This window comes from Bacillus sp. V3B (genome assembly GCF_024494465.1).
GTDB lineage: Bacteria > Bacillota > Bacilli > Bacillales > Cytobacillaceae > Bacillus_BD.
On record NZ_JAETXM010000027.1, the window covers coordinates 1 to 48962 of the forward strand.

Sequence of the window (48962 nt, forward strand, 5' to 3'; positions counted from 1 at the left end):
AAAAACACATAAATTTAGAAGAGAAACTATTGGTCTATCCTGCATATGAAGAATTTATGGATGGACCTTTTTTGAATGTTGATCAAGGAATGAATGTTTCAAAGAGTCGTATTCAAAGAGAAACATCTATGGTAGTGGGGATTCGAGAGTATCGGCCAGGTGACCGCTTTTCGTGGATTGACTGGAAAGCATCTGCGAAGAGAAATGGGATGGTAACAAAGGAGTTTGAACAAAGTCAATCAAGAGACGTGTTCATCACGATGGATTGTGCACCGGATCATCGATTTGAAACAACGGTCTCTTTTACCGCTTCCCTTGGACAAGCTCTTTTGCGTAAAGGGATTCAAGTTGGTTGTTTATCTGTAGATAATGAAAGAGTATCTATGCCTATTTATGGAGGGGAAGTGAATAGACAACAGTTATTTTATCAGCTAGCTCAGGCGAAGGATAATTGTCCTGTTTCATTTGACCAAGTGCTAGGAACAGAGAGTCTTTTATTGCAACAAAAAGCAATGTTGATGCTTGTAACAGCCCATTTATCCACCCCTCTTATTGAAATAACTAGCCGATTTACTACTAGAAACTACCCAGTTGTGATCTTTGTTATAAAAGCAGCAGGGGATTCAGTCACTCTAACCGAGCAATCGATGAAAGAGAGGGCTAAAATGCGAGGAATAAGAGTTGCATTCATTCATGAGGGGCAGTTTTCTAACTGGGCTTTCGGAGGTGAGTAGGGGATGAGGAAACAAAAGAATATACCTTCTTTTTTTCTATATATCTTTGGGTTTCTTTTATTATTAGAATGGATTTGGCCTATTGAAATTCTATCAGAAACAGCAGAAATTTGGGTGTTTCTTATGTTTCTTACTGTCTCCTTTCTTCTTTCTCTTTTTCAAGTTCCTCTTCTTATTGGCGTTTTATTAAAAGGAACTGTAATCGCTTATTCTCTGTATTTTCTCTATTTTGAAGGGAGTTTTTTTCAGTTAGATTGGATTTCTTCTTTTCTATTAGACTTTAAGACAAATCTAGCCCTTATTTTCTCAAAAAATTGGAACGATCTTTCTCATTTATTTAAAAGTTTTTTATTTTTTCTTTTGTTGTGGTTAATCGTTTATCTTCTCCATTATTGGCTTATGATCCGCAATCAAATCTTCCTTTTTTTCTTTATGACGCTCATGTATATAACCGTTCTTGATACTTTTACTCCGTATGATGCGAGTGGCGCAATTGTAAGAACGGTTCTAGTTGGTTTTGTTTTAATGGGAATCTTAACTTTTCGACGTTTAGTAAATAAAAAAAAGGTTGAAACAGGAGATGCTATTACTCGTAAATGGATAATCCCTTTATCAGTCATGGTTGTTTCAAGTGCTTTCCTTGGATATGTACTTCCGAAGGCTGATCCCATTTGGCCGGATCCAGTTCCCTTTATTCAATTGTTAAATGAAAAGGGAGGAAGTGGAGCAAAACGAGTTGGTTACGGGGAAGATGATACGACACTTGGTGGGTCTATTATTGGGGATTCTACAGTTGTTTTTCGAACAGAAGTGGAATCGCCTCACTACTGGAAGGTGGAAACAAAAGATATATATACAGGTAAGGGATGGATTCACTCTGGCGAAGGGGAAGAACGAGTTCCGTTTAGAAAGGATCGTGCTGTTCCAATTGTTTCATTTGCAGAGAATGATGGAATTGACAAAACAGTTGAAACAAGCACCGTTTATCCAGTAAAAGAGTATCTTCATGTTATATATCCTTTAGGGATCAAAACCATTCAATCAGGAAGCGGTTATTCTTATGAAGTAGATCCTTCTATAGAGAAGATATATTCATTTGAAGGATCGGAACCTGTTGTAATGGGAAATTATTCGGTTACATTTGACATTCCTAAATATAGGATAACGGATTTAAAAACGACTGAAGATGTAAATTCTGCTAATTTGGGTACTGAATTTATTTCGCAATACACTCAGCTGCCTGATCATGTGCCACAACGGGTAGAAGATTTGGCAGTTAAACTAACAATGGGGCATCAAAATTGGTATGATCAAGCAAAGGCAGTAGAACAATTTTTAAAAGGAACGAATTTTTCATATGATACGAAAAATGTATTAGTTCCTGAGGAAGAACAAGATTACGTTGATCAATTTTTATTTGAAACGATGAGGGGGTATTGTGATAATTTTTCCACCTCAATGGTGGTGCTACTAAGGTCACTTGATATCCCAGCGAGATGGGTGAAAGGATATACTGAAGGTGAATATCTTGGTATGGATAAAGAATTGAGCATATACGAAATTACAAATAACAATGCCCACTCTTGGGTAGAAGTATATTTTCCACAAGTGGGTTGGATTTCATTTGAACCAACACCAGGTTTTACAAATGATGGAAGCTACTCTCTTGAGGAAGAACAGGATGGAAGTATAGAAGCCAGTGTCCCAGCGGAACGGGAGGAACAGGTAGAAGAGAATAATGTAGAGACTGGTATTGTAGAACCTACTGAGGAAAATAAGAAATTCTCTCTTCTGGAAATGTGGAAGGGTGTAAAAGAGTTTTTTACTAATCATCAAGGCTGGACTTTACTAGCTGTTTTCATTGTAATTGGTGCTGGGTATTCTATTTATCAGATTCGAGTAAGGTGGTTTCCTATTTATTATATTTGGAAATTTAAGCATGTGGAGAAGGAAGAAAGTTTTGTCGAAGCGTATCATGTTTTATTAAAGCAATTGAATCGCTACGGATTGAACCGAGAGAATGGGCAAACATTAAGAGAGTATGGGCAGTCTATCGATCAATATTTTTCGACAAATGAAATGACCTTGTTGACTGTCGAGTATGAACGATATTTGTATGGTAATTGTTTGGAGAAAGATGCTTGGAAGAGAATGCGTGAATTATGGGAAAATTTAATTAAAAGGACAATGGCTTGACCACAAAAATAACCTATTGATACAATGTTGTTCGGAATAAGAATAATTACCTTCGTATACCTTCGATAATATGGTTCGAAAGTTTCTGCCAAATCACCGTAAATGATTTGACTATGAAGACAGGTTCTGAACGTTAAAGAATTCTGCCTTCTGATGGAGGGGAATTCTTTTTTTATTGTTTAGTGAAACTATAGAGTAATTGTAATGTGGATAAGTTGTATTAGTTATCTGTATCCAGCTCTAGCGCCAGCCCCTTGGGTCATAAGTTAAATCACTCTAAAAGTCAGGGTTTTCTGTATGATTCGTCTTATGATTGTCGGGACTGATCAAGGCGCTTGCGCTTTTTTTACTTAATTATTGTCGAAAAAATCATTTTTATGTGGAGATTTATCGTTAATTAGAGAATAATAGCAGTATGACTAAATAATGATGGGGTGAATACACTGATGGGGAAAGTAATGTTAGAAAATCAGGAAATGGTTATCGTACTTGATTTTGGAAGTCAGTATAATCAGTTAATAACAAGAAGAATAAGGGAATTTGGGGTGTATAGTGAGTTACATCCTCATACGATTACGGCAGAAGAAATAAAAAAGATCAATCCGAAGGGTATTATTTTTTCGGGTGGTCCAAATAGTGTCTATGATGAAAATGCTTTTCGTTGTGACGAAGAGATTTTTGAACTAGGTATTCCTATTTTAGGTATTTGCTATGGAATGCAATTAATGACAAAGCATTTTAAGGGTAAGGTAGAGCCAGCTACACATCGTGAATACGGAAAAGCGTCTATACAAATACAAAATGAATCAAAGCTATTTGCAGAGTTACCATCTGAACAAGTAGTTTGGATGAGCCATGGAGATCTTGTCGTGGAAGCTCCACCTGGTTTCAGTGTTGATGCAACAAGTGCTTCTTGTCCTATTTCTTCTATGAGTAATAAGGAGAGAAATTTATACGCTGTTCAATTTCATCCTGAAGTACAGCATTCCGTTTATGGTACAGGAATGTTGAAAAACTTTGTTTTTTCTGTATGTAATTGTAAAGGCGATTGGTCAATGGAAAACTTTATTGAAATTGAGATGGAGAAAATTCGTCAAACAGTTGGCGATAGAAAAGTTCTATGTGGCTTGAGTGGTGGGGTAGACTCCTCTGTTGTGGCTGTTTTGATTCATAAAGCAATTGGTGATCAGTTAACTTGTATTTTTGTGGATAACGGACTTCTTCGTAAAGGTGAAGCAGAAAGTGTCATGAAAACTTTTAGAGAAGGCTTCCACATGAATGTGATTAAAGTTGATGCGAGGGACCGCTTCCTCTCAAAGTTAGAAGGTGTTAGTGATCCAGAAAAGAAACGTAAAATCATTGGGAACGAGTTCATTTATGTGTTTGACGATGAAGCAACAAAGCTTGAGGGAATTGAATTTCTAGCACAGGGAACGCTTTACACAGATATTATTGAGAGTGGCACCGCGACAGCGCAAACGATTAAATCACACCATAATGTTGGTGGTTTACCTGAAGATATGCAGTTTAAGCTAATTGAACCGTTAAACACATTGTTCAAAGATGAAGCACGTGCATTAGGAACGGAACTTGGAATTCCTGATGAAATTGTATGGCGCCAGCCTTTCCCAGGACCAGGCCTAGGCATTCGTGTATTAGGAGCTTTATCGGATGAAAAGTTGGAAATTGTTCGTGAATCAGACCATATTTTAAGAGAAGAAATTAAAAAGGCTGGTTTAGAGCGTGAAATCTGGCAATACTTTACGGTGTTACCTGATATTCGAAGTGTAGGAGTCATGGGTGATGCACGTACGTATGATTATACGATTGGTATTCGTGCCGTTACATCGATTGATGGAATGACGTCAGATTGGGCACGTATTCCATGGGATGTGTTGGAAGTTATTTCAACACGTATTGTAAATGAAGTGAGCCATATCAATAGAGTGGTGTATGATATTACGAGCAAGCCACCAGCAACGATTGAGTGGGAATAAAATACGAACATTCAGAAAAGCGGACATAATTAATGTTCGCTTTTCTTGTTGACGTCTATTTATTAGGCTGATAAAATAATGAAGCAGTTATTTTGTCGTAAAATGTCGTATAATTTTGGGGATATGGCCCATAAGTATCTACCAAGCTACCGTAAATAGCTTGACTACGAGGTAATAATGAGGAATTTTTTTATTTTTCTCTTATTTGTCATTTATTGTAGTCAAGCACTTCGATACTTATTTCGGAGTGCTATTTGTTTTTGCTGAAAAAGAATGTGCGTGATAGTTGGTTAGTATGGTTATTATATAAATAATATGGACTCTATTACGTTAAATTCTTATACATTTTCTCAGTATATAACAAAGCTAAGTTTTAAGAACTAATTTATTGGGAGGATACACCATGAAGAAGTATTTTCAATTTGAAGAACTTGGAACAAGTTATCGTCGAGAAATGATCGGAGGGCTGACAACCTTTTTAGCTATGGCATATATTTTAGTTGTCAATCCGCTTGTTCTTTCATTAGCAGATGTACCTGGTTTACCAGATGAAATGAGAATGGACATGGGTGCAGTATTTGTTGCCACAGCGATCTCAGCTGCGATTGGTACCCTCATAATGGGGTTGCTTGCCAAATATCCAATTGCGCTAGCACCAGGCATGGGCTTAAATGCTTTCTTTGCTTATACGGTTGTTTTAACAATGGGAATCCCTTGGCAGCATGCACTAGGTGGGGTTCTTATCTCAGGACTTGTTTTTATTCTTTTAACACTTACGGGTATTCGTGAAAAAATTATTAACGCAATTCCTACTGAATTAAAATATGCAGTAAGTGCTGGAATCGGATTATTTATTACTTTTGTCGGTGCTCAAAGTGCTGAAATTATTATAAATGATGATGCAGTTCTAGTCGGGTTGGGTGACTTTTCTGATGGTGGTGTACTACTAGCGATTTTCGGAATTATTATTACCGTTATCTTAATGACTAAAGGGATTAACGGTGGAATTTTTATCGGTATGGTAATTACGGCAATCGTTGGAATGGTCGCAGGATTAATCGCTATTCCTGACAAGGTTGTTGGTGCAATTCCTAGTGTGGCTCCGACTTTTGGAGCAGCTTTTAAAGCTTTTGGAGATAGCTCATTTTTCTCCACGCAAATGCTTGTGGTTGTTTTAACGTTCTTATTTGTTGATTTCTTTGATACTGCTGGAACTTTAGTAGGTGTTGCAAACCAAGCCGGCTTAATGAAGGAAAATAAACTACCACGTGCAGGTAAAGCTCTTTTTGCTGATTCTTGTGCAACCGTTGCTGGAGCGGTATTTGGAACTTCTACAACGACTTCTTATGTCGAATCATCATCAGGGGTTGCCGCTGGTGCACGAACAGGGTTTGCGTCTGTTGTAACAGCTTTATTATTCTTGTTATCGTTGTTCTTCTTCCCAGTATTGTCAGTTATTACATCAGCGGTTACAGCACCTGCTTTAATCATTGTCGGTGTTTTGATGGTTGCTTCATTAGGGAAGATTGATTGGACGAAATTTGAAATTGCTGTTCCTGCTTTTTTAATCATCCTTGCAATGCCGCTAACTTATAGTATTGCTACAGGTATTGCAATCGGATTTATCTTCTATCCAATTACAATGCTTGTCAAAGGTCGTAAAAAGGAAATACATCCAATTATGTATTTGTTATTTGTTATCTTTGTTCTGTACTTTATTTTCTTAAAATAATAAAAAGGATCGAAATAAGTATAAGAAATCAACTAGTTAATTAGTTGATTCAGACTGTAGACAGACTCGAAAAAAACGAGTTTATCTACAGTCTTTTTGTTTTAAATGTAAGTAATAAAATACTTGAGATGATGAAGATGTTATCGAAACATAATCCAATTCAAAGAGATCAAAATGAAATAGTGATTTATGGGTAAAGTATATCCATTATGACCATGCATTTATTAAATATAAAAATCGGTATGACCTTCTCTGGCGGGTTGATAGACTATATTTTATTTGGGTTAATCAATCCACAGACAAATGCGTGGATCGTGATTCCAGTTGGTTTATGGATGGTTTTGCTATTCTCCCGACTGAAGGTACTGTTGTATCTCCTGTTGACGGAAAAATTGTTGATTTATTCCTTATAAAACATGCGATTGAAATTCTTTCTAATACAGGTCGCGAAATTTTGATTCATGTTGGAATTGATACAGTTAATCTGAAAGGTCAAGGTTTTGAAGTTTTAGTGACTGCAAATGATCAGGTGGAAAAAGGTCAGCCTTTACTAAACGGTGATTTGAATTATCTTAAAGAACATGTTCCTTCTATTATAATACCGATTATATTTACGAATCTTGCGCAAGGGGAGATGGTGGTTATAAACAAACAAGGAAATGTTGAATTACGGATATATGGGTGAAAATTATGGATATTTAGTTAAAAATTGCAGATAACCCATCAAAATCACGGATATATTTAAACAAGAAACAAACAAAAACATCATTTGAGAGTTAGATGTTGTTTTTGTTTGTTAATGAAGATAAATAAAGGAAATGCTACTATTAGGGAAGACAATTTAATTAAATATGAAGGGAACATTGTCAATTAATGAAGAATAATAGTCCCAAAAAGACCTATGAAGTACAGGATCATGAAACTGTTAGTCAATGTTTAGACCGGATTCACAAAGATGGCTACACACCAATAAGAAGAACTGAAAAGCCAATTTTTCAAGAAAAAATGGACAATAACGAAGTATTGTATGAACCAGCAGGTAGACAAATTGTATTTGAGGTAAGAAAAATGGAGTGAATTTAAATCCGAACAATAAAATTGGTAATGATAAAATCGTTCGGCGTTTTATGTTGACAATTGTCGAAATTCATTGTTAAATGGGAGTAACGAAATAATTTAATATGCCCTCGTATAATAATGGGAATATGGCCTATAAGTTTCTACCTGATTACCATAAATGATCGGACTATGAGGGAAAGTTAATTGCCCGGTAACCATCTCATGAATAGAACGCTAGGGCTCTATTCGTCCATGTCAGTTAAACTTCCTTTGTAGCCCGAACAGATTTCTTTCTCTTACCTGAGAAAGGCTTCTGTCTGGGCTTTTTTAATGAATTAGTTTGAATTTTAATTGGATGTTTGGTATGAATCATGTTGAGTAAGTGAATTTTAGTGTTTATATAACTAATTGATGTAGATCTGTGGGAGGGATTATATGAAGGCTCAAGTAGGAGTCATAATGGGCAGCAAATCAGATTGGGAAACGATGAGACATGCCTGCGAAATTCTTGAAACATTTGAAATACCATTTGAAAAGAAAGTGGTATCTGCACATCGAACTCCAGATTTGATGTTTGAATATGCAGAGGAAGCACGAGAGAAAGGGTTAAAGGTCATTATAGCTGGAGCAGGCGGAGCGGCCCATTTACCAGGAATGGTAGCGGCAAAGACAACATTACCTGTAATCGGTGTGCCTGTTCAATCCAAGGCCTTAAATGGACTCGATTCACTCTTGTCTATTGTACAAATGCCTGGTGGTGTGCCGGTAGCAACCGTAGCAATCGGAACAGCTGGTGCTAAAAATGCAGGGTTATTGGCGGCGCAAATTCTTTCGATAGTTGATACTGAATTAGCAGATCGATTAGAACAATATCGGCAAGAAATGAAAGAAACGGCGATAGAAAGTAGTGATCAGCTTGGCTAATAAAGTCGTTTTACCAGGACAAACAATAGGGATTATTGGTGGCGGACAACTTGGAAGGATGATGGCTTTATCTGCAAAAGCACAAGGATTTCGCATTGCTGTCCTTGATCCAACAGAAGACTGTCCCTGTGGTCAAGTCGCTGATACCACCATTAATGGTGATTATGGTGATATTAAAGCGATTCAAAAGCTTGCTGCAGTAAGCGACGTGATCACATATGAATTTGAAAACATTGATGCAGATTGTTTACAATGGCTGAATGAAAATACGTATGTACCACAAGGTGTGAAGTTACTTGAAATTACACAAGATCGCACAAAAGAAAAAGAGGCGATCCAAAATGCGGGTGTAGAGGTTGCCCCGTATGCCGTTATTGAAAACGAAACGGATATTTATGACAATCTGAAGAAGCTTGGGTTTCCTGCTGTGTTAAAGACAGCGAGAGGAGGCTATGACGGAAAAGGACAGTTTGTTATTCGTAGTGAAGAACAAGTTTCGGAAGCAGCTTTACTTTTACAAGCTGGAACTTGTGTATTGGAGAAATGGGTTCCTTTTGAAAAGGAGATTTCTGTTATTGTTTGTCGAAATGCCAACGGCGAAACGGCAGTTTTCCCGGTGGGAGAAAATATTCACCGTGAAAATATTTTACATGAGACAATTGTTCCGGCAAGAATTAGTGAAAAGGCAAAAGAAACGGCTATCGAAAAAGCTATTCAACTTGCTGAAAAATTCCAACTTGTAGGTACATTAGCTGTTGAAATGTTTTTAACCGGTGATGACCTTTATGTGAATGAACTCGCACCAAGACCACATAATTCTGGACACTATACGATTGAGGCGTGTGAAACATCTCAATTCGAACAACATATTCGCGCTGTTTGTAATTGGCCTTTAGCAAATACAGAATTGTTAAAACCGGCAGTCATGGTTAATATCCTCGGGGAACATCAAGCAAGTGTGATTGAGAAAATACCTGAAGTAAAAGACTGGAAAATTCATTTGTATGGTAAAAAAGAGGCAAAACAAAAAAGAAAGATGGGGCATGTGACGCTCTTACGTCATTCCATTGAACAAGCTCTTACAGAAATTGAACAAAGCAGCATATGGTAGAAAGCTATGGAAAAGATCGGAGGATGAAATATGATTGATCGTTATACAAGACCAGAAATGGGTGCCATTTGGACAGAAGAAAATCGTTTTAAAGCATGGTTGGAAGTTGAAATATTAGCAGATGAAGCTTGGGCAGAACTTGGAGTCATTCCTAAGGAAGACGTAGCTAAGATTCGTGAAAAAGCCTCTTTTGATATTAATCGAATTTATGAAATTGAACAGGAAACAAGACATGATGTTGTAGCCTTTACCCGTGCTGTTTCTGAAACATTAGGCGAAGAAAGAAAATGGGTTCATTATGGTCTAACATCTACAGACGTTGTAGATACAGCTTGGTCTTATTTAATCAAACAGGCCAATAATATTCTTTTAAAAGATATTGAAAACTTCATTGGAATTTTAAAAAATAAAGCCCAAGAACATAAATATACAGTAATGATGGGGCGGACCCACGGTGTTCATGCTGAACCAACAACACTTGGTTTGAAAATAGCCCTTTGGTATGAAGAAATGAAACGTAATTTGGAACGGTTTAAACAAGCAGCTGAAGGCATCGAGTATGGTAAAATTTCTGGGGCAGTTGGAACGTACGCTAATATTGATCCATTTGTTGAACAATATGTATGTGAGAAGCTTGGCACAAAACCCGCACCAATTTCAACTCAAACATTACAACGTGATCGTCATGCACATTATATGTCTACTATCGCTTTGATTGCGACTTCAATTGAAAAATTTGCTGTTGAAATTCGTGGTTTGCAAAAAAGTGAAATCCGTGAAGTAGAAGAAGCTTTTGCAAAAGGTCAAAAAGGATCATCTGCAATGCCGCACAAACGAAATCCAATTGGTTCAGAAAATATGACCGGTTTGGCTCGCGTGATTCGCGGTTATATGATGACAGCTTACGAAAATGTACCACTTTGGCATGAAAGAGATATTTCACATTCTTCAGCGGAAAGAATCATCATCCCTGATGCAACAATTGCATTGAATTATATGCTCAATCGCTTTGGTAATATTGTGAAAAACTTAACCGTATTCCCAGAAAATATGAAACGTAATATGGAAAGTACACTTGGATTAATTTATTCCCAACGCGTTCTTCTTGCTTTGATTGACAAAGGCCTAGCGAGAGAAGAAGCATATGATACTGTGCAGCCTAAAGCAATGGAAGCTTGGGAAACTCAAGTACCATTCCGTACTTTAGTTGAATCAGAAGAAAAAATTACATCTAAGCTATCTGAGGAAGAAATTGCTGATTGTTTTGATTACAACTATCACCTAAAAAATGTAGATACTATATTTGAACGTTTAGGTTTATAAGATAAGAATAAAAATGGGACTGTCCCAAAAGTAAAGGTGTCAGATACTTGATGAGACAGTCCTACCACAAGAGGGGGCTTTCCGAATGGAAAAAGGTGCACTGCTTTATGAAGGCAAGGCCAAAAAAATATATGCTACAAATGATGAACAGATTGTTTGGATTGAATATAAGGATTCTGCAACTGCCTTTAATGGTGTAAAAAAAGAAGAAATCCAAGGTAAAGGCCGCCTAAATAATGAAATAACAAGTTTGATTTTTATGAAGTTAAAGGAAAAGGGAATTGAATCTCATTTTATTGAACGCCTTTCTGAAACAGAACAGCTTGTTAAAAAGGTTACCATTATTCCTCTTGAAACAGTTGTCCGCAACATAGCTGCAGGAAGCTTTTCATCTAGATTAGGGATTAAAGAAGGCACACCATTAACAAAACCAATTGTTGAATTTTACTATAAAGATGATGAACTGGGAGATCCTCTATTAACAGATGATCATATTGAAGAACTTCAACTTGCGAGCGTAGCAGAGCGAGAAGAACTAAAGGAAAAGGCACTTCAAGTGAATTCAGTACTATCGAGCCTTTTCGCAGATCTCGGAATTCGTCTTGTCGATTTTAAACTTGAATTTGGAAAAGATGCTTCAGGAAAAATTGTGTTAGCAGACGAAATATCCCCTGATACTTGTCGCCTTTGGGATGAAAAGACGAATGCAAAGCTTGATAAGGATGTTTTTCGCCGTGACTTAGGAAATTTAACGGATGTTTATGAAATCATTTTAGCCAAATTGGGAGGTCAGTAACATGTATAAAGTTAAGGTTTATGTAACATTAAGAGAAAGTGTATTAGACCCACAAGGAACTGCCGTTATGCATTCACTGCATGCAATGGAGTATAACGAAATTGCTGATGTACGTATTGGTAAATATATGGAATTAGCAGTTGAGAAATCAGAACGTCCAGTTGAAGAAGTCGTGAAAGAAGTATGTGATCGTTTACTGGCAAATCCAGTTATTGAAGATTATCGTTACGAAATTGAGGAGGCTGTTGCTCAGTGAAGTTTGCAGTCATCGTTTTTCCAGGATCGAACTGTGATATAGATATGTACCATGCCATTAAAGATGAATTGGGAGAAGAAGTAGAATATGTGTGGCATGATACAGAAAGCCTTGAGGGATTTGACGGTGTTTTACTCCCAGGTGGTTTTTCTTATGGAGATTATTTACGTACCGGTGCAATTGCCCAATTTAGTAATATCATGAAAGAAGTTGTCAAAGCCGCTAATGCCGGAAAGCCTGTATTAGGTGTATGTAACGGGTTTCAAATTTTACTTGAAGCTGGTTTACTCCCAGGGGCCATGAAAAGAAATGAAAGCTTAAAATTCATTTGTCGTCCAACTGATTTGAAAGTTGTAAACAATGAAACGATGTTTTCAAATGTTTATCAACCTAACGAAGTCATAAATATTCCGATTGCCCATGGAGAAGGAAACTATCACTGTGATGAAGAAACACTTGCGCAGTTAAAGAAAAATAATCAGATTGTGTTCACGTATGAAGGAACTAATCCTAATGGTAGTCTTGAAAATATTGCGGGAATTACAAATGGAAAAGGGAATGTATTAGGCATGATGCCGCATCCGGAAAGAGCGGTTGATGAACTGCTTGGTGGAGCTGATGGTCTGAAATTATTCCAATCAATCGTCAAACAATGGAGGGAATCAAATGTCGTTAATGCTTGAACCAAGTCCGGAGCAAATTAAACAAGAAGAAATATATAAAACGATGGGCTTGACAACTGAAGAGTTTGCGATGGTTGAAAACATCCTTGGACATCTGCCAAATTATACAGAACTTGGACTTTTTTCAGTCATGTGGTCTGAACACTGTAGTTATAAAAACTCAAAACCAGTATTACGAAAGTTCCCGGTAACAGGGGAACATGTACTTCAAGGACCAGGAGAAGGGGCTGGTATTGTTGACATCGGTGATGGGCAAGCTGTTGCCTTTAAAATCGAAAGTCATAACCATCCTTCAGCCATCGAGCCTTATCAAGGTGCGGCAACAGGCGTAGGTGGGATTATCCGTGATGTATTTTCAATGGGAGCAAGACCAGTTGCTATATTGAACTCTCTTCGTTTTGGTGAACTTGATTCATCAGCACGTGTACGCTACCTTTTCAAAGAAATCGTGGCAGGGATTGCTGGTTACGGAAACTGTATTGGAATTCCAACCGTTGGTGGAGAAATACAGTTTGATCCTTCTTATGACGGAAATCCATTAGTAAATGCTATGTGCGTAGGGCTCATTGATCATAAAGATATTCAAAAAGGTCAAGCGCGTGGGGTAGGAAACACCGTTATGTATGTTGGAGCAAAAACAGGCCGGGATGGAATTCATGGTGCTACATTTGCTTCCGAGGAATTAACAGAAGACTCAGAAGCAAAGCGCCCAGCCGTTCAAGTAGGCGATCCATTCATGGAGAAGTTGTTGCTTGAAGCTTGTCTTGAAGTAGTAAAATCGGATGCACTTGTTGGTATTCAAGATATGGGAGCTGCAGGACTTACAAGTTCATCAGCAGAAATGGCAAGTAAAGCTGGTTCAGGAATTGAAATGAATCTTGATTTAGTTCCACAACGTGAAACAGGAATGACTGCTTATGAAATGATGCTTTCTGAATCACAAGAGCGTATGCTACTTGTTGTAACAGCTGGTCGTGAAGCAGAAATTCAACAAATTTTTGATAAATACGATCTTGAAGCAGTGGCAGTTGGAAAAGTAACTGACGATAAAATGCTACGACTTATTCATAAAGGAGAAGTAGTGGCAGATGTTCCTGCAGATGCACTTGCAGAAGAAGCACCAGTCTATCACAAACCTTCAGAAGAGCCTGCACAGTATCGTGAGTTTCAAGCGATGAAACTTGAGATTCCTGCTGTTGACAATGTAGAAGACACGCTTGTAAAGCTTTTACAGCAGCCCACGATTGCTAGCAAGGAATGGGTATATGATCAATATGATTATATGGTTCGTACAAATACAGTTGTTTCTCCAGGTTCAGATGCTGCAGTTATTCGTATTCGTGGAACAAGAAAAGCACTTGCCATGACAACAGACTGTAATTCTCGTTACCTTTACTTGGACCCTGAAACAGGTGGTAAAATTGCGGTTGCAGAAGCAGCTAGAAATATTGTTGCATCAGGAGCAGAACCGCTTGCCATTACAGACTGTCTAAACTTTGGTAACCCAGAGAAACCAGAAATCTTCTGGCAAATTGAAAAAGCAACAGATGGCATGAGTGAAGCATGTACGGTTCTTAAAACACCAGTTATCGGTGGAAACGTATCTCTATATAACGAAACAAACGGAGAGGCTGTTTATCCAACACCTGTTGTTGGGATGGTTGGACTTGTAAAGGATATTGACCATATTACGACACAGGCCTTTAAAGCTGCAGGAGATTTAGTTTATCTATTAGGTGAGACTAAGGATGAATTTGGTGGAAGTGAGTTACAAAAGTTAACATCAGGTAAAATTTTCGGAAAAGCACCTGAGTTAGATTTAGAAGTAGAAGAAAAGAATCAAAAGGCCGTTCTTGAAGCGATTCAACAAGGACTTGTTTCTTCAGCTCACGATTTAGCTGAAGGTGGTCTTGCTGTAGCGTTGGCAGAAAGTGCAATTGGTTCGAATGGATTAGGAGTAAAAGTCAATACAACGGGTAATCCAATATCTGCTTTGTTTAGCGAATCGCAATCACGTTTTCTTCTTACGGTTAGAAAAGAACATCAAAGTGAATTCGAAAAAGTAACATCGGCCGTTCTTATTGGTGAAGTTACAAAACAACCAATATTTCAAATGGTTCATGAAGGAGAAACGATTATCGATACTCCTGTTGAAACATTGGAGAAGGCTTGGAGAGGAGCTATTCCATGCTTGCTGAATTAAAAGGGTTAAACGAAGAATGTGGAGTCTTTGCGGTTTGGGGGCATCCTGATGCAGCTCAAATTACGTATTACGGGCTTCATGCTCTGCAACACCGTGGCCAAGAAGGGACAGGAATTGCCGTTACGGATGGGGAAAAGTTAAAAGGTGTAAAAGGTGAAGGACTTGTAACGGAAATCTATACATCTGAAGTAATGGAAGAGCTTAAATATGGGACTTCTGCGATTGGTCATGTTCGCTATGCGACAGCAGGAGGAAGCGGCTATGAGAATGTCCAACCTCTTGTTTTTCATTTTCAAACTGGAAGTCTTGCTCTTGCCCATAATGGTAATTTAGTCAATGCTAATCAGTTAAAGAATCAACTTGAAGGACAGGGAAGTATTTTCCAAACAAGTTCAGATACAGAAGTATTAGCCCATTTAATTAGACGTGGGGGAAATTATCCATTTAAAGATCGTATCAAAAATGCGTTAAGCATGGTAAAAGGGGCTTATGCTTTTCTGATTATGACAGAAACTCAGTTAATGGTTGCTGTTGATCCAAACGGAATGCGTCCATTATCGCTTGGTAAAATTGGTGATGCTTATGTCGTTGCTTCAGAAACTTGTGCGTTTGATGTAGCAGGAGCAGAATTTATCCGTGATATTTTACCAGGTGAGTTACTAATCATTGATGATAATGGCTTACAATCTGAAAGATTTGCACATGCATCAAATCAGGCAATGTGCATGATGGAATATGTATATTTTGCTCGTCCTGATAGCAATATTAATGGAATCAATGTTCATTCAGCTCGTAAACGACTTGGTAAACAGCTAGCTGAAGAAATAAAAATTGAAGCAGATGTCGTAACAGGGGTTCCTGATTCTAGTATTTCTGCTGCGATTGGATATGCGGAAGCTGCTGGAATACCGTATGAATTAGGGTTAATCAAAAACCGTTATGTTGGACGTACATTTATTCAACCTACCCAGGCTTTAAGAGAACAAGGGGTTAAGATGAAGCTTTCTCCTGTTCGTGGAGTGGTAGAGGGAAAAAGGGTAATTATGGTGGATGATTCGATCGTAAGAGGAACAACAAGTAGAAGAATTGTTCGAATGCTTCGTGATGCTGGGGCGACAGAAGTTCATGTTGTCATCAGTTCACCACCTCTTAAAAATCCTTGCTTTTATGGAATTGATACGTCAAATCGAGATGAACTCATTGCAGCGGATAATTCAGTAGAAGAGATTAGACGTGAAATTGAAGCGGATACGTTAACTTTTATTAGTACAGAAGGCATGCTAGATGCAATTGGCAATGAAGGTAGCGGAGAAACACGCGGCCATTGTCTTGCCTGCTTTACTGGAAATTATCCAACTGAAATTTATGAAGATATTCATATATCAAAAGAAGAAATTGAAAAAGCTGAAGAACTTGTGAAAAAATAAAACAAATAATTAAATGATCTAGTGCCAACCTTGCCGCGTTATGTGGGGAGGGTTGGCAGAATAGTTGCGTTTTTTATCATGGTTAATTGGAGGATCGGTATGGCAAAAGCATATGAACAAGCAGGTGTAAATATCGAAGCCGGATACGAGGCTGTTTCAAGAATGAAAAAGCATGTACAAAAGACAATTAGACCGGGCGTACTTGGTGGTTTAGGTGGATTTGGTGGAATGTTTGATTTATCCACATTAAATTTGAAGGAACCTGTATTAGTATCCGGCACGGATGGTGTTGGGACAAAGCTAATGCTTGCTTTTATGATGGATCGCCATGACACGATCGGCATTGATGCTGTTGCTATGTGTGTAAATGATATCGTAGTGCAAGGAGCAGAGCCAATTTATTTCCTTGACTATATCGCTTGTGGTAAAGCAGAGCCGGTAAAAATTGAAGCGATTGTCAAAGGTATTGCCGATGGTTGCGAACAAGCAGGATGTGCTCTTGTTGGTGGTGAAACCGCAGAAATGCCAGGTATGTACAGTGAAGAGGAGTATGACCTTGCTGGATTTGCGGTTGGGGCATGTGAAAAAAGTGCTATTATTACTGGAAAAGAAATCAAGCAAGGTGATATATTAATTGGCTTGGCTTCAAGTGGCATTCATAGCAATGGTTATTCACTCGTTCGTAAGATCTTTTTAGAACAAGCTGGTATGGCTTTGAATGATCATGTCGAAGAACTAGGCTGTACATTGGGTGAAGAATTATTGCGTCCAACAAAAATTTATGTCAAATCTGTCTTGGCAGCTATTGAGAAGTTTCCATTAAAAGGAATTGCCCATATTACAGGAGGCGGTTTTATTGAAAATATTCCGCGGATGCTTCCTGAAGGCCTTGGTGCCGAGTTAACAGAAGCCAATTGGGAAGTTCCCCCTGTCTTTAAACTAATGGAATCCATTGGAGAACTTGATAGGAAAGAAATGTACAATATTTTTAATATGGGGACAGGTATGGTAATTGCTGTTGATGAACAAGACGCAGCGGCTGTCATCGAGCATTTCAATTCTTCTGGTGAAAAAGCCTATCAAATTGGGGTTATCACAAATGAATCAGACATTAATATTCATCTAAAATAAAGCTTCCAAAAACAGGATAAAGACAGCCCGTTATTTCGGAAAAACGGAGGAAATACCATGAAAAAGATTGCTGTGTTTGCTTCTGGAAGCGGCACGAATTTTCAAGCAATAATAGATGCAATAAAAGAAGGTGCACTTGAGGCGCATATTGGTCTTCTTATATGTGATCGAAAAGGTGCACAATGCCTAAAGCGAGCAGAGTTGGAAGGAATTCCAACATTTGCTTTTTCAGCAAAGGATTATGCTGACAAGGCAAGTTATGAACAGGATATTTTGCAAAAGCTTCAGGAACAGAATATAGAATTTATTGTCCTAGCGGGTTATATGCGATTAATCGGACATACCTTATTGTCGGCATTCCGAGGACATATTGTAAATATTCATCCTTCTCTTCTCCCTGCTTTCCCTGGGAAAGATGCCATTGGACAGGCTTTAGCAGCGAAGGTTCCAACAACAGGTGTGACGGTCCACTTTGTAGATGAAGGAATGGATACAGGTCCGATTATTGAACAAAAGGCCGTAACCGTTAACGAAAACGATACAAAAGAAAACTTGGAAGAAAAAATTCATGCCGTTGAACATAAGCTTTATCCAGCGGTTTTGCAAAGGTTATTCCAAAAAGAAAATGCTTCTGTTTAAATGATAAAAGATAACCTTGATTAAAATTTTGGATAAAAAAGGAAAACCAATGATGCTTCTTTTAATAAGGTAAGAAAGTATAACTTTTCTAAACGAAGGTAGCGACCTAGCTCCAGGCGCCATCGGCTCGAGGTCATAAGCCAATCCTCCGAGAAGGGTAAGGTAAAGAACACCTTTTCGTGAGGCTTGGATTGTACTTGTCGCCGATAGGTGGGCGCCTTGCGCTTTTTTTAATAGGTCATGGTTTTTCTTATTCTTAAAAAAATGATGTTGGTGGGTATCACCAAGGGAGGCTCTTCATGAAAAAACGTGCATTAATCAGTGTTTCAGATAAAACAGGTATAACAGAGTTTGCTCAGCAATTAGTAGAGCAAGGATTTGAAATCATTTCAACTGGCGGTACGAAAAAGGCATTACAAGAAAGTGGAGTTCCGGTTATCGGGGTAAGTGATGTAACAGGTTTCCCAGAAATTTTGGAAGGCCGTGTTAAAACGTTAAATCCACTCATTCATGGAGGATTATTAGGGAAGTTTGATGATCCAAGTCATGTAGAGCAAATGAATGCACATAAGATTGATCCGATTCAAATTGTGTGTGTGAATTTATATCCATTCCAGCAAACCATTGAAAAACCAGAGGTTACAGTTGAAGATGCGATTGAAAACATTGATATCGGTGGTCCAACAATGCTGCGTTCAGCTGCAAAAAACCATCAATACGTTGCAGTTGTTGTTGATCCAACTGACTATGAGCAAGTAATCAGTGATTTGAAAGAAGCAAATGAGGTTAAATTTGAAACACGTCGTAAGTTAGCGGCAAAAGTATTCCGTCATACAGCTGCCTATGATTCAATCATTGCTAACTATATGACTGAGCTTACAGGTGTTGAAACACCAGAAAAATTAACGGTTACATATGAATTAAAACAGCCATTACGCTATGGTGAAAATCCACATCAGAAGGCTGCTTTCTATGGCAAACCATTAGGTTCAAAATTTTCAATTGCTAATGCAACTCAATTACATGGAAAAGAGCTTTCTTACAATAATATTAATGATGCGGATGCTGCGTTGCAAATTGTAAAGGAATTCTCTGAGCCCGCTGCAGTAGCTGTTAAACATATGAATCCGTGCGGTGTTGGAACAGGTAGTGATGTTTTTGCCGCTTTTGAAAAAGCATTTGAAGCAGACCCAGTCTCTATTTTTGGTGGAATTATTGCTTTAAATCGTGAGGTGGATCAAAAGACAGCGGAAAAACTTCATGAAATTTTCTTAGAAATTGTCATTGCACCTTCTTTCTCAGCTGAAGCAATTTCCGTGTTAACAGCTAAGAAAAATATTCGTCTGTTAACGATTCCATTTGATCAACAAGGAAAGCCAGAAATGAAAATGACTTCTGTTGAAGGTGGATTACTTGTTCAAGAACAAGATCATTATTCTTTAGAAAATGCCACAATTACAGTTCCAACTGATCGAAAGCCTACGGATGAAGAGTGGGAAGCATTAAAGCTTGGCTGGAAAGTCGTGAAGCATGTGAAATCAAATGCGATTGTTGTCACTGACAAGCAAATGACGCTTGGAATTGGAGCAGGTCAAATGAATCGTGTTGGTTCAGCTAAGATCGCTCTTGAACAAGCTGGTGAAAAAGCAAAAGGTGCAACATTGGCATCAGATGCCTTTTTCCCGATGGATGACACCGTTGAAGCGGCTGCAAAGGCAGGTATTACAGCCATTATTCAAACAGGTGGTTCTATTCGTGACGAGGATTCAATCAAAAAAGCAAATGAGTATGGCATTGCGATGGTCTTCACAGCTGTTCGTCATTTTAAACATTAAGCATAATATTGTAAAAAACCAGACGTTACAATAGTAAATTTTACTATATTAAGAAGACATTGTTTCTTTTTATATAGATCATCCATGTTGTGTAAGAATAAATATTAAGGTCACGGGAGCTGAATGGAATGAATATATTGGTTATCGGTCGTGGTGGTCGGGAGCATGCCATTTGTCGCAAAGTGAAAGAGAGTCCTAAAGTAGAAACTGTTTTTGTTGCACCAGGGAACGCAGGTATGGAAGATGTAGCAACATTGGTTCAAATTGACGAAAGTAATCAAGACAAGCTTATTGAATTTGCTTTGGCAAATCAGGTTGGTCTTACGATTATTGGCCCAGAAGTCCCTCTATTAGCAGGACTTGCTGATCGCTTTGAGGAGGCTGGGTTAAAAGTATTCGGACCTAAACAAAAGGCAGCTGAAATTGAAGGAAGTAAATCATTTGCGAAAGAATTGATGCAAAAGTATCAAATCCCGACAGCAGAGTATGCTGTTTTTACAAATTATGAAGAAGCCGTTGCCTATGTGAAGGAGAAAGGGGCTCCTATTGTTATTAAAGCAGATGGGCTTGCTGCTGGTAAAGGAGTTACGGTTGCTTTAACATTGGATGAAGCTTTAGAAAGTCTAAAAGATATGATGGTTGATGAGAAATTTGGTTCTGCTTCATCAACTGTTGTCGTTGAAGAATTCTTAAGTGGAGAAGAATTTTCATTAATGGCTTTTGTAAATGGAGAAATTGTTGTGCCTCTTGAAATTGCTCAAGATCATAAACGTGCATATGATGGAGACAAAGGTCCAAACACAGGTGGGATGGGTGCCTATTCTCCTGTTCCTCATATTGGTCAAGATATCGTTAATACAGCAATTGAGACTGTGTTAAAACCGGCTGCAAAAGCGATGATCAAGGAAGGTCGGAGTTTTAGTGGAGTTCTATATGCCGGGTTGATTTCAACAGAAAAGGGTCCAAAAGTAATTGAATTCAATGCTCGTTTTGGTGATCCTGAAACACAAGTCATCTTACCAAGAATGAAGTCTGACCTTGTTGAGGTTATGGAGCAAGTTCTAGAAGGTAAAGAAGTTGAAATTAGCTGGGACGAACAATCCATGATTGGTGTTGTTGTTGCTGCAAATGGTTATCCTGAGAAGTATGAAAAAGGCGCTGTTTTACACGGTTTGGAAGAGGTAAGCAAAGATTTATTTGTTTTCCATGCTGGGACCCAAAAAGGGGATTCTGGTGAATTTAAAACAAATGGTGGTCGTGTTTTATTAGCAGGTGCAAAAGCGAGTACTTTAAAGGAAGCACAGCAAGCGGTGTATAAAGGGCTTGAACACCTCCAATGTGACGGAGTATTTTATCGGAAAGATATTGGATATAAAGCAATTGCCCATATAAATCAATAAAAAAAGGAGATAGTTACCATACAAGGTAATCTATCTCTTTTCATTTGAACCTATATTTAACTGGGATTCACAGGAACTGTCTCGTCAAAGGTTTGTCGCGATTCAGAATGATCGTCTTTCTCATGTGATTGAGCAGATTCTTGCCATTTTTGAATGAAGGCTGTTACTGGACAGAAACGGACAATCCCCTCTGCTACTTTCATTGCGCTACATATCGACATCCATAAGTAGGAATTACAGTAAGGCCTTTTTACCAGTTTGGCCGAACTCCAAGACAAAACAGTTAAACCGATTGTAATCCTAATAAGGGCATTCAAAATGCCAATATTTGGTTTGACTTTTATCATGATGATGATCACTCCTTTATCAATAATTCATTAACACAATCTTTAGTGTGATAAACTGTGAAATATGATAATATGAATATAAAATACCCATGAAAGGGTTTACAAAGAACTAATAAAAGGGAGGGACTTAATATGCTGGAACAGCGTTATCGATGGAAAAATAAGCATTTGCGACAACATGTTGCTGTTATTGATGGCAAACTTGCACCGACAGTATTATTAAAAAATGCCTGTTATTTGAACCAAACTTTTCGTAAATGGATCACAGCTAACATTTGGATTTATGAAGATCGTATTGTTTATGTTGGTGATAATATGCCATCCAACATCGATGGTTGTGAAGTGGTCGATTGTACCGATTTTTTACTTGTTCCAGGTTATATTGAACCGCATGCCCATCCGTTTCATTTATATAATCCCCTATCATTAGCTGCATATGCATCTCAATTTGGAACAACAACACTAATCAATGATAATTTGCTTTTATTTTTGCAACTCCCAAAAAAGAAAGCGTTTTCTTTTCTAGGGAAAATGAGACATATTCCAACGACAATGTATTGGTGGTCCCGTTTTGATTCACAAACAGAAATTCAAGATGAAGAAGTAACTTTTTCACATAGTCATGTTAAGTCTTGGTTAGAGCATGATGCCGTATTGCAGGGGGGAGAATTAACCGGTTGGCCAAAGTTACTTGATGGCGACGATATGATGCTACATTGGATTCAAGAAGCAAAGAGGATGAGGAAGAAAATTGAAGGGCATTTTCCAGGTGCGTCAGAAAAAACATTAGCCAAGATGGTGCTGTTAGGTGCTGATTGTGATCATGAAGCGATGACAGGGCAGGAAGTGTATAGAAGGCTTATGCAAGGATACATGGTAACCTTAAGAAATTCAGGGATTCGTCCAGATTTACCAAAGCTTTTGGATGAAGTGCATAAGCTAGATATTCATAACTATGATAAATTTATGCTAACGTCAGATGGTTCTTCTGCTGAATTTTATGAACAGGGCATCATTGACAACATGATCAGGATTGCGATTGAAAAAGGAGTTCCCGTGATTGATGCCTATAACATGGCTACTATTAATGTTGCGCGATATTATAATATTGAATATTTACATGGAAACATAGCTACAGGTCGGATTGCTAATATCAATTTCTTGACGAATGAAAAAAACCCAACTCCAGTATCTGTTTTAGCAAAAGGACAATGGGTAAAACGTGATGGAAAGAATCAGAGTGCCCCCTATCAATCGTTAGCATGGGATGAATTTGATTTGGAGCCATTAGAGCTTGAATGGGAACTAACAATGGAGGATTTACAATTTTCCATGCCTGTTGGAATCGTAATGGAAAATGCCGTCATTACGAAACCTTATTCCATTTCAACTGATGTTTCTTATGATGTACTAAAGAACAGTAAGGATGAATGTTTCTTCATGCTGATCGATCGTAATGGAAAATGGAGGATCAATACAATTATTAAAGGATTTGCTGAAGATCTTTCGGGACTTGCGAGCACTTTCTCCCATACAGGAGATATTATTTTAATTGGAAAAAGTAAAATAGATATGATAAAAGCCTTTGAACGAGTGAAGGAAATTGGTGGAGGCATTGTTATCACGGAAAATGGAGAAATTGCTAAAGAATTACACCTTCCATTGAAAGGCTTAATGTCTAATAAAACGTTAGAAGAATTAATTGTGGAGCAAAAGGATTTTGTTCTATATATGAAAGAAAAGGGCTATCGTTATGAAGATCCTTTCCATACTTTACTCTTTTTTTCAACTACTCATTTGCCATATATTCGTATCACCCAGCAGGGCATGTATGATGTTATGAACAAAATGGTACTCTTTCCAACGATAATGCGTTAAAATATAAAAGGATAGTGGTGAAATAGAACAATGAATGAGGTGTGTTCTATGTGGAAAAGATGGTTACCCATTTTTGTTATTGTCTTACTGCTTCTTGTAGGATGCAGCAGCAAAGATGAGGATGAGGCTGTAGAACCGGAACAAGAACAAAAGCAAGAACAAGAAGTTACAGATCATGAGGTTATAGAAGATCCAGAGTCACAAGAGGAAGAATTACCTTATCAGTTTCCATTGACGGGAATTGGGAGTGGTGATGAAATTGATGGAAGAGCCATTGCAGTCATGATTAATAATCATCCGATAGCCAGACCTCAGTCAGGTCTTTATAAAGCGGATATTGTTTATGAATTGTTGGCAGAAGGAAAGGTGACACGGTTTCTTGCTATTTTTCAAAGTGAGCACCCTGATATCATTGGACCTGTCAGAAGTGCTCGAGATTACTATATAGAGTTAGCCAAAGGATATGATAGCCTCTATATTACACACGGGAATAGTCCGGATGCTAAAGAGATGTTGGATGCCGGCTATGTCGATGTTTTAAATGGTCTATACTATGATGGAACTTTATTTAAAAGAGAAAGCTTTCGAAAGGCACCACACAATTCATATATCTCTTTTGATAATATTTTAAAAGGGGCTCGACAGCTTGATTATGAGATGGAGACAACGCCAGATTCACTGAATTTTTTAACAGAAGATGAAATGAATGCACTGACTGGTGTAGAAGCAAATGAATTTTCTATCGTATATTCTAATGCTAGTAACACGTTTAACTCAACCTTTGAGTATGATGACTCTTTAAAGAAGTACAAACGTTTTTCAAATGGAGAGCAAACGGTGGATTATGACACGAAAGAACCTGTATTAGTTGACAATATTTTTATTGTCGAGACAGGACATAAAATTATTGATAACGCTGGTCGGCGTGATATCGATCTTACTACTGGTGGCAGAGCCTATCTTATGCAAAAAGGGTTGAAGATGGAGGTAGAGTGGAGAAATATTGAAGGCAAAATCTTACCTTACCTGGACGGTGAGATAGTTGAGCTTATTCCTGGGAGAACATGGATCAATGTCATTCCAACTCATCCTGGTTTAGGGCAGGTTGTTTCTTTCGAGTAACGATTGCTATATCAACCTATAGATAACAACAACTATACATTTTGGTTGCAAGAATACAGCAATGTCTACGTTTTGTCATCTGTAGTGAAAATAAAGGAGTAATAGGTAATGCAAATTGAAAAATTAAGAGGAAAAGAACTAGATCAATTGTTTAATGCCGTCCTATCATTGAAAGATTTAGAAGAATGCTATCGATTTTTTGATGATCTTTGCACAGTGAATGAAATTCAGTCTTTAGCTCAACGTTTAGAAGTAGCAAGGATGCTCCAAGAGGGAAAAACATATCACATTATAGAATCGGAAACAGGTGCAAGTACTGCCACGATTTCTCGTGTGAAACGATGCCTAAACTATGGAAATGATGCCTATGAGATGGCAATAGAACGAATAAAGAAAAATAAATCAACTACATCAGAAGAATAATGTCAAAAAGCCACTGGAACCTTAGAGCTCCATTGGCTTTTTTTATTAAGTGAGAAAAGTATCAATTATGGCGCATCTATTTTCTTTTTTCATTTAATTTTTCTAATGCTATAATGGTGTAATGTATTGATGGAATGGAGGAAGTTTGCATGTATGATGTGCGTGAGTGGAAGCACGTTTTTAAGCTCGATCCTAATAAACAAATTGAAGATGATCAGCTTGAAAAAATTTGTGAATCAGGTACAGATGCCGTAATTATCGGTGGTACAGATGGAGTCACGCTTGAAAATGTTTTAGATTTGATGGCTAGAGTCCGTCGCTATACCGTTCCATGTATATTAGAAATCTCTTCGATTGAAACCGTCACACCAGGGTTTGATCTGTACTTTATCCCAACTGTTTTAAATAGTAGGGATTCACAATGGATAACAGGACTTCATCAACAAGCAGTCAAAGAATATGGAGACCTTATGAATTGGGAGGAATTTTCCTTTCTGGGGTATTGCATTTTAAATAAAGAATGCAAAGCGGCAAGGCTAACCAATGCAAACACAGAACTATCGAAGGAAGATATAGTTGCGTACGGCAGGGTAGCTGAGAAAATGTTTCATATGCCAATCTTTTATTTGGAGTATAGTGGTTCATACGGTGATCCAACAGTAGTAGCTGAAGTAAAGGAAAAGTTGGAAAATACCGTTTTATTTTATGGTGGAGGCATTACAAATCGCGAGCAGGCAGTCGAAATGGCAGAGTTTGCGGATGTAATTGTTGTGGGGAATATTATTTATGATGATTTAGAGAAAGCTTTGCAAACGGTAATCGTAAAGAAAGAATAGAGTATTGTAAAAGAACAAGGTTAAGAGTAGAATAAAAAGAATAGGAACATACGTTTTATATGGTGGTGAATGAGTACATGAATTTTTTGACGGATAAGCTGTTAAATGGTTTGAATCCAGAACAGCAAAAAGCTGTAAAGACGACAGAAGGCCCCTTACTCATTATGGCAGGAGCCGGAAGTGGAAAGACGCGGGTATTAACTCAACGAATAGCTTATTTAATGGTTGAAAAGAGAGTAAATCCTTACAATATTTTAGCGATTACGTTCACAAATAAAGCGGCTCGCGAAATGAGGGAGCGGATTCAAACGGTGATGGGTGGAGCAGCAGATGACGTTTGGATATCTACCTTCCACTCGATGTGTGTCCGAATTTTACGAAGGGACATTGACCGAATTGGCTACAATCGGAATTTTACGATATTAGATACAACGGATCAGCTATCGGTAATTAAATCGATCTTAAAGGAGAAAAATATTGATCCGAAAAAATTTGATCCACGAGCTATTCTGGGCTCCATTAGTTCAGCCAAAAATGAATTAATTGATCCGGAAGCATACGCAAAAACAGCGGGAGACTATTTTGCTAACGTTGTGAGTGATGTATATAAAGAATTTCAAAAGCGACTGCGGAAAAACCAAGCGCTCGACTTTGATGATCTCATCATGATGACGATCCAACTATTTCAGCGTGTCCCAGAAGTACTCGAAAACTATCAAAGAAAATTTCAATATATTCACGTTGATGAGTATCAAGATACTAATAAATCCCAATATATGCTTGTTAAGTTATTAAGTTCAAGGTTCCAAAATTTATGTGTTGTTGGTGATTCTGATCAGTCCATTTATCGTTGGCGGGGGGCAGATATTGCGAATATCCTCTCATTTGAAAAGGACTATCCAAAAGCACGGGTCATTCTGCTAGAGCAGAATTATCGCTCAACGAAGAGTATTTTACGTGCTGCAAATAAAGTGATTGCCAATAACATGAATCGAAAAGAAAAGAACTTATGGACCGATAACCGCGACGGAAATAAGATTCACTATTTCCGAGCAGATAGTGAACAAGGAGAAGGGCAATTTGTTGTGTCTAAAATGAAGGAACTGGTGCAACAGGAAAACCGTAAATGGTCTGAAATGGCCATTCTATATCGGACAAATGCTCAGTCACGTGTGATGGAGGAAGTACTGTTAAAATCAAATATTGAGTATACGATTGTTGGTGGAACAAAGTTCTATGATCGTAAAGAAATAAAAGATATCCTTGCCTATCTTCGTTTGATTGCTAACCCAGATGATGACATCAGTCTGCAAAGGATTATTAATGTTCCCAAAAGAGGTATAGGCTCAAGTTCAGTCGATAAAATGGCTAACTTTGCTACAAACTATGATACTTCTATGTATCAAGCACTAGACTCGGTTGAATTAATGGGGTTAAGCCCTAAAATCACAAAAGCAGCAGCTGAGTTTAGAGACGTAATCAGCAGATATACGCAAATGCAGGAGTATTTGTCCGTTACCGAACTGGTTGAGGCTGTGCTTGAGAAAACAGGTTATCGTGAAATGCTAAAGGCTGAGAAATCAATTGAAGCACAAAGTCGTCTGGAAAACTTAGACGAGTTTCTTTCGGTTACGAAAAATTTTGAAGAAAACAGTGAGGATAAAAGCTTAGTTGGCTTCTTAACGGACCTTGCTCTTGTAGCTGATATTGATAAATTAGATGATGATGGAGAAGAAGCAGATGCGGTCGTCTTAATGACGCTCCACTCAGCGAAAGGACTTGAGTTCCCTGTCGTTTTTCTCATTGGACTTGAAGAAGGTATTTTTCCGCATAGCCGTTCATTAACGGAAGAAGCTGAAATGGAGGAAGAAAGGCGTTTAGCCTATGTCGGGATCACAAGGGCTGAACAGCAATTGTTTATAACAAATGCTCAGATGAGGACATTATACGGTAGAACAAGTATGAATCCTCCTTCTCGTTTTATTAAGGAGATTCCAGCAGACTTATTAGAAGGAATCGAGCCTGCAAAGAAAAGTAGGTCATTTGGCTCGAGCTCTTCGTTTGCAGGGAAGTCAAAGCAACCACAAGCACAGAGAAAAGCGGTGATGAGACCTGCTACTACCATGACGGGTGGCGATGACGTACAGTGGCAAGTTGGGGACAAAGCGGAGCATGGCAAATGGGGTATTGGAACAGTCGTTAGTGTAAAAGGAAATGGCGAAGGCACCGAGCTCGACATTGCGTTCCCGAGTCCAACTGGTGTGAAACGGTTATTGGCGAAGTTTGCTCCTATTAAACAAGTATAAGAATATTTTATGTATAGGAAAGGAAGCTTTTTTATGGATCGTCAAACAGCGAAAAAAAAGATCGATGATTTGCATAAACGGTTAAATCAATATAACTACGAATATCATGTTCTAGATAAACCGTCAGTGCCTGATACAGAATATGATCAGTTATTAAAAGAACTGTTAAAGCTTGAAGGGGATTTTCCAGAATGGATTTTACCTGATTCACCTACACAACGCGTCGGTGGACAAGTGCTCGATATGTTTAATAAAGTAAGGCATGAAAGTCCAATGTTAAGTCTCGGGAATGCTTTTAATGAGAGTGATTTACGAGACTTTGATCGTAAAGTCCGTCAAGCTGTTGGCGATCGATTCTCCTATGTATGCGAACTCAAAATTGATGGGTTAGCGGTGTCATTAAAGTATGAAAATGGCATCTTTATCCAAGGTTCTACTCGTGGTGACGGAACCGTAGGCGAAGATATTACAGCGAATTTAAAAACGATTCGCTCAATTCCTTTACGTTTACAGGAGCCGATCTCACTTGAAGTGCGCGGTGAAGCTTTTATGCCTAAGCATTCGTTTACGAGGTTAAATGCAATGAAAGAAGAGAACGGAGAAGAACCGTTCGCTAATCCGCGTAATGCTGCAGCGGGCTCATTGCGTCAACTAGATCCCAAGATTGCAGCATCACGTCATTTAGACATCTTTTTATATACAATTGCGAATATGGGAGAAATGAATTTGGCCTCTCACAGTGAAGGACTTAATTGGTTAGATCAGCTTGGTTTTAAAACAAATAAGGAACGAAAAAGTTGTGCAACCATCGAGGATGTTATTACTTTTATTGATGGATGGGTCGAAAGGCGACCACATCTTCCATATGAAATTGATGGGATTGTCATAAAGGTTGACTCTCTTGATCAGCAAAACGAACTCGGTACTACTGCTAAAAGTCCGCGTTGGGCCATTGCGTATAAATTTCCGGCAGAAGAAGTTATGACCACCCTGTTAGATATTGAATTAAATGTTGGACGAACAGGGGTGATTACTCCAACGGCTGTATTAAGTCCAGTAAAAGTAGCTGGAACAACCGTCGCGAGAGCATCGCTTCATAATGAAGACTTGATTCGTGAAAAGGATATTAGAATTGGAGATCAAGTTGTGATTAAAAAGGCTGGAGATATTATTCCTGAAGTGGTTAATGTATTGATAGACAGTCGAACAGGAGAAGAAAAAGAATTTAACATGCCAACACATTGTCCAGAATGTGAAAGTGAACTTGTTCGGATTGAAGGGGAAGTAGCACTTCGTTGTATTAATCCGAAATGTCCAGCACAGATTCGTGAAGGGTTAATTCACTTTGTCTCACGAAACGCAATGAATATTGATGGTCTCGGAGAAAAAGTCGTAAGTCAGTTGTTTGCGGAAAAGTTGATTCAAGATGTTGCAGGCTTGTATAAATTAACAAGGGAACAACTACTAGCTTTAGAGCGAATGGGAGAGAAATCTGTTACAAACCTGTTAAGTGCTATCGAAAGCTCAAAAGGAAACTCACTAGAGAAGCTTCTATTTGGCTTGGGAATTCGTCATGTAGGTGCAAAAGCAGCAAGAACATTAGCACAAGAGTTTGAACATATAGACCGGCTTGTTGATGCAACACGTGAAGAATTAACTTCTATCAATGAAATTGGTGAAAAAATGGCGGACTCCGTTGTTACTTTTTTTGAACAAGAAGAGGTATGCGACCTTCTTCAAGAATTAAAGGATGTAGGCGTCAATTTAGCATATACAGGGATAAAGCCAGTTGTAAGCGAGCAATCTGATTCTCTCTTCTTTGGTAAAACGATTGTTCTAACAGGGAAATTAGCTCAACTTTCAAGAAATGAAGCAAAAGAAAAAATTGAATCTCTCGGTGGGAAGGTCTCGGGAAGTGTCAGTAAAAAGACAAATCTTGTGATTGCGGGAGAAGATGCAGGTTCCAAGTTAAAGAAAGCAGAAGAATTAGGGATTTCTGTTTGGAATGAGGAGAGACTTGTTGAAGAACTATCGAAGTAAGAGGTGTAGCACGTGAGGAAAATCTTTAGTATAGCCCTCGCTTCTGTTTTATTGCTGTCAGCCTGTGCACCGAATTTTCAAAAACAGGAGGAGATTGTACAGGATCAGAAGGATTCAAGTGAGAAGGCGATCATACCTAAATATAAGATATCAGATGAATATTACCGAACTATTTTACCTTTTAAAGAATCTGAAGCTCGTGGACTTGTTGTTAACAATGTATATTCAAAATATGATCTTCAGGAGTTTGAGACGGGATTAATGAGAATAGCTCAAAATACATTTGACCCGGACAAGTACTTGTTTCAGGAAGGACAATATTTAAAGAGTGCAACGGTTAGGCAATGGTTGAATCGCCAGTATACTCCAGAGCAATTAGAAACAAGGGGACTCGACGAATCAGAGAATATCGGTTTGAATCCTCTGGATAATGAACAAGGGGATATCGCTGAACGTTATGAGAAAAATCCGATTTATTTGGCTCATATTTTAGAACATGATTACTTAATCAAAGGAGATAATGGCAAAGTAAGTCTTGGTGGACTTGTTATCGGTCTTGCTTTGAACTCTGTATATTACTATCAAAAGGTTCAATATGGCGCCACATTTCAAACGAAAATTGACCGTGACGTGCTTGATAAAGAAGGAAAGAAAATAGCCGAAGAAATTATCAAGCGTTTACGAGCAATGGATGGCCTTAAAGAGATACCGATTACAATTGCTTTATTTGAGCAAGAAAGTAGGACATCTATTGTTCCAGGTAGCTTTTTTGCGTATGCTAATGCGGGTAAAGGAAGCGCTGATCTTGGGGATTGGAAGGTTGTTGATGAAAATTATATGTTATTTCCATCATCAGAAGCGACTACGCAGTACCGAGATGACGCTACTTTATTTTCAAATTTTAAACAAGATATAGAAGCCTATTTTCCCAACTTTAATGGAGTAGTGGGACGGGCATTTTATGCGGGAGGACATCTTCAAGAATTAAATATTGATATTCCAATCCAATTTTATGGAAAAACAGAAGCTATTGGCTTTACTCAATTTGTGACAGGAAAAGTAATGGAGCACTTTCCGGATTACATTTCCATTCAAGTCAATATCTCTTCTGTTATGGGATCTGAAGCAATCATTGTAAAAGATATCGATCAAAAAGAACCTTTTGTCCACATTTATAAATAAAGTGGCAACTAACTGCATAGCTATAATGAGGAGAGGATAGATTGTTCAAGATCCGAGCATATATCCTCTTTTTTTTGTGGATTAATAGCATTTCTAGAAACTTTGTCGAAATAAATTTTTGAATTTTTTAATAAATTAGTAAACTTACGAAAGAAACTGTTGTATAATAGACTATAGTTAAATATAATTGTTTTATAACAAAAAGGGGTGATGAGGTAAATATGTCCACACAAACTACAGGTATTCAAATTGTTGGCGAATTATTACCAGGCTATGAGAAAATCTTATCTCCAGAGGCGTTAAGCTTTATAGAGCAGTTAGAAAAGAGATTTGGAACTCAACGAAAAGAATTGTTAGCAAAAAGACAAATAAAACAAAAAGAGATTGATCAGGGAAAACTTCCAACTTTTTTGTCTGAAACGGAACGTATACGTAAAGAAGACTGGACCATTTGGCCGCTTCCAAAAGATCTTCAAGATCGCCGTGTAGAAATTACTGGACCGACTGACAGAAAGATGATTATAAACGCTCTTAATTCGGGTGCAAAGGTATTTATGGCTGATTGTGAGGATGCTACATCTCCAACATGGAATAACATTATTGAAGGACAACTGAATTTAAGAGATGCGGTTAACCAAACGATTTCCTATAAAAATCCGGACGGAAAAGAATATAAATTAAACGATGAAACAGCTGTATTGCTTGTTCGACCGAGGGGGCTTCATTTAGAAGAGAAATATATTTTACTAGACGGTCGTCCTATTTCTGCAGGTTTACTTGATTTTGGATTGTACTTTTTTCATAACACTCGTCAACTATTGGCTCAAGGAACAGGTCCATACTTTTATTTACCAAAGATTGAAAATCACCTTGAAGCAAGACTTTGGAATGAAGTATTTATCTTTTCGCAAAAATATCTTGAAATTCCTAAAGGAACGATTAAAGCCACAGTATTAATTGAGACTATTCTGGCGGCATTTGAAATGAACGAAATACTATATGAACTAAAGGAACATTCGGCAGGGTTGAATTGTGGCAGATGGGATTATATTTTCAGCTATTTAAAAAAACTACGTAATCAGGAAGATGTGATTTTGCCTGATCGTTCCCAAGTAACGATGACCGTTCCATTTATGAGGTCCTATTCATTGCTAACGATCCAAACTTGTCATCGGAGAAATGCACCAGCTATTGGCGGAATGGCTGCTCAAATCCCGGTTCGTGGGAATCCTCAGGCTAATGAAGAGGCTTTTGCTAAAGTCCGTGCCGATAAAGAGCGGGAAGCACGTGATGGACATGATGGAACATGGGTAGCGCATCCTGGCTTAGTTCCAGTAGCAATGGAAGTATTTAATCGGGAAATGCCTGAAGCGAATCAAATTCATTCATCAAAGCAACGAACTATTCGTGTAAAGCCGGAGCACTTGTTAGCCGTACCAAAGGGAACGATTACAGAAGCTGGCGTCCGAATGAACATTAATGTGGGTATTCAATATGTCGCTTCATGGTTATGCGGAAGAGGCGCAGCACCACTTCACAACTTAATGGAAGATGCTGCAACGGCAGAGATCAGTCGAGCTCAGCTTTGGCAATGGATTCGTCACCCTAAAGGGGTATTAGATGATGGAAGAAAAGTAACCAGCGAGATGTATGAAAGACTCAAAATGGAAGAATTAGAGAAGATCAAGAACGAACTAGGGGAAGAGAATTATCAGAACGGTCGTTTTTCCGAAGCTACTCAATTATTTGATCAACTTATTTTACAAGATGACTTTGTTGAATTTCTAACATTACCAGGCTATGAAAAATTATAAAAACAGATATGTTCGTTATTAATTGTCTGATAGGAGCGAAATGTTAGCTGAAAAGGTCTTTTTATTAGATTAATAATTTGTGAAAAATAGAGAGTTGTGTATTAGCCTAATAGGATGAATAGAACTCGTTTTTCCTAAGTATGAATAAATAATGGTTGTATTAAATACGAACAAGGGAGATGGATTTATATGGTAAACGATAGAATCCAACAATTAAAAGAGAGCTGGAATAATGACAAACGTTGGATGGGAATTACTAGACCTTATTCTGCAGAGGAAGTGATTAAACTAAGAGGTTCGATTGATATCGAACACACCCTTGCTCGTAAAGGGGCAGAAAAGCTATGGAATTTAATGAATGAGGAAAATTATGTCCACGCACTTGGTGCATTAACAGGTAATCAAGCCGTTCAACAGGTAAAAGCAGGTCTTAAGGCTATTTATTTAAGCGGTTGGCAGGTTGCTGCTGACGCGAATCTTGCTGGTCAAATGTATCCGGATCAAAGTCTATATCCAGTTAACAGTGTTCCTAATGTGGTTAAACGTATTAATCAGGCCTTACAACGGGCGGATCAAATTCATCATATTGAAGGTGATGAATCGATTGATTGGTTTGCACCGATCATGGCAGATGCAGAAGCGGGTTTTGGTGGTCAGTTAAATGTTTTTGAATTAATGAAAAGCATGATTGAAGCAGGTGCTTCAGGCGTTCACTTTGAAGATCAACTGTCATCCGAGAAAAAATGTGGTCATCTTGGTGGAAAGGTTCTACTACCAACTCAAACGGCTGTACGTAATTTAATTGCGGCTCGCCTGGCGGCCGATGTAATGGGTACCCCGACCATTTTAGTTGCACGAACAGATGCTAATGCAGCAGATTTGATTACAAGTGATGTGGACCCATATGATGCTCCGTTTATTACTGGAGAGCGAACTTCAGAAGGATTCTTCCGTACGCGGGCTGGACTTGATCAAGCGATTGCTCGAGGCCTTGCGTATGCACCTTATGCCGATTTAATTTGGTGTGAAACATCTGAACCGAACCTTGAAGAAGCGCAACGTTTTGCAAATGCGATTCATGAGAAATTCCCTGGTAAGATGTTAGCTTATAACTGTTCTCCTTCTTTTAATTGGAGACAAAAGCTTGACCAAAAAACAATCGCTAATTTTCAAGAAGAGCTTGCGAAAATGGGCTATAAATTCCAATTTGTTACATTAGCTGGTTTCCATGCCTTAAACTATAGCATGTTTGAATTAGCACGTGGCTATAAAGAGGAAGGGATGGCAGCATATTCTGAGCTACAACAATCAGAATTTAATAGTGAGAAATATGGTTATACAGCAACTAGACATCAAAGAGAAGTAGGAACAGGTTATTTTGATCAAGTTTCAATGGTCGTAACAGGTGGAGACTCTTCTACAACAGCACTAAAAGGATCAACTGAAGCAGAGCAATTTCAGTCTAAATAATTCTTAGAATTGGATGTTGATATCTTTTACTAAATAGATCCCCTCATTGAAATAATGAGGGGATCTATTTGATTTTTGGCTCTATTAAACCATTCAGGGTAGCTGAAATCTGTGTAAATAAAATGTACATCTCACACAGATGAGTCAAAAATCTGGTCTATCAACAGAGTTCGCTAACAGAGCCAATGTTAAAAAAATGGAGTAATGAAGATTATTTTTAAAGCATATGGAAATGCTTACATTATTCACCTGTTAAGACAAAAATACATACATATAGTATGATAAATGAAGGGGGGGGGTGTCATTATTGTCCAAATCAAAAGTAGACGATTATCTTCAACAAGGGATTCATGGCCCAAAGGTAACCAATCCGGATGAAAGAAGAAAGTTTCTAGGTACGCTTAGAGAGCGGATTGAAGTGGCGCTAACTCAAGGACAAGTAATGGAAAAAGAGACTTATCTTGAAATCGAAGAAAAGATGAAAGAGTATCCACAGACTCAGTTGTTTTTAAACGGACATATTGATTACCGTTATTTATCGAAATATATAAAAAAGGCCAATCAATATAAGATTGAATATACAATTGTAACAAATAAGGAATACAATACGAAAGTTGGTCTTATTCTTGCTCATAGTGATGCTGTTGATAGAGAAAATATTTACGTAACAAAAGTGCCAAAGGCTCCCGAACAGAAGGAAGAAAGTAAAGGCCTATTTTCTTTTTTGAAAAAATTAATTCCGTAACGAAAAGGTAACGCTAAAAAAGTATCAGGCACTGAGTATGACCGATGCCTGAAAATCTTGTTTAGCGTTTTAAAATTTGATATGATCAATATTATTGTGTTATGTTCGAATACTTTGGAGGTGACCTGAATTGACGAGAATTACGATCGATGAAGTAAAGCATGTGGCAAATCTAGCTAGACTTGCTATAACAGAAGAAGAGGCTAAAATGTTTACCAATCAATTAGATGCGATCATTGGCTTTGCTGAACAGTTGAATGAACTGGATACTGACAATGTCGAGCCTACTTCGCATGTATTAGATATAAAAAATGTAATGCGTGAAGATATAGCGCAAGCTGGATTACCAATTGAAGAAGTGTTAAAGAATGCCCCAGAGCATGAAAATGGACAAATTAGAGTCCCATCTATTATTGACTAAGGAGGAGAGACATAGTGAGTTTGTTTGATCATAAAGTTTCAGATCTACATGAACTGTTACATAAAAAGGAAATCACAGTGTCTGATCTTGTCGATGAATCGTATAAACGAATTCAAGCGGTAGATGACAAGGTACAGGCATTTTTAACGTTAGATGAGGAAAAAGCACGGGCAGCCGCAAAGAATTTAGATGAGAAGCTTGGAACAGACGAATCCAAAGGTCTGCTTTTTGGCATGCCGATTGGTGTAAAGGATAACATCGTCACGAAAGATTTGCGTACGACTTGTGCGAGTAAAATACTTGAAAACTTTGATCCCATTTATAATGCAACCGTAGTAGACCACTTACATAAAGCAGAGACCATTACGATTGGTAAATTAAATATGGACGAGTTTGCAATGGGTTCTTCCAATGAGAATTCATACTTTCAAAAAACACGTAACCCATGGAACTTAGAGAGAGTTCCAGGTGGTTCTTCAGGTGGCTCAGCAGCATCTGTTGCAGCCGGAGAGGTACCTTTTTCATTAGGATCTGATACAGGTGGCTCCATTAGACAACCGGCTTCTTTTTGTGGGGTTGTTGGCTTAAAACCAACCTATGGACGAGTATCTCGTTATGGATTAGTGGCTTTTGCCTCTTCGTTTGACCAAATTGGACCGATTACAAGGACAGTAGAAGATAATGCCTACTTATTACAAGCCATTTCTGGATTGGATCCAATGGATTCCACTTCAGCTAATGTGGAAGTACCACACTTTGTAGGAGCTTTGACAGGTGACATTAAAGGATTAAAGATCGCGGTTCCCAAAGAATACTTAGGAAAAGGCATTGGAGAAGAAGCACGTCAATCTGTTTTAGCTTCATTAAAAGTATTGGAAGGTCTTGGGGCTGTTTGGGAAGAAGTCTCATTACCACATTCTAAGTATGCTTTACCTGCCTACTATTTATTGTCTTCTTCAGAGGCTTCAGCAAACTTATCTCGTTTTGATGGTGTCCGGTATGGTTATCGTTCTCCAAACTCAGATAGTTTAATTGATTTGTATAAGAATACAAGGGCTGAAGGCTTTGGTGATGAAGTAAAACGTCGGATTATGCTTGGAACCTTTGCTTTGAGCTCAGGGTACTACGATGCTTATTATAAAAAGGCACAAAAAGCACGTACACTTATTAAAAAGGATTTTGAAGATATATTTGAAAACTATGATGTCATTATTGGACCAACAACACCAACACCAGCTTTTAAAATAGGTGAAAATACTTCAGATCCGTTAACGATGTATGCAAACGATATTTTGACTATTCCAGTGAACCTTGCAGGTGTTCCGGGAATTTCTATTCCTTGTGGATATGCAAATGGATTACCGTTAGGATTACAAATTATCGGAAAGCATTTTGATGAAAGTACTGTTTACCGCGTTGCACATGCATTTGAACAAGCAACAGATTATCATAAACAAAAGCCTACACTGTAAGGGGGGAGAACGATGGAATTTGAAACAGTCATTGGACTTGAGGTCCATGTGGAATTGAAAACAGATTCGAAAATATTTTCAGCAAGCCCAAATAAATTTGGAGCAGAGCCTAATACCAATACGTCGGTCATTGAACTTGGCTATCCCGGTGTGTTACCTGTTTTAAATAAAAAAGTAGTAGATTATGGCATGAAAGCATGTATGGCGTTGAATTGTGAAGTAGCAACACATACAAAATTTGATCGTAAGAATTACTTCTATCCTGATAATCCAAAAGCATACCAAATTTCCCAGTTTGATAAACCAATTGGTGAACATGGCTGGATTGAAATTGAAGTGGATGGATATAAGAAGAAAATTGGCATTACTCGGATTCATTTAGAAGAAGATGCGGGAAAACTAAATCACGAATACGGGTACTCGTTATGTGATTATAATCGTCAAGGAACCCCGTTAATTGAAATCGTATCTGAACCGGACATTCGAACTCCGAATGAAGCTTACGCCTATTTAGAAAAGCTAAAATCGATTATTCAATATACAGGTGTGTCTGATTGTAAAATGGAAGAAGGCTCACTTCGTTGTGATGCGAATATCTCTCTTCGTCCAGTAGGTCAGGAGGAATTTGGAACAAAGGCAGAGTTAAAGAACTTGAATTCTTTTAATTTTGTTCGTAAAGGTCTTGAACATGAAGAAATAAGACAAGCTGCTGTTCTACGTTCTGGTGGTGTGATTGAACAGGAAACACGTCGTTTTGATGAAACAAGTAATTCAACGATCTTAATGCGTGTAAAAGAAGGATCTGATGATTACCGTTATTTCCCTGAGCCTGATTTAACTGATTTGTATATTGATGAGGATTGGAAAGCACGGATTCGTGCTGAAATTCCAGAGTTACCAGATGAACGAAAAAAACGCTATGTCGAAGAATTAGGCTTACCTACATACGACGCAGCTGTTTTAACGGTAACGAAAGAAATGGCTGATTTCTTTGAAGCAACTGTAAAAGCGGGAGCAGATGCTAAGCTTGCATCAAACTGGCTGATGGGAGACGTATCTGCCTTCATAAAAGCTGAGCAAAAGGAATTGGAAGAGGTGGCTCTTACACCTCAGAGCCTTGCAGGCATGATCAAATTAATTGAAAACGGTACGATCTCTTCTAAGATTGCAAAGCAAGTCTTTAAAGAATTGATTGAAAATGGTGGAGACGCTGAGAAAATTGTGAAAGAAAAAGGGCTTGTACAAGTATCTGACGAAGGCGCTCTTTTGAAATGGGTAACAGATGCGATTGATGCAAATCCAAAATCTGTTGAAGATTTTAAAAACGGAAAAGCAAAAGCAATTGGTTCCCTTGTGGGTCAAGTGATGAAAGCTTCCAAAGGACAAGCAAATCCGCAAATGGTGAACAAGCTATTGATGGAAGAATTGAAGAAACGATAATATTAAAAAGTGCTAGTAGAATTTTCTACTAGCATTTTTATTTTAGATTGTACATCTCAGAATGACAAATAGGGGGGCTTTGTCTTTTTTTGGTGCCTGACACCATCAAAGTCATCGACAAGATTTCCCGGGAAAAGATAGGAATAGACAAAAGTTTGCGAATGCTGTCCCTTTAAATAAAGATATTTTAAGTGTTTAAACTTGAAATAAGGAGCGAACTTTCGGCAAGATGTAAATAACATCATGAGTAACATCTATTTGAGACAATGCTGATTCTTAAAAAATATGAACAGGAGTGACGAGTGGATGGAATTAGTACAGTGGTTTGAAAAGGGCTTAACAAAGGAAGATTATATGTCTGGAATGAAAGTGAATAAGGACGGAATGGATACAATCTATAACGGATTTACATTGAATAATCAAGAGAAGAAACAACTTGAAGGGGTAAAAGATAAAGGATTAAAAGTGATTGCTTTATCAGAAGATTGGTGTGGGGATGCGATGTTAAATAATCCGATTCTGTTAACCATTGCTGAGGAAGCCAATATCGAAGTCCGGTTTTTATTACGTGACCAAAACCTTGAACTAATGGATCAGTATTTAACAAATGGAACAGCAAGGTCCATTCCTATTTATATTTTTATGGACCAAAACGGTGAGGAAAAAGCAGTATGGGGTCCTAGAGCTGAAAAGATACAAGAGCTAGTTATGCGTGAACGCAGTCAGCTTCCTGATCAAGAACGTCCTGAGTTTAAAGAAAAACAAATTCAACTGTACAAACAATTAGGAGCTAGATATCAGCAGGATGAAGAAATCTGGCATACTGTGGCAGAAAGTATTCTTTCTGTATTGCCCAAAGAATAAAGCTTTTCTTGATCAAGTAAATACAATACTTCATAACAATGGGAGTCTGGAAATTTCAGACTCCTTTTATGTTCTCTTTGGATTTATTCGATCATAGGCTAAACTCTTATCTGTTGTTTTTGGCTCTTTATGATGGATGAAATTATAAATATTTGTTCGATGTAGGAATAGGAGTAACAGAAAGAAAATGAGAAAGAGAAGGTCATTTTCCGAACCGACTTCCATAAGGGCATAGAGAAGTAAAACGAGTCCAACAGAAAGGGAACCAAAGAAGACGTATTTCGTGATAATAATAACAAAAATAAAGCAAATATAAGCAATTAAAAAAAGCCAAATATTAGCTATGAATAATACACCTGCTGTGGTGGCAATGGCCTTTCCACCTCTAAATCCAGCAAAAATGGGAAAACAATGGCCGATGACAGCAGCTAATCCAGTATAAAGAGGGGGTACATCCATTTGGAAAATAAAAGGTAAAAGTGCAGCTAAAGCTCCTTTTCCTACATCTACTAATAACACAATGGTTGCTGATTTCTTCCCAAGTACCCTAAGTGTATTCGTTGCACCTGGATTATAGCTTCCATGTTCACGAATATCAATACCAAAGAAGATATGACCAACGATTAATGCAGTTGGAATCGAACCCATTATATACGCAAAAATAAAAATGGGTAATATCATAGAATCATCCTTTTAAATGCTTTTTCTCTTCTTTTACTATAGTAGAGAGATTACAGATTTAGAAGTAGTTTTTACAGTGATCTTAATCAGATATTTTATTAAACTTTAAGAATCGAACATAGATCTTAATCAAACGTTTGATTAAGATCATTTGAAATTTGTATAGACTCTAGTTGTTGATCTGCTGTAAGGAATTTTGTCTCTTCCAGTGCTATTTTCTCTCTATTTTTTCATAACCATAGCTAGATCCTTTTCTGATAAAGTGTCAATCTTGTTAACTAGGAATAATTTTCCATAGCATGGGAATGATCGGCTCTTTATCTGGAAATCTTTTTTAAACAAAATGGCTATGTTCATGATGATTGTTTAACATAGATAACAAAATAAAAATAAAGTGTTTTTCTGTAGGGATTATCATAGAGTCTTTCGTCTATTAGGGTGGAAGCTTGCAGAAAGGGGGAGAGAGGGATTCGTGACCAAGTTCTTATTGAAAAAGTATTGAGCGGACATGACCACGCTTTTCGGTTATTGGTAGAAAAATACCACAATGATCTATTTCGTATCATTTATGCTGTATTAAGAGATCAAAAAGAAGCAGAAGATGCCGCACAAGAAGTGTTTTTAAAGATCTATACCTCTCTCCCTAAATATGAGAATCAAGGCTTTAAAACATGGATAACAAGGATTGCTGTAAATCATGCGATCGACATGAAGCGAAAACGGGATCGAAGGCAAGAAGATGTAACGGATTCAGGAGAGTATGAATTTAGGAATTCTCAAAGTGTAAGCGTGGAAACGGAAGTCATAAATACAGAAAGACAGAAACTTGTTCGTAAAAAGTTGAATGAGTTACCGGAAAATTATCAGAAGGTGATCTACGACTTTTATATCGCTGAAAAAAGCTATCAGCAAATGGCTAAGGAGCAGAATGTTCAAGTTAAGACCATTGAGACGAAGCTTTATCGTGCCCGTAACTGGATGAAGAAACATTGGAAGGAGGACGATTTTTCATGACGCATTATTCTTATGAAGAGTGGATGAAATACGTGAAAAATGAGTTGGGTCAAGAGATACAAGAAATGTATGAAAACCATCTTTATAGCTGTGACCAATGTTTAGACCTTTATCTTCAGGCGGTAACAGAGGTGGAAAGTGAATTACCATTCATCACAGATGATACACAATTTACTGATGTGGTGATGACTCAAGTCTCAGAAGTTCAGCTTTCTTCTGTAAAGAGTGTAAAGGAAAAAAGGAGTGAGAAAAAGCGGTTCTATCAATCGGCCGTATTCCATTATACGATTGCAGCTGCCATGACCATTCTTTTAATGACAACGGGTGTTTTCCAGTCGCTGACGCAATATGCTGAAAACATACAAAGTCCTAATTTTCAGAAGAAAGAAACGTCAATGACAGCAGGTTTTGTTGATAAAACCTTTGCTTGGATGGATTTATTAGAGGAAAAAAATAAGAAGGAGGAAAAATAATGAGAAATCCAATTATTGCTTTTCTATTGGCATTTTTCCCAGGTGGAGGGTTACTCTACTTAGGTAAAATCCTCAGAGGATTGGTCTATTTGTTCGGGGAATTCTTTCTCATCGCACTTACCTTTATAATGGTTGCAAACGGGATTGGGGATCCTGCAATGATCATTGTTTTTGCAGGGGTATTCCTCTATATTGTCAATTTAGTTGATACAGCCATAACGGCATCAAAACTTTTTCATAACAAACAAGAATCTCTTGCATCTGATTCGATGTCAACAAATGAGTTGGAGTATGAACGGTTTCGGACTATTTTACTGTCATTTATTCCAGGTGTAGGACATTTTCATCTAGGGTTAATGAACAGGGGACTAACATTATTAACCGCGTTTCTTGGTTTAGGTGTGATGGTCTTATTTGTTTCAGTTCTCACACATCGAAGTGAGTTTTTAGTGTTTTGGGCGATACTACCGGCTATTTGGGTTTACGGATTTTTTGATGCGATTGGGCAATTGAATCGAAAACAGCGGGGAGAGGAATTAGTTGACCGGACAATCCTTGAGGATCTGGAAATGAGGAGGGACGATGGAAAGAAAAGTAAAGCAATTGCTACATTCTTATCCATTTTTCCTGGAGCGGGACATTTGTATCTAGGGTTACAACGTAGAGGCATTCAATTAATGGCGGCATTTCTTTTTTCGATTTATATTTTAGATGTTTTACGCTTAGGTATTTTTCTGTTTTTAATCCCGATTGTTTGGTGCTACAGCTTTTTTGATGGAATGCAAAAGGCTTCCAAATATGGAGATGAGCCGCTAGAAGATACACCGATTATTTCTTATTTAATTAATCATCAGAAATGGCTTGGGGTTGGGCTTATCTTGCTTGGTTTGTATTACTTGACAACCAATATCCTCCTTCCTATTGTTTCACCTATGCTCTACAACTTGATTCAAGTTGACTTAATCTATTGGTTTGATCGTTACTTCCAAACAGCTGTTGTTTGTGTGCTTTTAATTGGCGGGGGATTGAAGCTGTTGGCAGGAAAAAGAACAAAGACGGTGGTGCAGGAAGATCATGAATAAAGCTAAACAAGGTTCAGGAAACGGAGAAGCCCTCCTGAATCGTGATCGAAAACGAAAGGCGGTTTTACTATGAGAACTTGGCGAGTGGGTACTTTTTCAATGGGAGCATCGCTCCTTTTTCTTGGTCTTTTTCTTTTATTTTCTCAATTATTTGGTTTAGAAATGACGAATGTGTTGCTTGTTTGGTGGCCAGTAATCTTAGTGGTTCTTGGGGTTGAAATTTTGGCCTTTTTATTCCTATCTCGACAGGATAAGCCATTTTTGACATACGACTTTCTTAGTATCTTCTTTGTTGGCGTAATTGGAACAGTTGGGATTGGGTTTTCTCTTTTTAGCTCAACCGGTATTCTAGAAAAAGTAGATGATTGGTTAAATCGTGAAGAACAAACGATTGATCTTCCTGTGTTTGAACATCAAGTGAAAGGTGAAGTCAAGAGATTGGTCGTTAATACAGGTAGTAATCCACTTACAATTGAAGGAATAACAGAAAAAGAAGTAACGATGTTTGGAACATACAGGGCGTTAACGGGAAAAAATGAAAAGTTAATTTCGGACGCTGGAGATTATGTGTCCGTGCAACAAAAAGGTGAAACAATGTATTTGAATATAAAGGATTTACCGAACAAAACAGCCGGACCCTTTGATTCATTTGTAACTCTTTCAGCAACTATTCTCGTACCAAATGATATCGAGATTGAAATAGTAGGAAATGATAATTCAGTCAACCTAAAGCCTCGCATCCTCTTAAGTAATTGGACAGTCAATCATGTAGCACATCTTTCTGTTCAAATGGAGAATAAGAGTGATGTAAAGGTAACAGCAAAAGATGTACAAGACTTCCAAGAAGATAGGGGAAAGTGGACTATAGAAGAGGAGAACAATGAAGAAGCAAGAGAGGATACGACTATAAAGCAAGCTACTTTTCAAACGGGGAATGGAAGTCATCATCTTCAAATCATGAACAGTTATCAGGTCGAAGTGAATACAGTGGATTAATTAGATTATCTTCCCACTGAAGAAAACATATTTGATTTCATTTGTATTATTTACGTCTTTCTAATAGTGTCATTAGATAAACATGAAAAGTTCAGTGTTCTATTACTCTACTAGAATATGAAACTTTTCTGTAACATCAAAATAACTTCTATTTTTGTTATACAGGTTTTTCCAACTTTTTATCAGTTCCAAAATATGGTTTTGAGAATACTTTCTGTTTGATTACTTTCCTTGTTTTCGATAATTGAAATGATGTTTTTATGATGGGTAATCTGATCAGCAAAATTGTGTTCTATCTGGGAAAGCATCATTAGTCGATTATAATGTGTAGCTAATTGAGTAATGGATTTCCACATCATCTTTCGCTGATTCGCTTGAAAGATGATGTGATGGAAATTTTCATCCGATTTTTGAAGTTCCCATCCGCTCCCTTCTTGGTCGATCAATATTCTTTTTTAGCATATATATACTTTCTCGAGGAAAGGACTTACAAGCTAATTTCAAGGTTTCTTTTTTCAAAAAGAATCGCCTTTTTATGAAAAATAAGTTTATCACCACTAAAACTTATATAGTCAATAGAGAGAACATTTTCTAATTAAAATATAGCAAAAACCATACTACTCTTTTTAGACTGTCGTAACCATATTTGTATAGAATAGGAACATCCTATAGATAGGCGAATAAGTAGTAGTGTTTAGAGGGGAAGCGACCCTGATAGTTTTTGATCAAACATTAAAGATGATTTAGCAGGTTAACCCTTTTTAAATGAGAGTTGAAAAAGCAATACTCTTTTCTAGTCTTTTTGTAGCTGTGTAGAATATCATAAAAATTGATATGTTTCTGCCTTTTAGATATGATAATAAGTGAGAACGAGTAAATAAATTATAATTAAATTTATAAGTATGATATTAGGATGATGGGATATGAAAAGAGCAAGAATTATTTATAATCCAACTTCTGGGCGCGAAGCAATCAGGAAGCATTTACCGGATGTTTTGGAAATATTAGAAAATGCCGGCTATGAAACATCTGCTCATGCGACAACAGGTGAAGGGGATGCTATAGAGGCAGCGAAATTGGCAGTTGAGCGTCGCTATGATGTTGTGGTAGCTGCTGGTGGAGATGGAACGATTAACGAGGTTGTGAACGGGTTGGCTGAGCAGGAGTATCGGCCAAAGTTAGGGGTGATCCCTGTCGGAACGACGAATGATTTTGCCAGGGCGTTGCACATCCCACGTGATATATTGGCAGCAACGGATATGATTGCTAAAGGAGACAGAATTCCGGTTGATATTGGTCGTATGAATGATAAATACTTCATTAATATCGCCGGTGGTGGTCGCTTAACAGAGCTTACTTATGATGTCCCTAGTAAATTGAAAACGATGATTGGACAACTAGCTTACTATTTAAAAGGAATTGAAATGCTTCCATCGATCAAGGCAGTAGAAGTAAGCATTGAATATGATGGGAAGCTATTTGAGGGAGAAGTGATGCTTTTTCTAGCTGGATTAACGAATTCTGTTGGTGGGTTCGAAAAGCTGGCGCCTAATTCATCGATTAATGATGGAATGTTTTCCTTGTTTATTTTGAAAAAAACAAATCTTGCTGACTTTATTCGGATTGCCACTCTTGCCCTTCGTGGGGAGCATATTAATGACCCGAAAGTAATTTATACAAAGGCAAATCGAATCAAAGTGTTAACAGATGAAAAGGTGCAATTAAACTTGGATGGTGAATACGGTGGTATGCTTCCAGGCGAATTTATCAATTTGTATCGCCATCTTGAAGTGTTTGTACCAATTGATAAAATTCGTGAAGAAGACCGTCCTACAGACTGGATACAATCATAAAAAAGGACTAGGCAATTGTCTAGTCCTTTTATCATGTAAATACTTATTTGTATTCATATGATAGTGTACAAGAGTTGACATTTCACGCTAAATAAATCCATTATTTTGCAGCTTCAACAAAGGTAGTAACATATCCATGAGTATCTGCTAATGTAGCTCCACTAACAACGTCAATCATTTTTGCTTTGTCTTCATCAGTAGTGTATTTACCAAGTTCTTCTTCTAATTCAGCAATTGTTTTACCAGTTACATATTCTTCAATTGCAGCATAGTTATCATGAATAGCAACTGTTGAACCTGCTGCTTCTACCATATGTGCACTATAATATTCAGTGCTGTCTACTTTAGAAGCTAAAACAACTTTAGGATCTACAAAATTCTCAGCAAAAGCGCCATCAGAATTTGGAACACCTATGACACCAGCTTCTTCTGTGCTTAAAAATTGGAATTCATCAATAGAAGCAACTGCAATTTTATCGCCGTCCATTGCTACTACTGTGACTGCGAAAGACTTATCACCGTGAGGAGCAGAGTTAACTCTTCCTATTTTAAGTTCTCCTGTAGATTCTGTTGCGGTATCTTCTGTTGTTGTTTCTTTTGGAGTATCCTCTGCTGATGATTTTTCAGCATTTGAACACCCAGCAAATACTCCTACTAAATCAAGTTCCTCAATAATTATTTTCAATATAGTTGGTAGGAAGTTCCAAATTTAGTCACAAACAGTGGGGAATTAAATTTGATTTTCTATGGTGAATATATTCACAAATATGTCAAAACTATTTTTTACGAATAAAAGTGATAAAAATCTCTGGTTTTTTAAGTGTCAGGCACCATCCAGAAAAATGGAAAGGGAATAGGGTTTCGTCATTAATCTGTATTTGTGATACAATTTTTCTAGTCGAGAGAGGCTCGGAATTTATTTGTAAAGGAAGAAGTCGATGAATAAAACATTGCCTGTTCAGAAGAATGAGTATATAGATGTAGTTTTTGAAGATTTAACACATGACGGGGCAGGGGTTGCGAAGGTGGATGGTTATCCGCTGTTTGTACCAAATGGATTGCCCGGTGAAAAGGCAAAAATTAAAGTGATTAAAGCGAATAAAGGCTATGGCTTTGGTCGCCTTATGGAAATAACTGAAGCTAGCCCCTATCGGGTTGAGGCACCTTGCCCAATCTATAGGGAATGTGGTGGGTGTCAGCTTCAACATATGAGCTATGAAGGTCAATTGATGGCGAAAGGAAAACAAGTTAAAGACGTACTACAACGGATTGGAAAGCTAGGTGATGTCAAGGTTCACCCGGTATTAGGAATGAAAGATCCATGGCGTTATCGTAATAAAGCTCAAGTTCCGATTGGTGAACATGAAGGTGGTCTGATCGGTGGTTTTTATCAGCAACGAAGCCACCAAATTATTGATATGCAAGCCTGTTTGATCCAACAGGAAAAAAACGATGATGTGGTCAAAAGGGTAAAGGAAATTTGTAATCGTTACGGTGTACGTGCCTATGATGAAAAGAAACATAAGGGTGATCTTCGGCACATTATGGCGCGTTATGGTTTAAAAAGTGGTGAGGTCATGGTTGTATTTGTGACCCGTACGAATGAGCTTTCAAATAAACAGAAAATAATTGATGATATTGTGGGTACTGTTCCGGGTGTAAAATCGATCGTACAAAACATCAATTCGAAAAAAACAAATGTCATTTTTGGCGATGAAACGAAGGTGCTTTGGGGCGAAGAAGTGATTTACGATTACATTGGTGACATTCGTTTTGCTATTTCAGCGCGATCCTTTTATCAAGTAAACCCTGAACAAACGAAGGTATTGTATGATAAGGCACTGGAGTATGCTAGTTTGACAGGTAAGGAAACGGTAATTGATGCATACTGTGGAATTGGAACGATATCCCTTTTTCTTGCACAAAAGGCGCATAAAGTATATGGAGTCGAAATTGTACCTGAAGCGATTGAAGATGCTAAGAGAAACGCAGATTTGAATGGGATAACAAATGTGGAATTTGCTGTTGGTGAAGCAGAAACCGTGATTCCCGACTGGTACGAAAAAGGCGTGCAGGCCGATATACTTGTCGTCGATCCGCCACGTAAAGGTTGCGATGAAAAACTACTACAAACAATTCTTAGCATGAAACCGAAAAAAGTAGTTTATGTCTCATGTAATCCAGCCACCTTAGCACGTGACCTAAGAGTTTTAGAAGATGGGGGATATCAAACGGTCGAAATTCAACCCGTTGATATGTTTCCGCAGACAACACATGTGGAGACAGTCGCGTTGATAGAGTTGAAATTGTAGAGCAAAAATAAAATCCTGACATCTAAAACAAACCCATAGCATAATCAAAATAAAGTCTTGCTAACCCTGTGGTAATGTGTGGATAAAGGTGTGAATAAAAAGCAGGATAAAAAGGGTGGGAACAGGAATCCCATCCTTTTTCCTGTCCTTTACACCCAAACAAAAATCAGAAGAAAAATCCTAAAAAAACCTTGGTCTATTAACGTTTGAATAAAAAGTGTGAGGGGCTCTCTGAACCTCAAAAGCTGAAAAAGAGTGAGAAAAATCAGGAGAAAAGGCAGGAAGAAAAGCAGAATATTATTTTCATTGAGAACGTAGGAATGCGGGTTTGAAGAGGTTTTTTCCTATTACTTTATTTTCGCTGAACATAGTTAGAGTAGGAAAATAATAGTATAATAAAGATGACAGTTAATGATGGAACATTAACTGTCTATATTAAAAGAATAGTTTCTCCGAAAGGGAAAATCAGTGCCAGGTCAAATATAATCCTACCGAACAAGCTGATGAATTTAAGGGTGACTTATTTAATAAAAATGTGTGTATCTTGCCTTAGTATCGGTTCTGCAATTACCATGATGAATTTGAAATAGAATAATTACAGATTTCCCGAACGAGAAAGCCCACTTCTTCAGATGTGGGATGAAAGTGAGGTCGAACCAGGCGTGTCTTATGATACGTTAAGGGTTCGATTTTTTTAATTTTTAATCAATTTGACTATTTTTCGAACATTAGTTCTGTTATGATA

At 37.8% G+C, this 48962-nt stretch carries 41 protein-coding genes, 1 pseudogene and 3 riboswitches; of the genes and pseudogenes, 38 read left to right on the forward strand and 4 right to left on the reverse strand.

Going from position 1 to position 48962, the window contains the following annotated elements; translation table 11 throughout:
• From JMM81_RS19325 to purD, 18 genes and pseudogenes are all read left to right on the forward strand, one after another.
• Nucleotides 1-734, forward strand: a 734-nt coding sequence (locus JMM81_RS19325; RefSeq protein ID WP_256243172.1) for a DUF58 domain-containing protein, incomplete at its 5' end; no start/stop codon positions are given.
• A 3-nt stretch (nt 735-737) separates the two neighbouring features.
• The gene (locus JMM81_RS19330) at nt 738-2930 is read left to right on the forward strand and encodes a transglutaminase TgpA family protein (protein ID WP_256243173.1); all 2193 of its coding nucleotides are present in this window, start codon (nt 738-740) and stop codon (nt 2928-2930) included.
• Between the two features lie 32 nt (nt 2931-2962).
• Nucleotides 2963-3064: riboswitch (purine riboswitch) on the forward strand.
• A gap of 324 nt (nt 3065-3388) precedes the next feature.
• Nucleotides 3389-4927 (forward strand): glutamine-hydrolyzing GMP synthase, encoded by a 1539-nt coding sequence (gene guaA / locus JMM81_RS19335; protein WP_375162420.1) that lies wholly within the window; start codon nt 3389-3391, stop codon nt 4925-4927.
• A gap of 85 nt (nt 4928-5012) precedes the next feature.
• Nucleotides 5013-5114, forward strand: a riboswitch (purine riboswitch).
• Between the two features lie 216 nt (nt 5115-5330).
• A complete protein-coding gene (locus JMM81_RS19340; RefSeq protein ID WP_256243175.1) occupies nt 5331-6659 on the forward strand; it encodes an NCS2 family permease in 1329 nt (442 codons plus the stop codon).
• Nucleotides 6660-6993: 334 nt separating this feature from the next.
• A pseudogene (locus JMM81_RS19345) lies at nt 6994-7344 on the forward strand (PTS sugar transporter subunit IIA); the annotation flags it as partial.
• Between the two features lie 188 nt (nt 7345-7532).
• A complete protein-coding gene (locus JMM81_RS19350; protein WP_256243176.1) occupies nt 7533-7736 on the forward strand; it encodes an NETI motif-containing protein in 204 nt (67 codons plus the stop codon).
• A gap of 90 nt (nt 7737-7826) precedes the next feature.
• Nucleotides 7827-7928, forward strand: a riboswitch (purine riboswitch).
• Nucleotides 7929-8153: 225 nt separating this feature from the next.
• Nucleotides 8154-8642 carry a 5-(carboxyamino)imidazole ribonucleotide mutase gene (gene purE / locus JMM81_RS19355; RefSeq protein WP_256243177.1) on the forward strand — a complete coding sequence of 163 codons (489 nt, stop codon included), beginning with the start codon at nt 8154-8156 and terminating at the stop codon, nt 8640-8642.
• Nucleotides 8635-9753 carry a 5-(carboxyamino)imidazole ribonucleotide synthase gene (gene purK, locus JMM81_RS19360; protein ID WP_256243178.1) on the forward strand — a complete coding sequence of 373 codons (1119 nt, stop codon included), beginning with the start codon at nt 8635-8637 and terminating at the stop codon, nt 9751-9753. The genes purE and purK overlap by 8 nt, the downstream gene beginning before the upstream one ends.
• A 30-nt stretch (nt 9754-9783) precedes the next feature.
• Nucleotides 9784-11076 (forward strand): adenylosuccinate lyase, encoded by a 1293-nt coding sequence (gene purB / locus JMM81_RS19365; RefSeq protein WP_256243179.1) that lies wholly within the window; start codon nt 9784-9786, stop codon nt 11074-11076.
• A gap of 85 nt (nt 11077-11161) precedes the next feature.
• Nucleotides 11162-11872, forward strand: a complete 711-nt coding sequence (gene purC / locus JMM81_RS19370) for a phosphoribosylaminoimidazolesuccinocarboxamide synthase (protein ID WP_256243180.1) — start codon at nt 11162-11164, stop codon at nt 11870-11872.
• Nucleotide 11873: 1 nt separating this feature from the next.
• Nucleotides 11874-12128 carry a phosphoribosylformylglycinamidine synthase subunit PurS gene (purS, locus tag JMM81_RS19375; RefSeq protein WP_256243181.1) on the forward strand — a complete coding sequence of 85 codons (255 nt, stop codon included), beginning with the start codon at nt 11874-11876 and terminating at the stop codon, nt 12126-12128.
• Nucleotides 12125-12811, forward strand: coding sequence for a phosphoribosylformylglycinamidine synthase subunit PurQ (gene purQ / locus JMM81_RS19380; RefSeq protein WP_256243182.1), 687 nt, complete (start codon nt 12125-12127; stop codon nt 12809-12811). Before purS ends, purQ begins: the two co-directional genes overlap by 4 nt.
• Nucleotides 12795-15014 carry a phosphoribosylformylglycinamidine synthase subunit PurL gene (gene purL / locus JMM81_RS19385; RefSeq protein ID WP_256243183.1) on the forward strand — a complete coding sequence of 740 codons (2220 nt, stop codon included), beginning with the start codon at nt 12795-12797 and terminating at the stop codon, nt 15012-15014. The genes purQ and purL overlap by 17 nt, the downstream gene beginning before the upstream one ends.
• Nucleotides 14999-16441: an amidophosphoribosyltransferase gene (purF, locus tag JMM81_RS19390; protein ID WP_256243184.1), complete on the forward strand. Its 1443-nt coding sequence runs from the start codon at nt 14999-15001 to the stop codon at nt 16439-16441. Before purL ends, purF begins: the two co-directional genes overlap by 16 nt.
• Nucleotides 16442-16540: 99 nt before the next feature.
• Nucleotides 16541-17572, forward strand: a complete 1032-nt coding sequence (gene purM, locus JMM81_RS19395; protein ID WP_256243185.1) for a phosphoribosylformylglycinamidine cyclo-ligase — start codon at nt 16541-16543, stop codon at nt 17570-17572.
• Nucleotides 17573-17629: 57 nt separating this feature from the next.
• Complete coding sequence (purN, locus tag JMM81_RS19400; protein WP_256243186.1) at nt 17630-18211, forward strand: phosphoribosylglycinamide formyltransferase; 582 nt, start codon at nt 17630-17632, stop codon at nt 18209-18211.
• Nucleotides 18212-18510: 299 nt separating this feature from the next.
• Nucleotides 18511-20046 (forward strand): bifunctional phosphoribosylaminoimidazolecarboxamide formyltransferase/IMP cyclohydrolase, encoded by a 1536-nt coding sequence (gene purH / locus JMM81_RS19405; RefSeq protein ID WP_256243187.1) that lies wholly within the window; start codon nt 18511-18513, stop codon nt 20044-20046.
• 128 nt (nt 20047-20174) lie between these two features.
• Nucleotides 20175-21446: a phosphoribosylamine--glycine ligase gene (gene purD / locus JMM81_RS19410; RefSeq protein ID WP_256243188.1), complete on the forward strand. Its 1272-nt coding sequence runs from the start codon at nt 20175-20177 to the stop codon at nt 21444-21446.
• Between the two features lie 56 nt (nt 21447-21502).
• Here purD and JMM81_RS19415 read toward each other — a convergent pair whose 3' ends face one another.
• Complete coding sequence (locus tag JMM81_RS19415) at nt 21503-21793, reverse strand: YgaP family membrane protein (protein ID WP_305367855.1); 291 nt, start codon at nt 21791-21793, stop codon at nt 21503-21505.
• A gap of 132 nt (nt 21794-21925) precedes the next feature.
• Between JMM81_RS19415 and JMM81_RS19420 the strand changes: the two genes are divergently transcribed.
• From JMM81_RS19420 to JMM81_RS19485, 14 genes are all read left to right on the forward strand, one after another.
• The gene (locus JMM81_RS19420) at nt 21926-23671 is read left to right on the forward strand and encodes an adenine deaminase C-terminal domain-containing protein (RefSeq protein ID WP_256243189.1); all 1746 of its coding nucleotides are present in this window, start codon (nt 21926-21928) and stop codon (nt 23669-23671) included.
• Between the two features lie 48 nt (nt 23672-23719).
• Complete coding sequence (locus JMM81_RS19425) at nt 23720-24793, forward strand: DUF3048 domain-containing protein (RefSeq protein WP_256243190.1); 1074 nt, start codon at nt 23720-23722, stop codon at nt 24791-24793.
• A 108-nt stretch (nt 24794-24901) separates the two neighbouring features.
• Complete coding sequence (locus JMM81_RS19430) at nt 24902-25216, forward strand: YerC/YecD family TrpR-related protein (protein ID WP_256243191.1); 315 nt, start codon at nt 24902-24904, stop codon at nt 25214-25216.
• A gap of 149 nt (nt 25217-25365) precedes the next feature.
• Nucleotides 25366-26052 carry a heptaprenylglyceryl phosphate synthase gene (pcrB, locus tag JMM81_RS19435; protein ID WP_256243192.1) on the forward strand — a complete coding sequence of 229 codons (687 nt, stop codon included), beginning with the start codon at nt 25366-25368 and terminating at the stop codon, nt 26050-26052.
• A gap of 77 nt (nt 26053-26129) precedes the next feature.
• Nucleotides 26130-28358, forward strand: coding sequence for a DNA helicase PcrA (pcrA, locus tag JMM81_RS19440; protein ID WP_256243193.1), 2229 nt, complete (start codon nt 26130-26132; stop codon nt 28356-28358).
• Nucleotides 28359-28391: 33 nt separating this feature from the next.
• Nucleotides 28392-30398, forward strand: a complete 2007-nt coding sequence (ligA, locus tag JMM81_RS19445) for an NAD-dependent DNA ligase LigA (RefSeq protein ID WP_256243194.1) — start codon at nt 28392-28394, stop codon at nt 30396-30398.
• 12 nt (nt 30399-30410) lie between these two features.
• On the forward strand, nt 30411-31580 hold the full coding sequence (locus JMM81_RS19450; protein WP_256243195.1) for a CamS family sex pheromone protein: 1170 nt from the start codon (nt 30411-30413) through the stop codon (nt 31578-31580).
• A gap of 221 nt (nt 31581-31801) precedes the next feature.
• Complete coding sequence (aceB, locus tag JMM81_RS19455) at nt 31802-33394, forward strand: malate synthase A (protein WP_256243196.1); 1593 nt, start codon at nt 31802-31804, stop codon at nt 33392-33394.
• 189 nt (nt 33395-33583) lie between these two features.
• Nucleotides 33584-34864 (forward strand): isocitrate lyase, encoded by a 1281-nt coding sequence (gene aceA, locus JMM81_RS19460; protein WP_256243197.1) that lies wholly within the window; start codon nt 33584-33586, stop codon nt 34862-34864.
• Between the two features lie 307 nt (nt 34865-35171).
• A complete protein-coding gene (locus JMM81_RS19465) occupies nt 35172-35609 on the forward strand; it encodes a YueI family protein (RefSeq protein ID WP_256243198.1) in 438 nt (145 codons plus the stop codon).
• A 130-nt stretch (nt 35610-35739) separates the two neighbouring features.
• The gene (gene gatC, locus JMM81_RS19470; RefSeq protein ID WP_256243199.1) at nt 35740-36030 is read left to right on the forward strand and encodes an Asp-tRNA(Asn)/Glu-tRNA(Gln) amidotransferase subunit GatC; all 291 of its coding nucleotides are present in this window, start codon (nt 35740-35742) and stop codon (nt 36028-36030) included.
• A 14-nt stretch (nt 36031-36044) separates the two neighbouring features.
• Nucleotides 36045-37502 carry an Asp-tRNA(Asn)/Glu-tRNA(Gln) amidotransferase subunit GatA gene (gatA, locus tag JMM81_RS19475; RefSeq protein ID WP_256243200.1) on the forward strand — a complete coding sequence of 486 codons (1458 nt, stop codon included), beginning with the start codon at nt 36045-36047 and terminating at the stop codon, nt 37500-37502.
• 12 nt (nt 37503-37514) lie between these two features.
• A complete protein-coding gene (gene gatB, locus JMM81_RS19480) occupies nt 37515-38942 on the forward strand; it encodes an Asp-tRNA(Asn)/Glu-tRNA(Gln) amidotransferase subunit GatB (protein WP_256243201.1) in 1428 nt (475 codons plus the stop codon).
• 306 nt (nt 38943-39248) lie between these two features.
• A complete protein-coding gene (locus tag JMM81_RS19485; protein ID WP_256243202.1) occupies nt 39249-39806 on the forward strand; it encodes a thioredoxin family protein in 558 nt (185 codons plus the stop codon).
• A gap of 66 nt (nt 39807-39872) precedes the next feature.
• On the opposite strand, the gene plsY is transcribed toward JMM81_RS19485, so the two are convergent.
• Nucleotides 39873-40487, reverse strand: a complete 615-nt coding sequence (gene plsY / locus JMM81_RS19490; protein ID WP_256243203.1) for a glycerol-3-phosphate 1-O-acyltransferase PlsY — start codon at nt 40485-40487, stop codon at nt 39873-39875.
• A 438-nt stretch (nt 40488-40925) separates the two neighbouring features.
• Between plsY and JMM81_RS19495 the strand changes: the two genes are divergently transcribed.
• The 4 genes from JMM81_RS19495 (at nt 40926) to JMM81_RS19510 (ending at nt 44052) form a co-directional block, all read left to right on the forward strand.
• Nucleotides 40926-41501 carry an RNA polymerase sigma factor gene (locus JMM81_RS19495; protein ID WP_256243204.1) on the forward strand — a complete coding sequence of 192 codons (576 nt, stop codon included), beginning with the start codon at nt 40926-40928 and terminating at the stop codon, nt 41499-41501.
• The gene (locus JMM81_RS19500; protein ID WP_256243205.1) at nt 41498-41974 is read left to right on the forward strand and encodes a hypothetical protein; all 477 of its coding nucleotides are present in this window, start codon (nt 41498-41500) and stop codon (nt 41972-41974) included. Before JMM81_RS19495 ends, JMM81_RS19500 begins: the two co-directional genes overlap by 4 nt.
• The gene (locus JMM81_RS19505; RefSeq protein ID WP_305367856.1) at nt 41974-43056 is read left to right on the forward strand and encodes a hypothetical protein; all 1083 of its coding nucleotides are present in this window, start codon (nt 41974-41976) and stop codon (nt 43054-43056) included. Before JMM81_RS19500 ends, JMM81_RS19505 begins: the two co-directional genes overlap by 1 nt.
• Nucleotides 43057-43125: 69 nt before the next feature.
• Nucleotides 43126-44052, forward strand: a complete 927-nt coding sequence (locus JMM81_RS19510) for a hypothetical protein (protein WP_256243206.1) — start codon at nt 43126-43128, stop codon at nt 44050-44052.
• Nucleotides 44053-44234: 182 nt separating this feature from the next.
• Here the strand turns inward: JMM81_RS19510 and JMM81_RS23175 are convergent, their stop codons facing one another.
• Nucleotides 44235-44498 carry an FCD domain-containing protein gene (locus JMM81_RS23175; protein WP_375162419.1) on the reverse strand — a complete coding sequence of 88 codons (264 nt, stop codon included), beginning with the start codon at nt 44496-44498 and terminating at the stop codon, nt 44235-44237.
• Between the two features lie 477 nt (nt 44499-44975).
• Between JMM81_RS23175 and JMM81_RS19515 the strand changes: the two genes are divergently transcribed.
• Complete coding sequence (locus JMM81_RS19515) at nt 44976-45905, forward strand: diacylglycerol kinase (RefSeq protein WP_256243207.1); 930 nt, start codon at nt 44976-44978, stop codon at nt 45903-45905.
• A gap of 100 nt (nt 45906-46005) precedes the next feature.
• Here the strand turns inward: JMM81_RS19515 and JMM81_RS19520 are convergent, their stop codons facing one another.
• Nucleotides 46006-46590, reverse strand: a complete 585-nt coding sequence (locus tag JMM81_RS19520) for a hypothetical protein (RefSeq protein WP_256243208.1) — start codon at nt 46588-46590, stop codon at nt 46006-46008.
• Between the two features lie 253 nt (nt 46591-46843).
• Between JMM81_RS19520 and rlmD the strand changes: the two genes are divergently transcribed.
• Entirely contained in the window at nt 46844-48217 is a 1374-nt protein-coding gene (gene rlmD / locus JMM81_RS19525; RefSeq protein ID WP_256243209.1) for a 23S rRNA (uracil(1939)-C(5))-methyltransferase RlmD, read from the forward strand.
• Nucleotides 48218-48962: the final 745 nt, after the last annotated feature.

What these genes read in the sequence shown, in the direction of transcription:
- JMM81_RS19415 (WP_305367855.1), bottom strand. Translation starts at nt 21,793, where the DNA reads ATGATAAAAGTCAAACCAAATATTGGCATTTTGAATGCCCTTATTAGG.
- JMM81_RS19340 (WP_256243175.1), top strand. Translation starts at nt 5,331, where the DNA reads ATGAAGAAGTATTTTCAATTTGAAGAACTTGGAACAAGTTATCGTCGA.
- gatB (WP_256243201.1), top strand. Translation starts at nt 37,515, where the DNA reads ATGGAATTTGAAACAGTCATTGGACTTGAGGTCCATGTGGAATTGAAA.
- JMM81_RS19485 (WP_256243202.1), top strand. Translation starts at nt 39,249, where the DNA reads ATGGAATTAGTACAGTGGTTTGAAAAGGGCTTAACAAAGGAAGATTAT.
- pcrA (WP_256243193.1), top strand. Translation starts at nt 26,130, where the DNA reads ATGAATTTTTTGACGGATAAGCTGTTAAATGGTTTGAATCCAGAACAG.
- JMM81_RS19515 (WP_256243207.1), top strand. Translation starts at nt 44,976, where the DNA reads ATGAAAAGAGCAAGAATTATTTATAATCCAACTTCTGGGCGCGAAGCA.
- JMM81_RS19500 (WP_256243205.1), top strand. Translation starts at nt 41,498, where the DNA reads ATGACGCATTATTCTTATGAAGAGTGGATGAAATACGTGAAAAATGAG.
- ligA (WP_256243194.1), top strand. Translation starts at nt 28,392, where the DNA reads ATGGATCGTCAAACAGCGAAAAAAAAGATCGATGATTTGCATAAACGG.
- JMM81_RS19330 (WP_256243173.1), top strand. Translation starts at nt 738, where the DNA reads ATGAGGAAACAAAAGAATATACCTTCTTTTTTTCTATATATCTTTGGG.
- aceB (WP_256243196.1), top strand. Translation starts at nt 31,802, where the DNA reads ATGTCCACACAAACTACAGGTATTCAAATTGTTGGCGAATTATTACCA.
- purL (WP_256243183.1), top strand. Translation starts at nt 12,795, where the DNA reads ATGTCGTTAATGCTTGAACCAAGTCCGGAGCAAATTAAACAAGAAGAA.
- aceA (WP_256243197.1), top strand. Translation starts at nt 33,584, where the DNA reads ATGGTAAACGATAGAATCCAACAATTAAAAGAGAGCTGGAATAATGAC.
- purF (WP_256243184.1), top strand. Translation starts at nt 14,999, where the DNA reads ATGCTTGCTGAATTAAAAGGGTTAAACGAAGAATGTGGAGTCTTTGCG.
- JMM81_RS19505 (WP_305367856.1), top strand. Translation starts at nt 41,974, where the DNA reads ATGAGAAATCCAATTATTGCTTTTCTATTGGCATTTTTCCCAGGTGGA.
- rlmD (WP_256243209.1), top strand. Translation starts at nt 46,844, where the DNA reads ATGAATAAAACATTGCCTGTTCAGAAGAATGAGTATATAGATGTAGTT.
- pcrB (WP_256243192.1), top strand. Translation starts at nt 25,366, where the DNA reads ATGTATGATGTGCGTGAGTGGAAGCACGTTTTTAAGCTCGATCCTAAT.
- JMM81_RS19420 (WP_256243189.1), top strand. Translation starts at nt 21,926, where the DNA reads ATGCTGGAACAGCGTTATCGATGGAAAAATAAGCATTTGCGACAACAT.
- JMM81_RS19425 (WP_256243190.1), top strand. Translation starts at nt 23,720, where the DNA reads ATGTGGAAAAGATGGTTACCCATTTTTGTTATTGTCTTACTGCTTCTT.
- purS (WP_256243181.1), top strand. Translation starts at nt 11,874, where the DNA reads ATGTATAAAGTTAAGGTTTATGTAACATTAAGAGAAAGTGTATTAGAC.
- JMM81_RS19510 (WP_256243206.1), top strand. Translation starts at nt 43,126, where the DNA reads ATGAGAACTTGGCGAGTGGGTACTTTTTCAATGGGAGCATCGCTCCTT.
- purC (WP_256243180.1), top strand. Translation starts at nt 11,162, where the DNA reads ATGGAAAAAGGTGCACTGCTTTATGAAGGCAAGGCCAAAAAAATATAT.
- JMM81_RS19350 (WP_256243176.1), top strand. Translation starts at nt 7,533, where the DNA reads ATGAAGAATAATAGTCCCAAAAAGACCTATGAAGTACAGGATCATGAA.
- purB (WP_256243179.1), top strand. Translation starts at nt 9,784, where the DNA reads ATGATTGATCGTTATACAAGACCAGAAATGGGTGCCATTTGGACAGAA.
- purE (WP_256243177.1), top strand. Translation starts at nt 8,154, where the DNA reads ATGAAGGCTCAAGTAGGAGTCATAATGGGCAGCAAATCAGATTGGGAA.
- purM (WP_256243185.1), top strand. Translation starts at nt 16,541, where the DNA reads ATGGCAAAAGCATATGAACAAGCAGGTGTAAATATCGAAGCCGGATAC.
- purN (WP_256243186.1), top strand. Translation starts at nt 17,630, where the DNA reads ATGAAAAAGATTGCTGTGTTTGCTTCTGGAAGCGGCACGAATTTTCAA.
- purD (WP_256243188.1), top strand. Translation starts at nt 20,175, where the DNA reads ATGAATATATTGGTTATCGGTCGTGGTGGTCGGGAGCATGCCATTTGT.
- purH (WP_256243187.1), top strand. Translation starts at nt 18,511, where the DNA reads ATGAAAAAACGTGCATTAATCAGTGTTTCAGATAAAACAGGTATAACA.
- plsY (WP_256243203.1), bottom strand. Translation starts at nt 40,487, where the DNA reads ATGATATTACCCATTTTTATTTTTGCGTATATAATGGGTTCGATTCCA.
- guaA (WP_375162420.1), top strand. Translation starts at nt 3,389, where the DNA reads ATGTTAGAAAATCAGGAAATGGTTATCGTACTTGATTTTGGAAGTCAG.
- JMM81_RS19430 (WP_256243191.1), top strand. Translation starts at nt 24,902, where the DNA reads ATGCAAATTGAAAAATTAAGAGGAAAAGAACTAGATCAATTGTTTAAT.